The 57,038-nt window shown below is 61.0% G+C and carries 49 protein-coding genes (2 of these 49 only partly in view); 17 read left to right on the top strand and 32 right to left on the bottom strand.

The features are described 5' to 3' along the window. Positions 1-49 carry the final stretch of an L-fuconate dehydratase gene (locus AC13RC_RS22310; protein WP_488558430.1) on the top strand. The gene continues 1,229 nt to the left of window position 1, outside the view, so 49 of the gene's 1,278 nt are visible here — the last part of the coding sequence; its start codon lies off the left edge, out of view; it ends in the stop codon at positions 47-49. Positions 50-121: 72 nt separating this feature from the next. Here AC13RC_RS22310 and AC13RC_RS22305 read toward each other — a convergent pair whose 3' ends face one another. The 3 genes from AC13RC_RS22305 to ggt all read right to left on the bottom strand — a co-directional run bounded on the left by AC13RC_RS22305 (position 122) and on the right by ggt (position 5,353). Further along, positions 122-1,675, bottom strand: coding sequence for an alpha/beta fold hydrolase (locus tag AC13RC_RS22305; RefSeq protein ID WP_488558429.1), 1,554 nt, complete (start codon positions 1,673-1,675; stop codon positions 122-124). A gap of 127 nt (positions 1,676-1,802) precedes the next feature. Next, positions 1,803-3,257, bottom strand: a complete 1,455-nt coding sequence (locus AC13RC_RS22300) for an MFS transporter (protein WP_488558428.1) — start codon at positions 3,255-3,257, stop codon at positions 1,803-1,805. A gap of 353 nt (positions 3,258-3,610) precedes the next feature. After that, positions 3,611-5,353, bottom strand: a complete 1,743-nt coding sequence (ggt, locus tag AC13RC_RS22295; protein ID WP_488558427.1) for a gamma-glutamyltransferase — start codon at positions 5,351-5,353, stop codon at positions 3,611-3,613. A 276-nt stretch (positions 5,354-5,629) separates the two neighbouring features. Here ggt and AC13RC_RS22290 point away from each other — a divergent pair, with 276 nt between their 5' ends. After that, positions 5,630-5,812, top strand: a complete 183-nt coding sequence (locus tag AC13RC_RS22290) for a hypothetical protein (protein WP_113395526.1) — start codon at positions 5,630-5,632, stop codon at positions 5,810-5,812. Positions 5,813-5,829: 17 nt separating this feature from the next. Here AC13RC_RS22290 and AC13RC_RS22285 read toward each other — a convergent pair whose 3' ends face one another. Beyond that, the gene (locus tag AC13RC_RS22285; RefSeq protein WP_488558426.1) at positions 5,830-7,095 is read right to left on the bottom strand and encodes a glycerate kinase type-2 family protein; all 1,266 of its coding nucleotides are present in this window, start codon (positions 7,093-7,095) and stop codon (positions 5,830-5,832) included. 150 nt (positions 7,096-7,245) lie between these two features. On the opposite strand from AC13RC_RS22285, the gene AC13RC_RS22280 reads away from it, so the two are divergent. Continuing rightward, positions 7,246-7,674, top strand: coding sequence for an OsmC family protein (locus AC13RC_RS22280; protein WP_488558425.1), 429 nt, complete (start codon positions 7,246-7,248; stop codon positions 7,672-7,674). Between the two features lie 280 nt (positions 7,675-7,954). Here AC13RC_RS22280 and AC13RC_RS22275 read toward each other — a convergent pair whose 3' ends face one another. The 3 genes from AC13RC_RS22275 to AC13RC_RS22265 all read right to left on the bottom strand — a co-directional run bounded on the left by AC13RC_RS22275 (position 7,955) and on the right by AC13RC_RS22265 (position 10,917). After that, positions 7,955-8,497, bottom strand: a complete 543-nt coding sequence (locus AC13RC_RS22275; protein WP_488558424.1) for a carboxymuconolactone decarboxylase family protein — start codon at positions 8,495-8,497, stop codon at positions 7,955-7,957. A gap of 24 nt (positions 8,498-8,521) precedes the next feature. Further along, positions 8,522-9,868: an LLM class flavin-dependent oxidoreductase gene (locus tag AC13RC_RS22270; RefSeq protein ID WP_488558423.1), complete on the bottom strand. Its 1,347-nt coding sequence runs from the start codon at positions 9,866-9,868 to the stop codon at positions 8,522-8,524. 137 nt (positions 9,869-10,005) lie between these two features. Further along, the gene (locus tag AC13RC_RS22265; RefSeq protein ID WP_113330314.1) at positions 10,006-10,917 is read right to left on the bottom strand and encodes a LysR family transcriptional regulator; all 912 of its coding nucleotides are present in this window, start codon (positions 10,915-10,917) and stop codon (positions 10,006-10,008) included. A gap of 122 nt (positions 10,918-11,039) precedes the next feature. Here AC13RC_RS22265 and AC13RC_RS22260 point away from each other — a divergent pair, with 122 nt between their 5' ends. From AC13RC_RS22260 to AC13RC_RS22250, 3 genes are all read left to right on the top strand, one after another. After that, a complete protein-coding gene (locus AC13RC_RS22260) occupies positions 11,040-11,780 on the top strand; it encodes an SDR family oxidoreductase (protein WP_488558422.1) in 741 nt (246 codons plus the stop codon). Positions 11,781-11,869: 89 nt separating this feature from the next. Then, on the top strand, positions 11,870-12,772 hold the full coding sequence (locus AC13RC_RS22255) for an SDR family oxidoreductase (RefSeq protein ID WP_488558421.1): 903 nt from the start codon (positions 11,870-11,872) through the stop codon (positions 12,770-12,772). A gap of 155 nt (positions 12,773-12,927) precedes the next feature. Then, on the top strand, positions 12,928-14,139 hold the full coding sequence (locus AC13RC_RS22250) for an adenylate/guanylate cyclase domain-containing protein (RefSeq protein ID WP_488558420.1): 1,212 nt from the start codon (positions 12,928-12,930) through the stop codon (positions 14,137-14,139). Between the two features lie 20 nt (positions 14,140-14,159). Here the strand turns inward: AC13RC_RS22250 and AC13RC_RS22245 are convergent, their stop codons facing one another. From AC13RC_RS22245 to AC13RC_RS22210, 8 genes are read right to left on the bottom strand one after another with little or no spacing between them, the layout of a single operon-like run. Then, positions 14,160-16,127, bottom strand: coding sequence for a 3-hydroxyacyl-CoA dehydrogenase NAD-binding domain-containing protein (locus AC13RC_RS22245; RefSeq protein ID WP_488558419.1), 1,968 nt, complete (start codon positions 16,125-16,127; stop codon positions 14,160-14,162). Between the two features lie 17 nt (positions 16,128-16,144). After that, a complete protein-coding gene (locus AC13RC_RS22240; protein ID WP_069611780.1) occupies positions 16,145-16,540 on the bottom strand; it encodes a RidA family protein in 396 nt (131 codons plus the stop codon). Next, complete coding sequence (locus AC13RC_RS22235) at positions 16,518-16,949, bottom strand: acyl-CoA thioesterase (protein ID WP_113330309.1); 432 nt, start codon at positions 16,947-16,949, stop codon at positions 16,518-16,520. Before AC13RC_RS22235 ends, AC13RC_RS22240 begins: the two co-directional genes overlap by 23 nt. An 8-nt stretch (positions 16,950-16,957) precedes the next feature. Continuing rightward, positions 16,958-18,139 (bottom strand): acyl-CoA dehydrogenase, encoded by a 1,182-nt coding sequence (locus AC13RC_RS22230; protein WP_113351660.1) that lies wholly within the window; start codon positions 18,137-18,139, stop codon positions 16,958-16,960. Positions 18,140-18,153: 14 nt separating this feature from the next. Next, entirely contained in the window at positions 18,154-19,335 is a 1,182-nt protein-coding gene (locus AC13RC_RS22225; RefSeq protein ID WP_488558418.1) for an acyl-CoA dehydrogenase family protein, read from the bottom strand. A 4-nt stretch (positions 19,336-19,339) separates the two neighbouring features. After that, positions 19,340-20,191: an enoyl-CoA hydratase family protein gene (locus tag AC13RC_RS22220; protein ID WP_488558417.1), complete on the bottom strand. Its 852-nt coding sequence runs from the start codon at positions 20,189-20,191 to the stop codon at positions 19,340-19,342. A 3-nt stretch (positions 20,192-20,194) separates the two neighbouring features. Next, positions 20,195-20,974: an SDR family NAD(P)-dependent oxidoreductase gene (locus AC13RC_RS22215; RefSeq protein WP_488558416.1), complete on the bottom strand. Its 780-nt coding sequence runs from the start codon at positions 20,972-20,974 to the stop codon at positions 20,195-20,197. A 7-nt stretch (positions 20,975-20,981) separates the two neighbouring features. Then, entirely contained in the window at positions 20,982-23,300 is a 2,319-nt protein-coding gene (locus AC13RC_RS22210) for a bifunctional salicylyl-CoA 5-hydroxylase/oxidoreductase (protein WP_488558415.1), read from the bottom strand. A 296-nt stretch (positions 23,301-23,596) separates the two neighbouring features. On the opposite strand from AC13RC_RS22210, the gene AC13RC_RS22205 reads away from it, so the two are divergent. After that, on the top strand, positions 23,597-25,210 hold the full coding sequence (locus AC13RC_RS22205; protein ID WP_152092576.1) for an AMP-binding protein: 1,614 nt from the start codon (positions 23,597-23,599) through the stop codon (positions 25,208-25,210). Between the two features lie 15 nt (positions 25,211-25,225). Here AC13RC_RS22205 and AC13RC_RS22200 read toward each other — a convergent pair whose 3' ends face one another. The 5 genes from AC13RC_RS22200 to AC13RC_RS22180 form a co-directional block, all read right to left on the bottom strand. After that, on the bottom strand, positions 25,226-26,074 hold the full coding sequence (locus AC13RC_RS22200; protein WP_488558414.1) for an ATP-binding cassette domain-containing protein: 849 nt from the start codon (positions 26,072-26,074) through the stop codon (positions 25,226-25,228). Then, the gene (locus AC13RC_RS22195) at positions 26,071-26,943 is read right to left on the bottom strand and encodes an ABC transporter ATP-binding protein (RefSeq protein ID WP_488558413.1); all 873 of its coding nucleotides are present in this window, start codon (positions 26,941-26,943) and stop codon (positions 26,071-26,073) included. The genes AC13RC_RS22200 and AC13RC_RS22195 overlap by 4 nt, the downstream gene beginning before the upstream one ends. Then, a complete protein-coding gene (locus AC13RC_RS22190) occupies positions 26,940-27,833 on the bottom strand; it encodes an ABC transporter permease (protein WP_145316226.1) in 894 nt (297 codons plus the stop codon). The genes AC13RC_RS22195 and AC13RC_RS22190 overlap by 4 nt, the downstream gene beginning before the upstream one ends. After that, positions 27,826-28,833, bottom strand: coding sequence for an ABC transporter permease (locus AC13RC_RS22185; protein ID WP_145316228.1), 1,008 nt, complete (start codon positions 28,831-28,833; stop codon positions 27,826-27,828). Before AC13RC_RS22185 ends, AC13RC_RS22190 begins: the two co-directional genes overlap by 8 nt. A gap of 222 nt (positions 28,834-29,055) precedes the next feature. Next, positions 29,056-30,591 carry an ABC transporter substrate-binding protein gene (locus AC13RC_RS22180; protein ID WP_488558412.1) on the bottom strand — a complete coding sequence of 512 codons (1,536 nt, stop codon included), beginning with the start codon at positions 30,589-30,591 and terminating at the stop codon, positions 29,056-29,058. Positions 30,592-30,970: 379 nt separating this feature from the next. On the opposite strand from AC13RC_RS22180, the gene AC13RC_RS22175 reads away from it, so the two are divergent. The 3 genes from AC13RC_RS22175 (at position 30,971) to AC13RC_RS22165 (ending at position 36,067) form a co-directional block, all read left to right on the top strand. Beyond that, positions 30,971-33,124, top strand: a complete 2,154-nt coding sequence (locus AC13RC_RS22175; RefSeq protein ID WP_488558411.1) for a thiamine pyrophosphate-dependent enzyme — start codon at positions 30,971-30,973, stop codon at positions 33,122-33,124. Between the two features lie 9 nt (positions 33,125-33,133). Further along, on the top strand, positions 33,134-34,693 hold the full coding sequence (locus AC13RC_RS22170) for an indolepyruvate oxidoreductase subunit beta family protein (RefSeq protein ID WP_488558410.1): 1,560 nt from the start codon (positions 33,134-33,136) through the stop codon (positions 34,691-34,693). A 63-nt stretch (positions 34,694-34,756) separates the two neighbouring features. Next, on the top strand, positions 34,757-36,067 hold the full coding sequence (locus AC13RC_RS22165; protein ID WP_113420415.1) for an MFS transporter: 1,311 nt from the start codon (positions 34,757-34,759) through the stop codon (positions 36,065-36,067). A 30-nt stretch (positions 36,068-36,097) separates the two neighbouring features. Here the strand turns inward: AC13RC_RS22165 and AC13RC_RS22160 are convergent, their stop codons facing one another. From AC13RC_RS22160 to AC13RC_RS22150, 3 genes are all read right to left on the bottom strand, one after another. Continuing rightward, a complete protein-coding gene (locus tag AC13RC_RS22160) occupies positions 36,098-36,604 on the bottom strand; it encodes a MarR family winged helix-turn-helix transcriptional regulator (protein ID WP_113231756.1) in 507 nt (168 codons plus the stop codon). A 27-nt stretch (positions 36,605-36,631) separates the two neighbouring features. Next, a complete protein-coding gene (locus AC13RC_RS22155) occupies positions 36,632-38,221 on the bottom strand; it encodes a phytoene desaturase family protein (protein WP_488558409.1) in 1,590 nt (529 codons plus the stop codon). 71 nt (positions 38,222-38,292) lie between these two features. After that, positions 38,293-39,075 carry a cyclase family protein gene (locus AC13RC_RS22150; protein WP_113330294.1) on the bottom strand — a complete coding sequence of 261 codons (783 nt, stop codon included), beginning with the start codon at positions 39,073-39,075 and terminating at the stop codon, positions 38,293-38,295. 393 nt (positions 39,076-39,468) lie between these two features. On the opposite strand from AC13RC_RS22150, the gene AC13RC_RS22145 reads away from it, so the two are divergent. Together AC13RC_RS22145 and AC13RC_RS22140 are read left to right on the top strand one after the other, a co-directional pair. Beyond that, positions 39,469-41,040 carry a phytoene desaturase family protein gene (locus AC13RC_RS22145; protein WP_488558408.1) on the top strand — a complete coding sequence of 524 codons (1,572 nt, stop codon included), beginning with the start codon at positions 39,469-39,471 and terminating at the stop codon, positions 41,038-41,040. A 97-nt stretch (positions 41,041-41,137) separates the two neighbouring features. Further along, complete coding sequence (locus tag AC13RC_RS22140) at positions 41,138-41,653, top strand: MarR family winged helix-turn-helix transcriptional regulator (protein ID WP_145316239.1); 516 nt, start codon at positions 41,138-41,140, stop codon at positions 41,651-41,653. On the opposite strand, the gene AC13RC_RS22135 is transcribed toward AC13RC_RS22140, so the two are convergent. The 7 genes from AC13RC_RS22135 to AC13RC_RS22105 all read right to left on the bottom strand — a co-directional run bounded on the left by AC13RC_RS22135 (position 41,650) and on the right by AC13RC_RS22105 (position 48,775). After that, a complete protein-coding gene (locus AC13RC_RS22135; protein WP_488558407.1) occupies positions 41,650-42,324 on the bottom strand; it encodes an amino acid ABC transporter permease in 675 nt (224 codons plus the stop codon). The genes AC13RC_RS22140 and AC13RC_RS22135 overlap by 4 nt on opposite strands. 93 nt (positions 42,325-42,417) lie before the next feature. Next, positions 42,418-43,215 carry an ABC transporter substrate-binding protein gene (locus AC13RC_RS22130; protein ID WP_488558406.1) on the bottom strand — a complete coding sequence of 266 codons (798 nt, stop codon included), beginning with the start codon at positions 43,213-43,215 and terminating at the stop codon, positions 42,418-42,420. 80 nt (positions 43,216-43,295) lie between these two features. Continuing rightward, a complete protein-coding gene (locus tag AC13RC_RS22125) occupies positions 43,296-44,501 on the bottom strand; it encodes a pyridoxal phosphate-dependent aminotransferase (protein ID WP_488558405.1) in 1,206 nt (401 codons plus the stop codon). 188 nt (positions 44,502-44,689) lie between these two features. Continuing rightward, on the bottom strand, positions 44,690-45,472 hold the full coding sequence (locus tag AC13RC_RS22120; protein ID WP_488558467.1) for an HpcH/HpaI aldolase family protein: 783 nt from the start codon (positions 45,470-45,472) through the stop codon (positions 44,690-44,692). Positions 45,473-45,640: 168 nt separating this feature from the next. Further along, the gene (locus AC13RC_RS22115; RefSeq protein ID WP_488558404.1) at positions 45,641-46,921 is read right to left on the bottom strand and encodes a cysteine desulfurase-like protein; all 1,281 of its coding nucleotides are present in this window, start codon (positions 46,919-46,921) and stop codon (positions 45,641-45,643) included. Positions 46,922-47,023: 102 nt separating this feature from the next. After that, complete coding sequence (locus AC13RC_RS22110; RefSeq protein WP_488558403.1) at positions 47,024-47,746, bottom strand: GntR family transcriptional regulator; 723 nt, start codon at positions 47,744-47,746, stop codon at positions 47,024-47,026. A gap of 81 nt (positions 47,747-47,827) precedes the next feature. Continuing rightward, positions 47,828-48,775 carry a DMT family transporter gene (locus tag AC13RC_RS22105; protein WP_145632102.1) on the bottom strand — a complete coding sequence of 316 codons (948 nt, stop codon included), beginning with the start codon at positions 48,773-48,775 and terminating at the stop codon, positions 47,828-47,830. 137 nt (positions 48,776-48,912) lie between these two features. On the opposite strand from AC13RC_RS22105, the gene AC13RC_RS22100 reads away from it, so the two are divergent. After that, positions 48,913-49,674, top strand: a complete 762-nt coding sequence (locus AC13RC_RS22100; RefSeq protein ID WP_488558402.1) for an AraC family ligand binding domain-containing protein — start codon at positions 48,913-48,915, stop codon at positions 49,672-49,674. Between the two features lie 2 nt (positions 49,675-49,676). Here the strand turns inward: AC13RC_RS22100 and AC13RC_RS22095 are convergent, their stop codons facing one another. After that, positions 49,677-50,561, bottom strand: a complete 885-nt coding sequence (locus AC13RC_RS22095) for a sigma-70 family RNA polymerase sigma factor (RefSeq protein ID WP_488558401.1) — start codon at positions 50,559-50,561, stop codon at positions 49,677-49,679. A 134-nt stretch (positions 50,562-50,695) separates the two neighbouring features. Here AC13RC_RS22095 and AC13RC_RS22090 point away from each other — a divergent pair, with 134 nt between their 5' ends. Beyond that, the gene (locus AC13RC_RS22090) at positions 50,696-51,154 is read left to right on the top strand and encodes a carboxymuconolactone decarboxylase family protein (RefSeq protein WP_113420424.1); all 459 of its coding nucleotides are present in this window, start codon (positions 50,696-50,698) and stop codon (positions 51,152-51,154) included. Between the two features lie 55 nt (positions 51,155-51,209). On the opposite strand, the gene AC13RC_RS22085 is transcribed toward AC13RC_RS22090, so the two are convergent. Next, positions 51,210-52,121, bottom strand: coding sequence for a LysR family transcriptional regulator (locus AC13RC_RS22085; RefSeq protein ID WP_095435644.1), 912 nt, complete (start codon positions 52,119-52,121; stop codon positions 51,210-51,212). A gap of 235 nt (positions 52,122-52,356) precedes the next feature. Here AC13RC_RS22085 and AC13RC_RS22080 point away from each other — a divergent pair, with 235 nt between their 5' ends. The 3 genes from AC13RC_RS22080 to AC13RC_RS22070 all read left to right on the top strand — a co-directional run. After that, complete coding sequence (locus AC13RC_RS22080) at positions 52,357-53,169, top strand: alpha/beta hydrolase fold domain-containing protein (RefSeq protein ID WP_069611753.1); 813 nt, start codon at positions 52,357-52,359, stop codon at positions 53,167-53,169. Positions 53,170-53,339: 170 nt separating this feature from the next. Next, on the top strand, positions 53,340-54,530 hold the full coding sequence (locus tag AC13RC_RS22075; protein ID WP_095435643.1) for an efflux RND transporter periplasmic adaptor subunit: 1,191 nt from the start codon (positions 53,340-53,342) through the stop codon (positions 54,528-54,530). A gap of 120 nt (positions 54,531-54,650) precedes the next feature. Continuing rightward, positions 54,651-57,038, top strand: partial view of an efflux RND transporter permease subunit gene (locus tag AC13RC_RS22070; RefSeq protein WP_488558400.1) — the 5' portion only. It continues 810 nt past the right edge of the window; 2,388 of the gene's 3,198 nt are visible here — the first part of the coding sequence; its start codon is at positions 54,651-54,653; the stop codon falls past the right edge of the window.

Below are 57,038 nucleotides of genomic sequence, written 5' to 3'. Positions count from 1 at the left end.
GATCGAGATGAAGCCGGAATCGATCGCGGAATATACGTTCAAGGGTTGAAACTGCTGGCTTGCTCGAAGTAGAAGCCCGCCATCCGGCGGGCTTTTGTCGTTTACATCCGGAAGATCCGCCTCAGACGGATTTTTTCAACCAAGCCTGAATGATGGGCACGTCCGCATCGTCAAACTCGTGACCGCCTGGAACTGTTGCAAGCTCAACCTCGGCGCCGCCATTCCGCAGACGTTCGGCCAGCGGTTGAGTATAGGGACCATACAGGTCCTTCTCTCCGGCGACCAACAGCACCTGGGCATCCGACATGTCCGCTGCAGGCGGATTTTCGAGGGCGGCCATGGAGCGCAGCAGCACCGCGCGGCGGATGAGGTGCGGGTGCAGCGACAGCATGGCGTTCAGCAGGTTGGCGCCGTTCGAATAGCCGATATAGACGATGCGGTCCGGATCAAGCCCGTAGGCATGGACCGCGCCATCAATGAAGGCGGCAAAGGCTTCGGCCTCGCTGGCGATATCGGCCTGATCGAAGGACATCGGCCCATTGCGGCGGAACCAGCGCGGGGCGCCTTCCTCGAGCGCACGGCCACGTACGCTGAGCAAGGTCGCGTCGGCATCGATCTTGTGACCGAGCGGCAGCATGGTTGTTTCGTTGGCACCCGAGCCGTGCAGCAGGACGAAGACGTTGCCGTTCGCCTGCTCGGGCGTGAAGAAACGATGGATGAAGGGCAGATCGCGATAGATGACGCGGGGCTCGCCGGGCATGGAGAACTGCGGCAGAATCACGTTCAGCTCGGCCAAAAGCTTCGGACTGTCGCCGGGAGCGAAGAGGCGCGTGCCAAGCGTTGCCTCGTCCTCGTCAATCAACATGCCCGGCGCGTCCGTCGCGAGTTCGAACAGGATACGGCCGGGCTCGCGAACGTAAAGCGAGCGAAAATATTTGCGGTCATGCATCGTCGTCGGCCCGGAATCGATCGCCTGGAGTGCGGTGTGGACCGACTGCAATTCGGCATTGTCCGCGGCGCGAAAGGCGACGTGATCTACCGTGCCCGTGCCCGGGGCGCTTGCCCAGAAACCGCGGGCATCGCGGATATCGAGGATATCGCCGGGCTCCGAGACGAGCCGGCTGATCGCTCCGCTGGTGGCAAGCGGACGGTAGTCGAAGTAATCGACCAGCATGGCTCGCGTCTCCTCTGGCGTTTCGGTGAACAGCGTTGCGCCGCGGATGCGGGCAATCGCGTGCTCCTGCGGAATGGTGTCGCTCGTCCAAGGAGCTGCGGCCTGCAGCGTGTTCGTTCCCACCAGTTTGACGATGACGCCGTCCGGATCCTTCAGCCGAAGCACAGGCTCGCCGAATTCCTCTGAGGGACCCTCCGGCTTCAGACCGGCGCTCAGGGCGCGTGTCAGCCAGAAGCCGATGCTGGCCGGATCGATGGCGAGCGAGATTTCGCCGACCTGACCGACGCCGGCCCGGCCGGGAGAACCATCTTCCCAAACCAGAAAGGTGATCAGCGAGCCCGGGGAGCCCACGGCATCGCCATAGAGGAGATGAAGCTGCGTGGCATCCTCAAAACCGCCGGTGCGCTTGACGAGGCGCAGGCCGAGGAAGCCGACGTAGAAATCGACATTCGCCTGGACCTTACGTGTGATCAGCGTGATGTGGTGGATGCCGGCGACCATGGGATGCTCCAGACCGTTATTTCGTTCTGGTGCTATTTAGGCTGGCGTCATTGTTCAATGCAATGCGCCGTCCGTGGAGGCACTGTTCACAAAACAGGTTATTGCCTGGCTTGGCAGGCGGCGAGCATCAGTGCTCGCCGAGGCTGTCTTCGGGCGATCTGCGGCGGTGGCCGCTGATTTCCGAACCGGCTGTGCGCGAAAAGCTGGCGTTCCAAATGACAGCGAGCAGCGCGATGGCCGTGACGACGATAAAGGCGACGGAGAAGTCGATCATCTCGGCCTTCGTCTCACCACGCAGCTGCATCGAGCCATGCAGCGCAAGGGCGGCGACGCAGATGCCGAGGGACAGCATCAGCTGCTGGAAGGTGGAGTAGAAACTCGTCGCAATGCTCATGCGGTCGCGCTCTATCTCGTCATAAGCGATCGTGTTGTAGGCCGTGAACTGGAACGACATGAAGAAGCCGCAGAAGAACAGGATCACGAAAATGACCGGTAGCGGCCAATCCGGCTTGAAGATGGCGCACATGCCATAACCGAGCGTGCCGATGAGGCCGAAGATGATAAGGGCGGTGCGGAAGCCGAGCGTGCGCAGGATGCGAACCTGAAAAGGCTTCATCGCCATGGAGCCGAGTGCCGTCGCAATGGCGATCTGGCCGGCAGCGGCGGCCGAAAGACCAAAGCCAAGCTGCAGCATCAGCGGGATCAGGAAGGGATGGGCGCCCTGGCTGATGCGCGTCAGCGAGCCGGCGATAACCGAGGTGCGGAATGTCGGCACCTTCATCAAGGAGAAATCCATGATCGGCGAGGGGTGGTTGCGGGCGTGACGGAGATAGGCGATGCCAAACAAGAGACCGATGGAGATCAGGAAGACCGCGAGATAGCCTTCGCCCTCGCGGCTCGACATCTCGAAGCCGAAGAGCAGAGAGCCGAGCGAGATGCCCGAGAGGATGAAGCCCGAGAGATCGAAGCGGCCGGTGCGCGGGCCTTTCACCTCCTCGATGAACATCGTCACCAGGATGAAGCCGATAATGCCGATCGGCACGTTGATGTAGAAGATCCAGCGCCAGTCGAGATAGGTGACGAACATGCCGCCGATCGGCGGGCCGAGAATGGGGCCGACCAGCGCCGGGATCAGCAGCCAGGACATGGCGTTGACCATATCCTTGCGGGCGACGCTGCGCATCAGCACGAGGCGACCTACGGGCAGCATCATAGCGCCGCCGAGACCCTGAAGGAGGCGCGCGATCACGAGGAAGAACAGGTTCGGCGCCTGCGCGCAGAGAAGCGAGCCGACAACGAAGACTGCGATGGCAGATCGGAAGACGGTGCGCGACCCGAAGCGGTCGGCAATCGCGCCGCTGGCGGGAATGAAGATCGCGAGGCTGAGAAGGTATGAAGTCAGCGAGATGCTCATGGCCGGCGCGCTGACGCCGAAGTCTCTCGCCATGGTCGGAAGGGCTGTTGCGAGCACGGTCGCGTCAAGCTGTTCCATGAACATTGCGCTTGCTACGATAAGCGCTACTACACGAAAATTCGGTGCGGCCCGCCTGACGGGGGCGGCCTGGAATATCTGATCCGACATTGTCGGGGATCGCTCTCGATGGTGCGGTGGGGTCCTAAGACAGAACCGCAAGTCTGGTCATGGCGCGAAGGCCTATTTGAACGGCGGTTTGTATACTCCTGCTTGCACGCGATTGCTATATCAGAAATCGCAAATCCCATTCATGGGATGAAAAAAATGACGCACATGTAGAGGCAAACGGCATCAAATGAACGTGAGGTGAATGAATAGGCGTGATATCGCGCCGAAATGCTCACGCTTGGTTTGTTCGCGTAAGATAATGTGCTCGTTTCTGTGTGCGGGCGGGTGTGAAAAGGCCAGTGTCCAACAGGGCGGCACCGGCCTTATTCATCAAGTCGGCGAGCGCGCAGCGATCAATAACCGGCCGCCAGCCCCGAGCCGGCGCGGCTGTCCATGGCGCCGTTGTAGCGGGCGCCACCGCCCTTGGCGATGTCGCTGAGGCTCTTGCCGCCCACGAGAATGCCCGCGGCCTGGCCCCAGATCGGCCAGCTATTGTCGACCTGAACTGTATAGCCCATGCCGGTCAGAAGCTTGATCGTATCGGGCGAGAGTGCCCGCGGCTCCATGTAGACTTTATCCGGCAGCCATTGGTGATGGATGCGCGGAGCGTCAATGGCTTCCTGAATGTTCATGCCGAAATCGATGACGTTGATGATCGCTTCCAGCGTGATGGTGATGATGCGCGAGCCGCCTGGGCTGCCGATCACCATGAAGGGCTTGCCGTCCTTGGTGACGATCGTCGGGCTCATGGAGGAGAGCGGCGTCTTCTTCGGCTGGATGGCATTGGCCTCACCCTGCACCAGGCCGTAAAGATTGGGCACGCCGGGCTTGGAGGTGAAGTCGTCCATCTCGTTGTTCAAGAGGATGCCCGTGCCGGGCGCAACGACACTGGCGCCGAAGGAGCCGTTCAGCGTGTAGGTGACGGCGACGGCATTGCCGTCATTGTCGATGATCGAATAATGCGTCGTCTCGTGGCTTTCACCGAGGCCTTTCGGCATCAGATCCTTGGAGACGCCGGCCTTATAGGGGGAGATGCCATCGCGGATCTTCTGGGCATAGGCCTTGTCCAGCAGCTTGCTGACGGGGTTGTCGACGAAATCGGGATCGCCGAGCGCCGAGTTGCGGTCGACATAGGCGTAGCGCATGGCTTCGACCATGTAATGGACCGTGTCGGCTGAGGCATAACCGGTATAGGAGAGCGGGTAGCCTTCCAGCACGTTGAGGATTTCGCAGATGATGACGCCGCCGGAGGAGGGCGGCGGCGAGGAGATGATCTCGTAGCCGCGATAATTGCACTTCACGGGCTCGAGTTCGCGGACCTTGTATTGTTCAAAATCCTGGTTTGCGAGAATGCCGCCCTTGTCCTGGCTTGCCTTGACGATGGCGTTGGCAACCGGCCCCTTGTAGAAGCCATCCGGCCCCTGATCGGAAATGCCTGATAGGGCATTGGCGAGATCCGGCTGCACCAGCTTGTCGCCCGTGACAAAGGGCTTGCCGTCCGACTTGGTAAAGATCGCGGCGGTGGCCGGATCGCGCGACAGCCACTTCTTGCCCTCATTCAGTTCGGCGGCGTCGGCCTGGTTCAGCGTGAAGCCTTCCTTGGCATAGCGAATGGCCGGCGCGATCAGATCCTGGCGGGACTTTGTGCCGTATTTCTCGCGGGCGGTCTCGAAGCCCATGACCGAGCCGGGGACGCCCACGGCGAGATAGCCATCCGTGCTGGCGCCTTTGACGATATTGCCCTTGTCGTCGAGATACATGCCTTTGGTCGCCGCCAGGGGTGCGCGTTCGCGAAAATCGAGAAAGGTCGTCTTGCCGTCGCGCATGCGGATGGTCATGAAGCCGCCGCCGCCGATGTTGCCGGCGGTCGGGTAGACCACCGCCAGCGCATAGCCGACTGCAACGGCGGCATCGACGGCGTTGCCGCCGTTCTTCAGCACCTCGACGCCGACATCGGTGGCGAGATGTTGAGCGGTGACCACCATGCCATGCTCCGCCTCGACCGGTGGCGGCGCGGCAGCTCTGGCGGTGACGGAAAAGAGAGCAAATGTGACCAGGGTTACCGACGAAATCGCCCGCTGGCGGAAGTGGCGCATGATGAGTATGCCTCCCATTATTATCTTGATGGAAAATCGCCAACGAATGACATGGTGCCACGTGTGAAAATGGCGATATCCGCTGTCACAATTTTTTAATGGAGCGGATCCCGCCATGGGCCGGAATCCGATCAGCTATGTCTTCCATGCACTACTACGGATAATTTTGGTCCTCCTGCCACTCAGAAAAACGCTTCGCACTTGCAATATTCTTTTATTAGTTGAATCTATTTTAGATTGTTGCTTGTCGAGGCGAGTGTTGCGTGGAGGGTAATCATGGCCGTGACGAAGCTCGAGCAATGGAAGAGCGAGCGCAGGATCAAGAGCAGGCCATTCATCGTTGGCGAAAGGACGCATGTCGTGGAAATCGAATGCGACCATTGCAGCCGACATTTCCTTCGATGGGCATCGACGGCAGCCGCCTACTGGCGCTGTGACGATTGCACCGCGATTGTCTAAGCCATCGGTTCAGGTGGTTACGCGATCAGGATAGCACGGAAGTCGTTGACGTTCGTTCCCGTGGGGCCGGGGACGAAGAGATCGCCGATGGCATTGAACGCCGTCCATGCATCATTGTTTGCCAGCATCTCGGCCGGCACCATTCCGGCTTTGCGCAAACGTGCCACCGTACCCGCATCGGCAAAGGCGCCGGCATTGTCCTCGCTGCCGTCGATGCCATCCGTATCCGCGGCCATGGCATGAATGCCGGCGTGACCGTCGATGTCGATGGCCAGCGACAACAGGAACTCCGAGTTTCGCCCGCCCTTGCCCTTGCCCTTCAAGGTCACCGTCGTTTCGCCGCCTGACAGTAGTACGACCGGCTTGGTGAAGGGGCGGTTGCGGTGAAGCACTTCGCGGGCGATGGCAGCGTGGACGTGGGCCGCTTCGCGGGCCTCGCCCTCTATGGCGTCCGAGAGAATGGCGGTTTCGATGCCAGCGGCACGCGCTACCTCGGCGGCGGCTTCCAGCGAGACGCCGGCAGATGCGATAAGATACACTTCATTGCCGGCAAAGCGCGGATCGCCCGGGCGCGGCGCATCCGCTTCAACTTTCTCGATATGGGCGAGAACGGCCGGCGGCAGGTCGATGCGGTAGAGACGGATGAGGTCGAGCGCGTCCGCGCGCGTGCCCGCGCCCGGTACGGTCGGGCCGGAGGCCACCAGGGCAGGGTCGTCGCCTGGAATGTCCGAGACGACGAGCGAGACGACTTTGGCGGGATGGGCCGCGGCAGCCAGCCGGCCGCCCTTGATGGTCGACAGATGCTTGCGAATGACATTCATCGCAGAGATTGGTGCGCCCGAGGCAAGCAGCGCCTTGTTGACTGCGACTTCATCGGCGAGGCTCAAGCCGCCAGCGGGCGAGGGCAGCAACGCCGAGCCGCCGCCTGATATCAGAGCGATTACCAGATCGTCCTCCGTGAGGCCCTCGACAAGTTTAAGAAGCCGACGAGAAGCGATGAGGCCCGCTTCATCCGGCACAGGATGGGCTGCTTCGACGATCTCGATCTGCCGGCACGGGGCGGAAAATCCGTATCGCGTCACGACAAGACCTTCCAGTGGGCCTTCCCAGCATTGCTCCAGCGCGGCCGCCATCTGGGCAGATCCCTTGCCGGCGCCGATAACGACCGTCCGGCCCTTCGGTCTGGCAGGCAAATGCGCGCGGATGCCCGTCAACGGATCGGCTGCGCGAACGGCGGCATCGAACAGCGAGGTCAGGAAGGCGCGGGGATCGGAAACGGTCATGTCGAACTGCCTGTCTGCGATGTACTTGTAACCATTTGGTGGCTTAACTGGAGGAAAGACGCAAGAGGCAGGAACCACAATTGTGTCTTGCGCGACGAATCCCTATTTAGAAGGAAGGGGTTTCACGCTTTTATTTTAAGGATTTTCGATATGGCTGAATTGAAAGTGAAGACGAGGCAGACGGGCGCAACCGCTACGGTCGGCCGCACCGGTTTTCCGCATGTGACCTCGGTGACGGGCGACGAAATCGACATCGTCACCTCGCCGTCGCAGCCCGGTTTCAATCCGCTCGATCTGCTCTACTCGTCGCTCTCGGCCTGCCTGGTCTTGAGCGCCCGTATGGCGGCAAGCAGCCTTGGCGTGCTCGACAAGCTCACCGAAGTCACCGCCGTCGTCACGGGTGAGAAGGCGACCGAAGGCCTCTCTCGCGTGGAGAAGTTCAATATCGCCTTCACCATCAAGGGTGATTTCAGCGATGAAATCCGCAACGCGATCGCGCATGCCGCCGAAGATGAGATTTGCACGGTGAGCAACACGATCCGCGGCAATCCGCAGTTTTCGACAACGATTTCGGGGTGAGTTTTAGCTCTATCCCGCCCCTGGCGGGCGGGAAAGCAAAATCAGCATTTAGCCGCAAGGCTAAGTGCTAGATTTTGCAAGGGAGGGGGTAGGCAGGTGCGTACCGGCTTTCCTAGTGCAATAGCAACAAGTAACGGACCCCCGCTCTTGCGATTTCAATGGCTTAGAAATTGCGCTATCATTCTGAATATATGTGACCTTCCGTGTCGCAATTCCTAAACCAATGAAATTGCTTTCTCGCCCGCCAAGGGCGAGATGGTTCGGTGTCCGCCGTTGCCCCTCATTCCGCCGGAAACTCAAACCCTTCAAGATAAGGCCCAAGCTCCGGATCGATATCTACCTTTACCGCATTATTGTAGATCGCCGTCGCAATCATGATCCCGGCAAAGGCTACGAGATTGGCAAGCGTTGGCTCATCGTAGCAGGCCTTCAATCGATCCCAAATCTCCTCCGGAATGGCGTTGGAATCCCTGACGATCGCCTTGCCGAATTCGATCAATAGCGCTTCCTCTTCCGTCGGCACGATCGTTTCCGGCGTCAGGCCGGCATTGATCAATGCGCGCCGGAAGAAGCCGACCGGAATGATCGAGCGGCATTCGAGCGCTATGGCATGGCAGAGCAGCCAGACGGCACGATCGTCCAGCGCCGGGCGCAACTCTTCGCGCAAAGGAAACCATTCCGCATAGATACGATGCGCCACCGGCGAGTGCAGCAATGTCCGCTTCATGTTCGTCATGCGGCCGCGCAGCTGTATTTCGCGATCATGCTCGGCGCGCACGGCCTCGGAAGCGGTCTCGTAATCGATCGGCGTGATGTGGCTCATGTTATTCTCTTGTGATGGGCTCTCTTACTGCGCGGCTTCGGCAGCAACTTTGAAGAAGCGGTTTTCCGGGCGCGGCAGGCCGAGGTGTTCGCGCAATGTCGTGCCTTCGTAGTCGCGGCGGAAGATGCCGCGGCGCTGCAGCTCTGGAACGACGCGCGTGGTCACGTCAAGCAGGCCTTGCGGCAGGAAGGGGAAGACGACGTTGAAACCGTCCGAGCCTTCCTCGTACAGCCATTGCTCCATCTCATCGGCGATGCTCTCAGGCGTGCCGACAAAGGCAAGGCCAGCATAGCCGCCGAGGCGCTGGGCAAGCTGGCGCACGGTGAGCTTTTCGGCTTCGGCAAGGGCGATGACGCGCTCGCGGCCGCTCTTGCTGGCATTGGTTTCCGGAATCTCCGGCAGCGGGCCATCGGGGTCGAATTTGGAAGCGTCGTGTCCCAACGCGATCGACAGGGATGCGATGGCGCTATCGTAATGGACGAGGCTGTCGAGCTTTGCCCGCTTCGCCTTTGCTTCCTCGATCGTGTCCCCGACGACGATGAAGGCGGCGGGCAGGATCTTCAGATGATCCGGGTTGCGGCCGATCGCCTTCATCCGTCCCTTGATATCGGCAAAGATCGATTTGCCGTCGGCGAGGTTGCGGGGAGCAGCAAAGACCGCTTCCGCCGTTTCGGCGGCAAGCTGACGGCCGGCATCCGATTGCCCGGCCTGGACGATGACCGGCCAGCCCTGCGGCGGACGGGCGATGTTGAGCGGACCACGAACGCTGAGTTCCTCGCCCTTGTGCCCGAGGACATGCATCCGCTCGGGATCGAAGAAGATGCCGCTTTCAGCGTCACGGATGAAGGCGTCATCAGCGAAGCTATCCCAGAGGCCGGTGACGACATCGTAGAATTCGCGGGCGCGATGGTAGCGCTCGCCATGTTCCATATGCTCTTCGAGGCCGAAATTAAGGGCGGCATCGGGATTGGACGTCGTGACGATATTCCAGCCGGCGCGGCCGCCGCTGATGTGATCGAGCGAGGCGAAGCGGCGGGCGATGTGATAGGGCAGGTCGAAGGTGGTTGACGCAGTCGCAACGAGGCCGATCCTGTCGGTGACGGCGGCCAGCGCCGAAAGCAGGGTGAAGGGCTCGAAGGAGGTAACCGTCTGGCTGCGCTTCAAAGCCTCGATCGGCATGTTGAGGACCGCGAGGTGATCAGCCATGAAGAAGGCGTCGAATTTCGCTTTCTCCAGTTCCTGCGCGAAGCTCTTGATGTGCTGGAAGTTGAAGTTGGCGTCCGGATAGGCGCCGGGATAACGCCAGGCACCGGTATGCAGGCTGACGGGGCGCATGAATGCCCCGAGCTTCAATTGCTTCTGTTCGGTCATCGGCTCTCTCTCGAAAATCGCCAGGCCGTCATGAAGTGGCGACGGCATTGCCCGTAGGGTAATGCACTACGACGTAGGCGTGCTGGCCGCGCATTCAAAGAGCCGATTTCATTTATTTGATCGCTTTCGCGGAATATTCATCCGGCCGCGACTTCGGGGTTGTTCTGTCCGGCAAAAACCTTGACCAGCCAGTCTATGAAGACGCGAACTCGCGGCGAAAGCTGGCGGCTGCGTGGATAGAGCATCGAGACGGGCGTCCTTGTCGGTGGATAATCCTTCAGCACATGCAGCAGTTGACCTGATCGTAGGGCTTCCTCGGCGTGATAGCGCGGAACCTGGATCAGGCCGAGGCCGAGCTTTGCCGCGGCGAAATAGCTCTCGGCAGCGTTGACGGAGATGGTGGCCGGCAGGGTGATTTCGCGCACGGCGCCGTCGATCTGGAATTCCAGCGGCAGCAATCCGCCGGTTGCGGAGGAGCGGAAGCCGACCATGCGGTGGCCGTCGAGCGTCTCCGGATGGGCGGGCATGCCGAAACGCTCGACATAGGCGGGCGCTGCAAGCGTCACTTCTTCCAGCATCGCGACGCGGCGGCCGACCATGTCGCTATCCTGCAGCGTGCCGACGCGCAGCACGCAATCGATCCCCTCGCGGATGAGATCGACGAACCGGTCGCCCTCGGTGATCTGCAATTCGATATCGGGATAGGTTTCGAGAAAGGAGGGCAGGTTCGGCAGGACGAAGTGCCGCGCAAGCGTTCCATGTACGTCGACGCGCAGGACGCCCTTCGGCTTCGCCCCGGCAAAGGCGCCCTCGGCATCCTCGATATCGGAAAGGATGCGCAGGCAGCGCTGGTAATAGGCCTCGCCATCGAGTGTCGGGCTGACATGCCTTGTCGTGCGCTGCAGCAGGCGCACGCCGAGACGCGCCTCGACCTGTTTGATCGCATCCGTCACCGTCGAGCGGGGCAGACCTGTGTCTTCGGCGGCCAGCGTGAAGCTGCGCCGTTCCACGACCCGGCAAAACACCCGCATGGCATCGAATCTGTCCATATTATTTGTTCGCGAAATTCGGATAGTGATGCCGATTATTGGCTGATTATCCGCGCCATGAAAAGGGGCATCTTCTCCTCATCGAAACGCGCTGCGGCGCAAAGCAACGAAGGATGAGGAAAATGAGCAGCAATTCCAATAAGGTAGCGATCGTGACAGGCGCATCGCGCGGTATCGGCGCCGCGATCGCCGAGCGTCTGGCCGAGGATGGCTTCACTGTCGTCATCAACTATTCCGGCAGCGAGGCGGCAGCCGAGGAACTGGCCCGCAAGATCGAGGAAAAGGGTGGCAAGGCGCTGACCGCGAAAGCCGATGTCTCCGATGTCGATGCGGTGCGCCGCATGTTCGACGCAGCCGAAGCCGCCTTCGGCGGTGTCGATGTCCTCGTCAACAATGCCGGCATTATGCAGCTTGCGAAGATCGCCGACGCGGACGACGCCCATTTCGACCGTCATATCGCTATCAACCTCAAGGGCACGTTCAATACGTTGCGAGAGGCCGGCAGGCGCCTGCGTGACGGCGGCCGCATCGTCAATTTCTCGACCAGCATCGTCGGCCTGAAGCTCGAAACCTACGGCGTCTATGCCGCAACCAAGGCCGGCGTCGAGCTTTTGACCGGCATCATGGCGAAGGAACTGCGTGGGCGTTCGATCACGGTCAATGCGGTCGCGCCCGGCCCGACGGCCACCGATCTCTTTCTGAATGGCAAAAGCGACGAGCTCATCGACCGCATGGCCAAGATGAACCCGCTGGAGCGCCTCGGCACGCCGCAGGATATCGCCGCGGCTGTTTCCTTCCTCGTCGGCCCGGATGGCGGCTGGATCAACGGTCAGACGCTGCGTGCCAATGGCGGCATGATCTGAGCCAACCAGGCAGCGGAGCAATGCCCGCCGCCGACCTCCCACTCTCAATCAATCGCCAACAGCAGCCAATCCAGCAAAGGAACAGGATCATGGGTAAGCAAGTCATCATTATCACTGGTGCTTCGAGCGGCTTCGGGGCTCTGACAGCACGCGCGCTCGCTAAGGCAGGCCACACTGTCTATGCAGGCATCCGCGAAACCAAGGGGCGCAATGCGCCGCAGGTCGAAGCAGCTGCGGCATTCGCTGCGGAGAACGGCGTCGATCTCAGGACTGTCGAACTGGATGTCGCCTCAGATGCTTCAGTGGAAGTCGGCATCGCCGCTGTTATCGCCGAGCAGGGCCACATCGACACCATCATGCACAATGCCGGCCATATGTCCTTCGGCCCGGCGGAAGCCTTCACGCCCGAGCAGTTCGCCGAGCTCTATGACATCAACGTGCTCAGCACCCAGCGGGTCAATCGCGCCGTGCTGCCTCATATGCGCAGGCAAGGAAAGGGGCTGGTCGTTTGGGTCTCCTCGTCCAGCACGCGCGGCGGCACGCCGCCCTATCTCTCACCTTACTTCGCAGCCAAGGCGGCGATGGATTCGCTTGCGGTTTCCTACGCGTCGGAGCTGACACGCTGGGGCATCGAGACCGCCATCATCGTGCCAGGCGCTTTTACGAAGGGCACCAACCATTTTGCCCATTCCGGTTCGCCGGCAGACAAGCTTCGCGCTGCGGAATATGACAATGGTCCTTATGCCGGCGTTCCCGATCAGGCGCTGAAGGGTCTAGCCTCGCTGGAACCGGCGGATGCCGATGCGGCTTCGGTGGCGACGGCAATCGTTGATATTGTCGACATGCCGTTTGGAACGCGGCCGTTCCGTACCCATATAGATCCTTCAGAGGATGGTGCTGAGATCGTCAACGGTGTTGCCGATCGGGTTCGCGCAGAGCTTTTCCGGCGCATCGGTCTGGAAGACCTGCTGAAGCCGCATGCAAAGGCCTAAGGCCCGCAATCATCCTTGGAACGTGTCAAATCGCCGCTTCTGTGCCACAGAAGCGGCGATCTGTTGCGTGCATCGGGGCTATTTTGCGTTGTACAGCATTCCAAGCCTTAGAGTTTCGTACTAAAGCGAATCCTTCAGAGGGTCGGGAGATATCCATGGACGCGAAGGACATTGGCGAAATTGCCAGCTGGCTCATGCAAGCCGGTCTCAAGGGAATGACGGAAGTCGATATCCTCTCGGGTTTCTGCGAGCAGTGCCGTCAGCATGGTCTCAACATCGATCGGGCCATGGCGCTGATGGATACGCTGCATCCGGTCTATGAAGGCCGCGCCTTCCGCTGGGACGGCAATCAGATCATCGAGCGCGAGTTCGAATATGGCCCGACGCAGCAGGGGATCGCCTCCGAGAATTGGCAGCGTTCCGCCTTCTATCATATGCTGACGACAGGCGGAGACGAGGTGCGCCGACGTATCGGCTTCGGTGATCCGACCGATTTCTACGGGCTCGACACGCTGCTGGCCGATGGTCACACCGATTACATCGCCATGATCCACCGCTTCGAAGAGGGCGGCACGATCGGCGAAATGGATTGCTTCTATTCCAACTTCGCCACCGCCGCCGAAATGGGATTTCCGGAAGAGGATTTGCGCGTGCTGCGCAAGCTGACGCCGGCGCTTGCTCTCGCCATCAAATGCACCGGCATGAGCCGCATCGCCCGTACCATTGCCGAGGTCTATCTCGGCGAAGACGCCGCCCGGCATGTGCTTGAAGGCAAGATCACCCGAGGCAAGACGGAGCGGATTTCGGCGGCACTGTGGTTTTCCGATCTCGCCAACTACACGCGCATCTCCGATACGGCCGAGCCGGATGAAATCATCCCGATGCTGAATGCCTATGCCGATGCGGTCATCTCCTCGATCCATGAGGCGGGCGGCAACGTGCTGAAGCTGATCGGCGACGGCACGCTGGCGATCTTCAAGGCTCGCAATTCCGCTGACGCCTGCGCCGCCGCGCTGATGGCGGAATCGCTGCTGCGCCAGCGACTGCGCGATCTCAATTCGCAGCGGCAGATCGAAGGCCGGCCGGTCACGGACGTTTATCTCGGCTTGCATATCGGGGACGTGTTCTATGGCAATATCGGCAGCATGGACCGGCTGGACTTCACGGTCATCGGGCCGGCCGTCAACGAAGTCAGCCGTATCGCTTCGATGTGCCGATCGGCTGACCGTAACATCCTCATGTCGTCGAATTTCGTCGAGGCGCTGGCAGGCCAGCAAAGCAACGATCTCGTTTCCGTCGGCCGTTATGCACTGCGTGGCGTCAAGCGGCCGCAGGAATTGTTCACGCTGCTCTCTTCGGCGGCCTGACCCCTCCGCGGTGACGGCTTTCAGCGGCGGCCGGCCGCAAACATCGGGCCGCCCTTGCTTGCAGGGAAGCCATAGCCGTTGATCATCACGAGATCGATATCGCTGGCGCGGGCAGCGATGCCTTCCGCAAGCAACGCCTCGCCTTCGGTGGCCATGGCTTTCAGCAGGCGCCCGACGATCTCTTCCGCGGTGAAGCTCCTAGGTACAATGCCTTTTTCGGCGCGAGCGGCTTCGATCATGACCGCTACCTCAGGATCAACAGTCCGTTTGCCGTCGGGATAGGCATACCAGCCGCGGCCCGTCTTCTGGCCGAAGCGGCCGGCTTCGCAGAGCCGGTCGGCGATGACGACGTAGCGTTCCGAGGGATCGCGTGTTGCGGCCTGCCGCTTGCGGCGCGCCCAGGCGATTTCCAAACCTGCCATATCGAACACAGCAAAGGGCCCCATCGGAAAGCCGTAGGCTTCCAGTGCTGCGTCGATCTCCTGCGGCGACGCGCCATCCTCGACCATGTATTCCGCTTCGCGGCGATAGGCGGAAAAGATGCGGTTGCCGATGAAGCCTTCGGTGACGCCCGATACGACAGGCAGTTTGCCGAGCCGCTTTGCCAGGGCAAGGGCTGTCGCCAGCACGTCAGGCGCCGTCTGCTTGCAGTGCACGACTTCGAGGAGCCGCATGATATGGGCGGGCGAGAAGAAGTGCAGTCCCACGACGCGCTCGGGCAGCTTAGTGGCCGAAGCGATCACATCGGGATCGAGATAGCTGGTATTGGTCGCAAGGATTGCATCGGCGCGGACGATGCCATCAAGGCGTTGGAAGAGCTCGGTCTTGACGGCGAGATCGTCGAAAATAGCTTCGATGACGATATCGGCCTGCGCCAGCTGCTGCATGTCCGCCGTCACGGTCAGCCGGCTGAGGCGATCTTCGCGGCCAGCTGTATCGAGGCGACCGGATTGCACGGCCTTGTCGAGTAGGCCGGCGATGCGCTCGCGCCCTTTGTCAGCCGCTTCGGTATTTTGCTCGACGCCGATGACGCGGTAGCCGCCGTTGAGAGCGGAGACCGCGATGCCCGAACCCATCAGGCCTGTGCCGACGATGCCGATGGTTTCGATCTTGCGAGCAGCGACGCCCTCCAGTCCCTCGACCTTGCCAGTGGCACGCTCCGCGAAGAAGACATGGCGCAATGCTGCCGCCTCTTCGCTGTCGCGGAGAGTAATAAAGGTGCGGCGTTCCTCGGCAAGCCCTTCCGATAAAGGGGCGGTCGCCGCCAGGCGCACGAGACGGACGGCTTCGGCCGGTGCACGCTGGCCGCGCGCCTTGCGCAATGCGTCCGATGCCGCCTTGTCGATCGCACCTGCAGCTTCCGGGGGAACGGTCAGCGATCCCGAGCGGCGTAACGATGCGACGTTGGCCGCGTTGGCGTCGGCGACAGCTTCGGCGATTAATTCATCTTTGGCCACGCCGTCGACGATACCGAGCTTGAGTGCTTCGGCAGCCGATATAATGCGTGCATTGGCGATCATGTCGATGGCGGCAGCGATGCCGGTGAGGCGCGGCAGGCGCTGCGTGCCGCCGGCGCCGGGTATGATGCCGAGCTTGACTTCCGGCAGGCCGAGCTTCGCGGTCGGCGCGGCAAGGCGGTGATGGCAGGCGAGCGCCACTTCCAGCCCGCCGCCGAGGGCCACGCCATTGATCGCGGCGACAACGGGTTTGGCAAAGGCTTCGATGCGGGCGATAACATCAGGTAGATGCGGCTCGACCGGCGGCTTGCCGAATTCCTTGATATCGGCGCCGCCGATGAAGCTGTTGCCCGCACCGGTGAGCACGATGCCGGCAATATTGCCATCCTTCTCCGCATGGTCGAATGCAGCCATCAGGCCGACCCGGACATCGGCAGAGAGCGCGTTGACGGGCGCATTGTTGATGGTGACGACGAGAATCCCGTCGGTCAGCGCCGCTGAGATGGTGTCCGAAAAGCGCAATGCCGACATGATCTTGACCGCCTATATTATTCCGGAATGACTGCCGTTGCCTGGATCTCGATCTTGGCACGATCTTCGACGAGGGCGACAACCTGCACGGCGGCCATGGCCGGGAAGTGCCGGCCGATGATCTCGCGATAGGCCTGTCCGATCCCCTTCAGATTGCCGAGATATTCCTGCTTGTCGGTGAAATACCAGGTCATCGAGGTGATGTGCTTCGGCTCGGCGCCGCCTTCCGCAAGAATTGCAACGACATTCTTCAGCGTTTGGCGCACCTGCTCGACGAAATCGTCGCTTTCGAATTCGCAGGCGGCATTCCAGCCGACTTGGCCGCCGACGAACACCATGCGGCCCGTGGCCGCCATGCCATTGGCATAGCCGATCGGCTTGGCCCAGCCCTCAGGTTGCAGGATGGTGTGCATCGGTCGTCTCCAGATGAGAGGTCAGTACGGCGCGGATATCCTCCGGCCATTCAAGGGATTTATGCGTATCGAGCGAAGTGGCGACGACGCGGTGCTTGGCCGTCCACAGCACATGGCCGTTTGCCGAAACCTGGTGTTCGAGATCGAGCGAGGAGCGGCCGACACCACGGACTGCAAGGACGAATTCGAGATCGTCACCCTGCAGGCCCGGCTTGATGAAGGTCAGATCGAGCCGCACGGTGGGGACACCGATGCGGCGGTCGTCGATCAACTTTCGCCAGGAGAAGCCGATCGAGGCGAAATAGTCTTCCAGCACCCCGACAAGGATGTTCAGATAGGATGGGAAATAGGCGATCCCCGAGGGATCGCAATCTCCGAAGCGCAGAGGTCTGGTGATCTTGAATGCCAAGGCGGGCCTCAGTTCGAAAAGGCGGCGATGCCGGTGATGGCGCGGCCGAGAATGAGGGCGTGGATGTCGTGCGTGCCCTCATAGGTGTTGACCACTTCGAGGTTGACGAGATGGCGCGCAATGCCGAACTCATCCGAAATGCCGTTACCCCCCAGCATGTCGCGGGCAGCGCGGGCGATATCCAGCGCCTTGCCGCAGCTGTTGCGCTTGAGGATGGAGGTCAGCTCGACCGGCGGATGGCCTTCTTCTTTCATGCGGCCGAGACGCAGGCAGCCCTGTAGGCCGAGCGTGATTTCCGTCACCATGTCGGCAAGCTTCTTCTGGATCAGCTGGTTGGCGGCGAGGGGACGGCCGAACTGCTTGCGGTCGAGCACATATTGGCGCGCCCTGGCATAGCAATCCTCGGCGGCGCCGAGCGCACCCCAGGCAATGCCGAAGCGTGCGGAGTTGAGGCAGGTGAAGGGACCCTTCAGGCCGGATACATTCGGCATCAGGTTTTCTTCGGGCACGAACACATTATCCATCACGACTTCGCCCGTTATGGAGGCGCGCAGGCCTACCTTGCCGTGAATGGCGGGGGCGGACAGGCCCTTCCAGCCCTTTTCAAGGATGAAGCCGCGGATAAGACCATCCTCGGTCTTCGCCCAGACGACGAAGACATCGGCGATCGGCGCGTTCGAAATCCAGGTCTTGGCGCCGGTCAGGCTATAGCCGCCATCGACCTTCTTTGCGCGTGTGACCATCGAGCCCGGATCGGAGCCATGGTTCGGCTCGGTGAGGCCGAAGCAGCCGATCCATTCGCCGGTCGCCAGCTTCGGCAGGTATTTCTGCTTCTGCGCTTCCGAACCAAAGGTCTCGATCGGCACCATGACGAGCGAGGACTGCACGCTCATCATCGAGCGGTAGCCGCTGTCGACGCGCTCGACCTCGCGAGCAATCAGGCCGTAGGCGACATAGCTGAGGCCGGCGCCGCCATATTCGGGAGAAATCGTCGGGCCAAGCAGGCCGAGCTCGCCCATTTCGCGGAAGATCGCCGGATCGGTCTTTTCATGGCGGAAGGCTTCGAGGACGCGGGGCGCGAGCTTTTCCTGCGCGTAGGAATGCGCGGTATCCAGCACCATGCGTTCGTCGTCGCTCAGCTGCTCCGTCAGCCGGAACGGGTCGGCCCAGTCGAAAATCTCGCGGCTCATGCTGGTATCTCCCATTAATTGGTCTTCAAAAGTTCGCGCGCGATGATGAGTTTCTGAACTTCTGTTGCACCTTCATAGATGCGAAGCGCGCGGATCTCCCGATAGAGTTTTTCCGTTATCTCGCCCGATTTCACGCCGCGCCCGCCAAAAAGCTGGACGGCGCGGTCGATGACATTTTGCGCGGTTTCCGTCGCAGTCATCTTGGCCATGGCGGCTTCGCGCGTCGTCGGTAAGCGCTGCACGTCGCGGCGCCAGGCCGCCCGGTAGGTGAGCAGTGCCGCCGCGTCGATGCCGGTCGCCATATCGCCGAGGGCGGCCTGCGTCAACTGAAGGTCGGCCAACGCCGCGCCGAACATCGGACGTGACCGCGCATGGGCAAGCGATTCATCGAGCGCGCGACGGGCAAAGCCGAGGCCGGCAGCGGCGACAGAGGCGCGGAAGATATCGAGCGTGCGCATGGCGATCTTGAAGCCTTCGCCTGACGCGCCGAGGCGGCGCGATGCGGGAATGCGGCAATTATGAAAACGGATCGTCGCCAGTGGATGCGGCGCGATCACTTCGATGCGCTCGGCAATCGAGAAGCCGGGATCGTCGGCAAAGACGACGAAGGCCGAGATGCCTCGGGTTCCCGGCGCTTCGCCGGTGCGCGCGAAGACGGTGTAAACGTCGGCAATGCCTCCATTGGAAATCCAGGTCTTCTCGCCGTCGAGGACATAGTGATCGCCATCGGGGCGGGCAGCGCAGCTCATCGCGGCCACATCGGAGCCGGCATCCTTTTCCGACAGCGCAAAGGCGGCGAGCCATTCGCCGGAGCGCACCTTGGGCAGGACGGTCGAGCGCAATTCGGGCGAGCCGGAAAGGCCGATGGCGCCGGTGCCGAGCCCCTGCATGGCAAAGGCGAAATCGGCAAGGCCGTCATGCCAGGCCAGCGTTTCGCGGGCGAGGCAGACCATGCGGGAATCGATCAGCGGTTCGCTGTCGGACGAACCGGTCGCGGCAGTCAGCAGCCCGGCTTCGCCCAGCGCCTTGACCAGCTTCCGGCATGCGCCATCGACATCGGCATGATCGATCGATGCCATGACGCCGGACTTTGCGAAGGCATCGACCTCGACGGCGAAACGGTGGTGGCGCTCCTCGAAGAAGGGCCAATCCAGGTGATCGCGGGTCGGGCCGGGGAGGCTGCTTGCTGTGGACATCAGCTCAATCCCCCTGGAATTCAGGCCGGCGCTTGGTCGCGAAGGCTTCGAAAGCGCGGCGGAAATCTTGCGTCGCCATGCAGATCGCCTGCGCCTGCGCTTCGGATTCGATCATTTCGTCAATGCCCATCGCCCATTCCTGGTTCAGCATGGTCTTGGTCATGCCGTGCGCGAACCATGGGCCGTCGGCCAGCGAGCGGGCGAGTTTGAGCGCTTCGTTTTCGAGCTCGGCGCTAGCGTGCAGGCTGTTATAGAAGCCCCAGGCTTGTCCTTCCGCAGATGTCATCGAGCGGCCGGTGAAGAGAAGCTCGGCGGCGCGGCCCTGGCCGATGATGCGGGGCAGGATACCGCAAGCGCCCATGTCGGCACCGGCAAGGCCGACGCGGGTAAAGAGGAAGGCTGTCTTGACCTCCGGTGTCGCGAGCCTCAGATCAGAGGCCATGGCAAGAATGGCGCCGGCGCCGGCGCAGATGCCGTCCACTGCCGAGATGATCGGCTGCGGGCATTTGCGCATCGCCTTGACGAGATCGCCGGTCATGCGTGTGAAGGCCAGAAGCTCGGGCATCGCCATGCGCGTCAGCGGCTCGATGATCTCGAAGACATCGCCACCGGAGGAGAAATTGCCACCCGCGCCCGTCAGCACGATGGCGCGGATATCCGATGCGTAAACGAGGTCGCGGAACAGATCGCGCAGTTCGGCATAGCTATCGAAGGTCAGTGGGTTCTTACGTTCTGGGCGGTTCAGACGGATGGTGGCGACGCGGCCATCTTCGCTGACATCCCAGAGGAAGTGCTCAGGCTTGTAATCCTTGAAGGGCTTCAGATGCCCCTTCATCGTCATGTCCCGATCGCTCATCCCTCAAACCTCCCCACCAGCAACCGCAATTGCCTGACCATTGATCGATGCCGCAGCGGGTGAGGCCAGCCAGAGCACGGCATCGGCGACCTCTTCCGGCTTGACGAGGCGTCCCTGCGGATTGGATTTCGTGAATTCGCCGAGCGCCTGTTCGGCCGTTCGACCGGTCTTGGCGACGATGGTTTCGATCGAGCGCTGGATGATCGGCGTGTCGGTGAAACCGGGGCAGACGGCATTGACCGTGATGCCGGTCTTCGCCAGTTCCAGTGCGAGCGAGCGCGTCAGGCCGACGACACCGTGCTTGGCGGCGACGTAAGCCGAGACGTACCCATATCCCTTCAAGCCGGCCGTCGAGGCTATGTTGATGATGCGCGCGCCGGGACCGTAAGCCTTCAGGTCGGTAAGGGCTGCCTGCGTCACCACGAAGACACCTGTCAGGTCAACCGAGAGGAGGTGGTTCCAAGCCTCGAGGCTCGTCTTCTCGAAGGCTGCGCTCGGTGCCTCGCCGGCATTGTTGACAAGGATATCGACTGGGCCAAATTTTTCGCGGGTTTTGGCAAGGCCCTGGGAGACGGCTTCAGGGCTGGTGACATCGAAGCCATCGACCACGAATGCCTGGGTGCCGATTTCGGCGGCAACCGCTTCCAGCGGTTCGTGGCGGCGACCGGCTAGACTGATACGCGCGCCCTCGGCGGCAAGCGCCCTGGCGATCGCGGCACCGATGCCGCTGCCGGCCCCGGTGATAAGGGCGTGACGGCCGGCGAGTTTGCCCGAAATCGTCATTTCATCCTCATTTAGTCGGTGCTGCCATGGCTGCGCGGGCAAGGTTGGTTTCATACTGCGTCTTGCCGGAAAGATATTGCTTCGGCCAGGGAATGGAAGTCAGGCCGATCTTGGCGGCTTCATGCAGCGCCCAGGCGGGGTCCGCCAGATGCGGGCGGGCAACGGCGCAGAGATCGGCGCGGCCTGCGGCGATGATCGAATTGGCGTGGTCAGCTTCCGAGATCGCGCCGACGGCGATCGTCGGGATGCCGATCTCGTTGCGGATCTTGTCGGAGAAGGGTGTCTGGAACAGGCGGCCATAGACGGGCTTTTCCTGCTTCGACACCTGGCCCGAAGAGCAGTCGATGAGGTCAGCGCCGGCCTCCTTGAACATTCGGGCAAAGATAGCCGCATCTTCCGGCGTGTTGCCTCCGTCAGTCCAGTCGTGGCAGGAGAGACGAACGGAGATCGGCTTGTCCGCTGGCCAGATGGCGCGCATTGCCCTAAAGACCTCCAGGGGATAGCGGGCGCGGTTTTCGTGACTGCCGCCATATTCGTCGTCGCGCAGATTGGTGAGCGGCGACAGGAAGCTCGAGAGCAGATAGCCGTGGGCGCAATGCAGTTCCAGCCAGTCGGCGCCGGTCTCAATGGCGAGCTCGGTCGAGCGGATGAAGTCGGCCTTGACGCGCTCCATATCGGCGCGGTCCATGGCCTTCGGCACTTGGCTGTTCTTGAGGTAGGGGATTGCTGATGCCGAGATCAGCGGCCAGTCGCCTTCGGGGAGCGGCTGGTCGATGCCTTCCCAGGCAAGCTTCGTCGCGCCCTTGCGGCCGGCGTGGCCGAGCTGGATGCCGACTTTGGCGGCGCTGTTCGTGTGAACGAAATCGACGAGGCGCTTCCATTGCGCGACCTGTTCCTCGTTCCAAAGGCCAAGGCAGCCGGGCGTGATGCGGGCGTCCGGTGTCACGCAGGTCATTTCCGCGAAGATCAGCCCTGCGCCTCCAAGCGCGCGAGAGCCGAGATGGACGATGTGGAAATCGTTCATCACGCCATTGTCAGCTGAGTACATCGCCATAGGAGACATGACGATGCGGTTGATAAGTTGGACATCGCGCAGTCGGTAGGGCGTGAACATCGGCGGCAGGCAGCGATCGTTGCCGACGTCGAGGCCGGATTTTTCGGCGAACCAGCGCTCATAGCCTTCGAGCCAGGTCTTGTCGCGCAGCCGCAGATTTTCATGGCTGATGCGCTGCGAGCGAGTCAGCATCGAATACATGAACTGCGGCGGCTCGAGCGTATCGGCATAGCGGCGGCCGACGACTTCGAACCATTCCATCGCATTGCGCGCGGCGTTCTGAATGCGGGCGACATCGACGCGGCGGATTTCCTCGTAGGTTTCGAGAACGGCTGGTATCTTGTCCTTCTCGTGCCCGCGGTTCTGGAATTGCCGCGTCAGCTCGATCGCGTCATCGATGGCAAGCTTGGTGCCGGAGCCGATGGCGAAATGCGCGGTGTGGGCGGCGTCGCCCATCAGCACGACATGGGAATTGCCGTTGAAATGACTCCATTTGCCGCAGATCAGGCGGTTGAAGTTCAGCCATGCCGAGCCGCGGATATGGCGGGCATTGGTCATCAGTGAAGCGCCTTCGAGCACTTCGGCGAACAGGTTTTCGCAGAAGGCGATGGAGCCGTCCTGATCCATCCTGTCGAGGCCATGGGCGAGATAGGCCTCTTCCGTCGTCTCGACGATGAAGGTCGAGGTCTTGTCGTCAAACTTGTAGATATGCGCCTGGAACCAGCCGTGATCGGTGCGGCGGAAATCGAAGGTGAAGGCGTCGAAAAGCTTGTTGGTGCCGAGCCAGATATAGCGGTTCGGCCGGGTGATCATGTCAGGCTGGAAGACTTCCGGATAATGATTGCGGATCTTGGAATTGAGGCCGTCCGAGCCGATGATCAGATCGGCGTCGGGATAGTCGAGGTCGGAATTGACCTCCGTCTCGAAGATCAGCTCGACGCCGAGTGCTTCGCAGCGGCGTTGCAGAATGTTCAAAAGCTTCTTGCGGCCGATGCCGACGAAGCCGTGGCCCGTGGTGCGCTGGCGCGTGCCCTTGAACAGGACTTCGATATCGTCCCAATGGTTGAAGGCATCCTCGATTTCGGTGGCGCTTTCCGGATCCCATTCGCGCATGGACACCATGGTCGCATCGGAGAAAACGACGCCCCAGCCGAAGGTGTCATAGGGACGGTTGCGCTCGACGACGCGGATGGAGTGTTCAGGATGGAGCTTCTTCATTAGAAGCGCGAAGTAGAGCCCTGCGGGGCCGCCGCCGATACAGACGATGCGCATCGCTTTCCCTCCTTATTCGGCTGGAGCCGACCTCAAAATAATTTAAGTTTAAAATATCTTGTTGGAGCCATTCGTCAAGGCTTTTCCTGCTCCAATATGCAGCCTGTAGGCACTCATAATAGCAGGAAAATCGAAAATAGCCTTTTTGAATCAATCAGAAGCCAAAAATATTTTAGGCTTAAAATTTCTTGCTTGAACATTGCAGCCTTCGGTGCGATCTTTTTTAGCAATGCCACATGCGCCGAGGGGAAACGGCTGTCGTGGCGATCGATCGATAAGAATGTGGGAGCAAGGCAATGCTGGGACCGACCGGTCATACCGATACATTCACGCGAGACAATCTGCCCCCTTTCGACCAATGGCCGGAACTGCGGATGGAGGGTTTCGATTATCCGGAATGGTTGAATGCCGGCTTCGAACTCAGTGACCGGATGGTCGAAAAGGGTTTCGCCGATCACGTGGCCCTGATCGGTAATGGCCGTCGTCGCACCTACAAGGAACTGGCGGACTGGACCAATCGCATCGCCCACGCGCTTGTCGAGGATTTCGGCGTCAAGCCGGGCAATCGCGTTCTCATCCGCTCCGGCAACAACCCAGCCATGATTGCCTGCTGGCTGGCGGTGACGAAGGTCGGTGCCGTCGCCGTCAATACCATGCCGATGCTGCGGGCCGGAGAGCTTTCGAAGATCATCGACAAGGCGGAGATCTCGTTTGCGCTTTGCGATACGAGGCTGCTGGAGGAACTCGTCACAGCCGCCAAAGACAGTCGGTTCCTGAAGCAGGTCGTCGGCTTCGACGGCACCGCCAACCATGATGCCGAACTTGACCGGATCGCACTCAACAAGCCCGTTCGCTTTGAGCCGGTCAAAACCGGGCGTGATGATGTGGCGCTGCTCGGCTTCACCTCGGGCTCGACGGGTGTGCCGAAGGCCACCATGCACTTTCATCGAGATATCCTGATCATTGCCGACGCCTATGCCAAGGAAGTCCTGCAGGTGACGCCGGACGATGTCTTCATCGGCTCGCCGCCGATCGCCTTCACCTTCGGGCTCGGCGGTCTCGTCGTCTTCCCCTTGCGCTTCGGCGCATCGACGGCGCTGCTCGAAAACGCCTCGCCGAAGAACATGGTCGAGATCATTCAGGAGTACGGCGCGACCATCAGCTTCACCGCGCCGACAGCCTATCGCGCCATGCTGGCAGCGATGGAAGAGGGGGCGGATCTGTCTTCACTTCGTATCGCCGTTTCGGCCGGCGAGACGCTGCCAGGCCCGATTTTCGAGGAATGGACGCGCAAGACCGGCAAGCCCATCCTCGATGGCATCGGCTCGACCGAGATGCTGCATATCTTCATTTCCAACCGCCTGTCCGACGCCAAGCCGAACTGCACGGGCAAGCCGCTGACGGGCTATGAGGCCCGCGTTGTCGATGACGATATGAACGAGGTTCCGCGTGGGGTTATCGGCAAACTCGTCGTTCGCGGGCCGATCGGCTGCCGCTATCTCGCCGACCACAGACAGGCCGACTACGTGCGAGATGGCTGGAACCTGACGGGCGACAGCTTCATTCAGGATGAGGACGGCTATTTCCATTTTGCCGCCCGTTCCGACGACATCATTCTTTCGGCCGGTTATAATATTGCCGGACCGGAAGTAGAAGCAGCCCTTCTTTCGCATGCCGATGTGCTGGAATGTGCCGTCGTCGGCAAGCCCGACGAGGAAAGGGGCCATATCGTGCAGGCGCATGTGGTGCTGGCACCCGGCATCGTTGCCTCGGATCTGCAGGTTCGCAAGCTGCAGGATCATGTGAAGGCGGTCATCGCGCCCTACAAATATCCGCGTTCCATTATCTTCGTCGAAGCTCTGCCGAAGACGGAATCGGGCAAGATACAGCGTTTCCGCCTGCGCAACTGAACGTCCGAGTGCTTATCAGGCAGCGTTTTCCTGGCCCGTCTCGCGACCGAGCCAATGCGGATCGATTTCCGGCAGGGGAATGGCGTCGAGCAGCATTCGCGTATAGGCGGAAGCCGGCGCCGTGAAGACGCGCTCGCAATCGCCTTCCTCTTCGATCCGACCGTTACGCATGACGTAGACGCGGTCGCAGACCGCGCGAATGACGGAGAGATCGTGGCTGATGAACGCCATCGAGAGCCCGAGATCGCGCGAAAGTTCCTTCAGCAGATTGAGCACCTGTGCCTGGGTCGACACGTCGAGGCCGGAGACGATCTCGTCGGCCAGCACGAAATCCGGCTTCAGCAGGGCGGCACGCGCGATGCCGATGCGCTGGCGCTGACCGCCCGAGAGTTCATGCGGATTGCGGTCGAGGCAGGCCTGCGGCAACGTCACGCGCTCGAGGATTTCGGCAACCTGCCGCTCGGCCTCTTTCCGGTCAGAAGCCAGCCGATGCAGCAGTAACGGCTCGACAAGAATGTGGCGGATCGTGTGGCGCGGATTGAGCGAGGCCATCGGGTCCTGAAAGATCATCTGCATGCGACGACGCAGCGGTCTCATATCGGCATCAGGCAGATGTGTAATGTCTCGGCCGTCGAAACGGATAGTGCCCGCGTTTACGTCGATTAGCCGCAGCAGGGCGCGACCGAGTGTCGTCTTGCCTGAGCCGCTTTCGCCAACGATGCCCACGGTTTCGCCGCGGTTGATATCGATGTCGACGCCGTGCAGCACCTTGATGCCCAAGCCCGGCGGACCGAGAAGGTGCCGCTTGGCGCCATAGGTGACCTCGATGCCTCTGGCCGAAAGGAGAGTATCGGAAACGCTCATCGGCTTCCCTCCGGAATGCCGATCTCGCGGCGCAATTGTTCGAAAACGGCTTGCGGCACCGGCGTCAGCCCGGCATCCGGTCGGTCATAGCGCGGCCCGGCCGATATCAAGGATTTCGTGTAGATATGCTTGGGATGCGTCAGCACGTCACTCGTGCGTCCGTCTTCGATCACCTTGCCGGCGTAGAGCAGGGTCACACTGTCGCAGATCTGGGCGACGACGCCGAGATCGTGGGTGACGAAGATGACGGCAGTGCCATGCGCTTCCTGCAGACCGCGGATCAGCCGCAGGATCTGCTTCTGCACGGTGACGTCGAGCGCGGTGGTCGGCTCGTCGGCCACGACCAGCTTCGGCTCCAGCGCGAAAGCGGCGGCGATCAGGATGCGTTGGCGCATGCCGCCGGATAATTCGTGGGGATAGGCGCGAAGTACACGCTCGGGATCACGGATATGCACTTCTTCCAGCAACTTCAGTGCCCGCCGTCGGGCGTCGCCTGATGACAGGCGCCGTTTCAACCGCAGGCCGTCGGTCAGTTGCGCTTCGATGCGCCGGCCGGGATTGAGGGCCGTTTGCGGGTCCTGAGGGATCAGCGAGATTTCGCTGCCCATGATGTCTCGCAATTCCCTGGCGGAGAGTGTGAGCAGGTCGCGGTTCTCGAACAATATCGAGCCGTTTGTGATGCGGACGCTGCGCGGCAGGATGCCGAGCAAGGCTTTGGCGATGGTGGATTTTCCGGCGCCGCTTTCGCCGACAAGACCGCGCACTTCGCCGCGCGTGAGCGTCAGGGAAACATCGCGCAGGATCGGTGCGCCGCCGTCGCGGTCGGATATGGCACTGAGGCCCGTCATGGAGAGAAGTGGAGATGTCATCGGCGCATCACCGGATCGAGGGCGCGGCGCAGACCGTCACCGAGTTGATTGAAGGCAAGCACCGTCGCAAACAGCGCGATCAGCGGTACGACCAGTACCCACCAGCCTTGATAGATCATCTGCCGCCCTTCGGCGATCATGCCGCCCCAGGTCGGCGTATCGGAAGCGACCGACAGGCCGACGAAGGACAGGATGGCTTCGACGATGACGGCGATGCCCATTTCCAGGCTGACGAGAGCGATCAGCACCGGCGTCACATTGGGCAGGATTTCGCTGAAGAGGATTCTGGCCCGCGAAAAGCCGATCGTGTGCGCGGCGGTCACATAATCCATCCGCGCCTGCGCCTGCGTTTCCGAGCGCACGACACGGCAGAAGCGCGTCCAGTCGATGATGACGATGGCCGCGATGACCGAGTGCACGCCGGAACCGAAGACCGCAACCAGCAGAATCGACAGCAGCACCGGCGGGAAGGCCATCCAGATATCGACGAGGCGGGAGATCGCCTTGTCGATCCAGCCGCCATACCAGCCGGCGAGAAGGCCGAGCAGCGTGCCGATCAGGGCCGCAAGCCCGGCCGCGACGAAGGCGACCGTGAGAGCGATGCGTGTGCCGAAGATGGCGCGCGACAGCACGTCGCGGCCGAGATCGTCGGTGCCGAATAGGAAGCCCGGATCGGAACCCTCGATCCATGCCGGCGGTAAGGTGCCGGACATCAGATCCTGCTCCAACGGGTCCTTCGGTGCGATATAGGGAGCAAAAATCGCGAGGATGAGGAGGATGAGGATGAAGCCGCCGCCAAAGATCACCTTTGGCTCGGCGAGCAGCGCGCGCAAACGTTTCGCCATTCTGAAGGGTGATTGCGGCATCGCGGGCGAGGTAACGTCAGCCATGAGCGAGCCTCGGATTGAAGGCCGCGACCAGCAGATCGACCGCCAGATTGACGAGAATGAAGAGGGCGCCGAAGACCAGCACCAGCCCCTGGATCAGCGGCAGGTCGCGGTTGATGACGGCATCGATCGCCATGTTGCCGATGCCGGGATAGGCGAAGATGCGCTCGACGATGACGGTGCCGCCGATCAGGAAGGTGAATTGCACGCCGGTCAGCGCGATCGTCGGGCCGACGGCATTGCGCAGCGCCTCCTGCAGCACCAGCCGCAGCTCGGACATGCCCTTAAGTTTGGCAAGCAGAATATAGTCCTGCACCATGGCCTCGGAGAGAGCGGCCTTCAACACGCGGGCGATGATGGCGGCGAGCGGCAGGCCGAGCGCCAGGACCGGCATGACCATATGGGCGCAGATATCGGCGAAGATCGCAAACCGAAACGTTACGAGGCTTTCGATGAGATAGAAGGGCGTTGCGAATTGCGCGTCGATGCCCGGATCGATGCGTCCGGAGAGCGGGAAAAGCGGAAAAAGAACGCCGAGGACAAGGACCAGCGCCAGCGCCCAGACAAAATCCGGAACAGCCAGCAAAAGGCCGTTCAGGCTGTCGATCACGGGTTCGAAAATCGTGCGGCGGGCGAGCGTGCCGACAATGGCAACCGCGCCGCCGAGAAGAACCGCCAGGACGAGCGCGGCAAAGGCAAGCTCCAGCGTTGCGGGAAGGCGCTCGCCGAGCAGGGAGAGCACATCGCGCTTCAGGGAGATCGATGTACCGAAATCGCCTATCAGGACCGATTTCAGCCAGAGCCAGAATTGCGTAGTCAGGCTCGCATCGAGCCCGTAATGGGCGCGCAGCGCGGCGATGTCGGCAGGGCTTGCGCCCGGCGAGATCATCATCGCGATCGGATCGCCCGGCACGACGCGCAGCAGGACGAAGACGATCACCGCCACTCCGAGGAGGGTGATCGCAGCCATGATCAGCCGGTTGAGAATGGAGACTGCTATCATGCGTTATGAGTTCCGATCCACGGCTATGGCGCTGAAGAGTCCTAAGCCCCTCATCCGCCCTCCTGTGCCTGTCGAAGGGGAAAGAGGCACCTGCAGCCTACCCCTAACGACTTGTTCCGGCGAGGATACAAAGGTCGTTCCCTCTCCCCGCCCCTTCGACAAGCTCAGGACCGGGAGAGGGCTAGGGTGAGGGGCAAGGCTGCACGATCAAAGCTTGACGCATCAAGCCTTCGACACCAGCGTCGGCTGCAGGGCGCCGGAAACGTTTGGCGTAACCTTCAGGCTCGATTTATAGATGATCGGCTGGGCATATTGCAGCAACGGGATCACGTAGCCCTGCTCGGCGATATATTTGATCGCCGCTTTCCAGCCGGCGATGCGCTTGGACTCGTCCTTTTCCACCCAGAGCGGCCCCAACATGTCGTCGACATCCTTGGTTTTCCAGGCTGAGTGCGGCGAGGGGCCGAACATGGCGAAGCCGGTCGAGGTGGTGGGATCGCCGATGGCGTTGCCCCAGTTGTAGAAGGCGGCAGGGCCGAGCTGGTGAGCGGCGCGCAACTCGTAATGCTTGGCGATTTCATAGACTTCGATCTCAGCCTCGATACCGACCTTGCGCCACATGCCGACGATCGCCTGGATCATCTCGTAATCCTTCGGCTTGAAGCCGCGGGTCGTCTTGATGGTGAATTTCACCGGCTTGTCCGGCGAATAGCCGCTGGCAGCCAGGAGCTTTTTGGCCTGTTCCGGATCGTAAGGGATTTTGACTGACGCGTCGTAGGCTTCGTACTCCGGCGCCTCCAGTGTCGATAGCGGCTTGCCGTAGCCGCGCAGCAGCCGCTTGATGATCGCTTCCTTGTCGATCGCCATATTAGCGGCGAGACGGACATTCTTGTCGAGCATCGGATCGACATTGCTGATGAAGATCATGCCGATATCGGAGATTGGGGTGGCGACGCCCGCAAGACCGGATTTCTTTTTCAGCCGGTCAAAATCCTCATAGGGGATTTCCAGCGTCACGTCGGACGAGCCGGACTCGATCTCGGCGACACGGCTTGTCGTATCCGGCACGAACTTGAAGATGACGGTATCGAAGGCCGGCTTGCCGCCGAAATAGTTCGGGTTTGCCTTCAGGCGCAGATAGGAATTGCCCTCATAAGCATCGACCATATAGGGGCCGGTGCCGATCGGCTTCTTTTCGAAGCCCTGCGCGCCCACCTTGGTGTAATAGTCCTTGGGCAAGACATAGCCGGTGAGAAAGGCCATCCATTTGAAATAGGTCGGCTCGAAACGGACGACATCGCCGGTGATGCGGTTGCCTTCCACCTTGTAATTGTTGGCGGTCGACCAGATGAACTGGATCGGGTTGCCGGTGTCCTGCTTGGCGGCGCGCTCCAGCGACCAGACGACGTCATCCGGTGTAAACTTGGAGCCGTCGTGCCAGGTCACACCTTCGCGAACGTCCATCCAGACTTTTGTCTTGTCATCGTTCCAGCCCCAGGCCGTCAAAAGGCCCGGCTGGAACTTCAGGTCCGGTCCCTGGCCGATATACTGGTCGAAGATCGAGCGATAGATCGCCTGGATCGTCGGATTAACGGCCGACGGGCCTGTCGTCGGATCGAAAGAGGGCAAATTGACGTTGAAAGCGATGGTCAGTGTGCCGGCTTCCGCTGCTTCCACAGGCGTTCTGCCGGCTAAAATCCCAGTCATGAATGCGGCTGCGCCGAGGCTCAGGGCCTCGCGCCGAGTAAGCGTTGTCATGGTCACTCCGTTCCCCTGTTAAGCGACAGAAAAGCATGACGCCCAACTGCCGCTGGCGATTTATTGTCGGAATGTTTTAATCTTAAAATACATATTTTGGAGCGGCAAGCGCTTTCTCTGGTGCTTCCGTAAAATCCCGGTCAGCAATTCTTACTCGGCTTCACATGTCCGCATAAATTTTATGCATATGCATATATTTGAGTGCAACGGAGATATCCGAACCAACAATATCGGCTGGTGACAGCGTATTGCCTGCGCGGCTGATATCGCAAAATGATGCGGCGATATCGCATAATTGTTCGTTGACAGTTCAAGGAAGTTCAAAATATGATTTTGCAAATGATTTAAAACAAGCCCGCAAGGGCAAAGGGGTAACGTCATGGCCGAGCGATCGTTTGCGCGCGAGGTCGAGGATCTGAAGCTCGGGGAAGGCGATATCTTCCGCGGCGAGGGTATTCTCGCGATCACCAAGGCACTTCTGCAATCCGGTGTCTCCTATGTCGGCGGCTATCAGGGATCGCCGATCTCGCATCTCATGGACGTGCTGGCGGACGCCAAGGACGTGATGCAGGATCTGGGCGTCCATTTCGAGACCTCGGCCTCGGAGGCTGCTGCTGCTGCCATGCTCTCCGCCTCCGTCATGTATCCGGTGCGCGGCGCCGTCACCTGGAAATCAACGGCGGGCACCAATGTCGCCTCCGATGCGCTTTCCAACCTGTCTTCGGGCGGGGTGACTGGCGGCGCGCTCATCATCATCGGCGAGGATTATGGCGAGGGTTCCTCGATCATGCAGGAGCGCAGCCATGCCTATGCAATGAAATCGCAGATGTGGCTGCTCAATCCGCGCCCTAACCTGCCGTCGATCGTGCAGGCGGTGGAAGAGGGCTTCGAGCTTTCGGAAGTGTCGAACACGCCCGTCATGCTGCAGGTCGGGATCCGTAGCTGTCATGTCCATGGCCAGTTCGTCGCCAAGGACAACAAGCGGCCGGCCTATACGCTGAAGCAGGCGCTGGAAAATCCGGTTCGCGACGTCAACCGTATCGTCCTGCCGCCGGCCTCCTTCCTGCATGAGAAGGAAAAGCTGGAGAAGCGCTGGCCGGCTGCCGTTGACTTCATCAAGAAACGCCAGCTCAACGAGTATTTCGGCCCCTCGGAGGGCGATGTCGGCATCATCCTGCTTGGCGGCATGTATAATAGCGTGCTGCGCGCGCTGCAGCAGCTCGGCCTTGCCGATGTCTACGGCAACTCCGCCGTGCCGCTTTATGTCTTGAATGTCGCCTATCCGCTTGTGGATGACCAGATCGCTGAGTTCTGCGCCAGCAAGAAGGCGGTGCTGATGGTGGAGGAGGGGGCGCCCGAATATATCGAGCAATCCCTAAATACCATCCTGCGCCGCCGCGATATCCAGACCAAGGTCGCTGGCAAGGACGTGCTGCCGATGGGCGGCGAATATACCGCGCCCGTATTGATGAAGGGCATCAAGAACTTTCTGGAAGTTCACCAGCGTGTGCTGCTCGGCAACCAGCCACCGCTGCCGGATCCGACGCCTGTTCTCAACGACCCGAAGATCAAGGCGCTAGCCGAAGTCGTGCCGCCGCGGCCGCCCGGTTTCTGTATCGGCTGTCCGGAGCGGCCGATCTTCGCTGCCATGAAGATGGTCGAGGGCGAACTCGGCCAGCATCATATCTCCGGCGACATCGGCTGCCACCTCTTCTCGATCCTGCCGCCCTTCAATATCGGCAGCACGACCATGGGTTACGGGCTGGGACCGGCCGCGGCCTCAGCCTTCAATGTCGAAGCCGACAAGCGCGTGATCTCCGTCATGGGCGACGGAGGCTTCTGGCACAACGGGCTTGCGACCTCGGTCGGCAATGCCGTCTTCAACAAGCAGGATGGCGTCATCCTCGTCGTCGACAACTATTACTCGGCGGCGACCGGCGGGCAGGACATACCCTCTTCGCGCGCTCTCAATCCGCGCCGCAAGACCAACAATTCCATCGTCAATGCCGTCAAGGGCATCGGCGCGACCTGGGTGCGTCAGATCGATCGGACCTATGATGTCGCGAAGATGCGCGATACGCTGCGCGAGGCTCTGACCTCGAAGGAGCCGGGGCCGAAGATCATCGTTGCCTCCTCGGAATGCATGCTCAACAAGCAGCGCCGCGTGAAGCCGCAATTCGCGAAGGCTGTCAAGGACGGTAAGCGCATGGTCAAGGAACGCTTCGGCGTGGACGAGGATGTCTGCACCGGCGATCACGCCTGCATCCGCCTTTCCGGCTGTCCTTCGCTGTCGGTCAAGCATACCGATGATCCGCTGAAGGACGATCCGGTGGCGGCGATCGACAATAATTGCGTGGGATGCGGCAATTGCGGCGAGGTCTCGGAGGCGGCGGTGCTCTGTCCCTCCTTCTACCGGGCCGACATCATTCACAACCCGACGGGTTGGGATCGGTTCGTCGCCCGCATGCGTTCCAGCATCATCGGCTGGCTGCAGGCGCGTCGCCGCGCTGGCCGCATCGTCTTTTCAGATTGAGAGGGCGAGATGAACGAACATGTGAGCATGAATGATCTCGGCGCTGCCAGGCTTTCTACGGATAAGCCGCTGTCGCTCGCCATTCTCGCCATGGGCGGGCAGGGTGGCGGTGTCCTGGCCGACTGGATCGTCGGCCTTGCCGAAGCCGAAGGCTGGATGGCGCAGACGACCTCTGTGCCCGGCGTTGCCCAGCGAACGGGCGCGACGATCTATTATATTGAAATGCTGCCTGCGAAGGATGGCCACGCGCCGATCTTCTCTCTGATGCCGACGCCGGGCGATGTCGATGTCGTCATGGCGGCCGAGTTGATGGAGGCTGGCCGCTCCGTGCTGCGCGGCCTCGTCACGCCGGACAAGACGCTGCTGATCGCCTCGACGCATCGCTCCTTTGCCGTTGCGGAAAAGGAAAAGCCGGGCGATGGCATCGGCAATGCCGAGGTGGTAGTCGACGCTACGGATTTCGCCGCCAAGCGCACCATCGCCTTCGATATGGAAACGATGGCTGTCAGGAACGGCAGCGTGATTTCCGCTTCCATGTTCGGCGCATTGGCCGGCTCCGGTGCATTGCCGTTCGGCAAGCAGGCTTTCGAGGCGATGATCCGCGCCGGCGGCAAGGGTATCGAGCCCAGCCTCAAGGCGTTCAATGCCGCCTTCGACCGGGTCAAGGAGAAGCCGCGTGATGCGGTTTCCGCGACGCCACCGAAGCATTTCGATGCCCTGCCTGAGACGGCGGGTCATCCGGCCTTGGATCGCCTCGTCAACCGCATCCGCTCCGAATTTCCGGAGGTTGCCTGGCCGCTATTGTTTGCAGGCGTCAAGAAGCTGACCGATTATCAGGATCCGGCCTATGCCGATGAGTATCTGAGCCGCGTCGCGGCACTCCAAGCGCTGGATCGCAAGACCGGCGGCGCGACCAAGGACTTCGCCTTCACCGTACAGGCGGCGAAATATGTGGCCGTTGCCATGGCTTATGACGACGTCATACGCGTTGCCGATCTGAAGGTGCGTGGCTCGCGCTTCGAGCGCGTGCGCAAGGAAGTCGGCGCCAAGGACGACCAGATCGTCTACATGACCGAATACATGCATCCGCGCATGGATGAGGTCTGCGGCACGATGCCGAAGGGCATCGGTCTTTGGATCGAAAGCCGGCCGCGCCTCTTTGCCCGACTGGATCGCTTCATCAACAAGGGGCGGCGCGTGCAGACCGGCACGTTGTTTTGGTTCCTCGGCCTCTACATGGTCTCGGCGTTGCGGCGCTTCCGTCGCGGCACGCTGCGGCATGCGCGCGAGGTGGAGCATCGCGAGGCCTGGCTGGCAGCCGCATCCAATCTGCTGGCTGCGAATTACGATCTTGCCGTCGAGGTGCTCGGCAATCGCCGCCTCGTCAAAGGCTATTCCGATACGCATGCACGCGGTCTTTCCAAGTTCGATCGTGTCATGTCGGCGCTGCCGCTCCTGCGCGAGCGTGAGGATGGAGCCGCGTGGATGCGACGGCTGCGGCAGGCTGCACTTCTGGACGAAAAGGGTACGGCGCTCGACGGAGCGCTCAAAACGGTCGGGACACTCTGACACGACCACGCCGGACGCAAATAATATCGGCCAAGACCGACAATTCCAAAAGGGAACAGTCGCATGGACACTCTTCGAAATGGCGCTGCGAAGGACCTTTCAAGTCCTCGCGGCGGTGAGATCTCGCATGCCAGAAGCCTCGTCGTCGTGCTCATTTGCTGGCTGGCGATCTTTGCGGAGGGCTACGATGTCGGCGTTCTCGGCGCCATTCTGCCGGCGCTGTCCACCGACAATGTTTGGCACCTCACGCCGCTCCAGCTCGGGGCCATGGGCAGCTACACCGTCTTCGGCATGCTTGTCGGTGGCATTGTCGTCGGTACGCTCAGCGATCTCTACGGCCGCAAGCCGATGTTTCTCGCCTGCCTTTCGCTATTCGCCGTCTGCACGGCTGTCACCGCATGGTCACCGACGCCGACATGGTTCGGTGTCAGCCGTTTTGCCGCCGGTCTTGGCCTCGGCGGCATCATTCCGTTGGCGGCGGCGCTAACCATCGAATATTCGCCGACCGCGAAGAAGAATCTCAATTACGGCATCATGTATTCCGGCTATTCGCTGGGCCTGTTTGCCGCTGCGCTCGTCGGTAGATGGTTATTGCCGGATTATGGATGGCGGCCGGTCGTTCTTATCGGCGCGCTCCCGGTATTGTTCGTGCCTATTATGGCATGGTTGCTGCCCGAGTCGCTTGATTTCCTCGTTGCGAAGGGGCGAGGCGAGAATGCGAGGCGGCTTGCTGCCCGGCTTGGCGTTCCCGTCCCTGCGGGAAGCGCGCCCCGTGAAACCGGCCTCGGCTGGCGCGCCGTGTTGGGCGAGATCTTTTCGCCGAGAAACGCCTTCGCCACCGCCTGCTTCTGGATCGCACTGTTCATGGGGTTGCTCCTCGTCTACGGGCTGGCCCAGTGGCTGCCGCAGATCATGCGCAAGAGTGGTTATGATCTCGGCGACAGCCTGCTCTTCCTCGCCGTCTTCAGCTTCACCTCGGCGATCGGCGGCATCGTGCTTGGCCAATGGGCGGATCGTTTTGGCGTGCGGTTGACCGTGACGCTATCCTATCTGCTTGGCGCCGTCGGTATAGCGCTTCTCGCTTTCAAGGGATCCATCTGGCTGAACTACACGGTCGTCGCCATTGCCGGTTTCGGCACGGTTTCGGCATCGCTGATCCTCACCGGCTATCTTGCCGCTTATCTGCAGCCTTTCGTGCGGGCAGCCGGCACCGGCTGGGCGCTGAGCTTTTCGCGCATCGGCGCGCTTTCCGGCCCCTTGATGGGTGGATACATCGCCAGCCTGAATGTCGGCCCGGAATGGAATTTCTATATTTTCGCCATTGTTGCCGCCATCGCGGCATTGGCAACGGCGTTGATACCGAACAGGCGGTGATCCGAACCGGAGCGGAATCTATCAGGCCGCTCAGATCTCGTGCTTCCTGATATTGTGCAGCACCTTATGCAGGGTCGAGATGAAGGTGCGGTATTCTGCTTCATCGACGCCGTCGAACATCTGCAGGAAGAGGTCGTACATGGTCGGCCACACCTTCTCGAAGGCGGCGCGGCCCTCCTCGGTGATGGAGACATCGCGGATGCGCATGTCTTCGGCGCGCGGCTGGCGGCGGATGTAGCCCTGCTGCTCGAGGGAATCCAAAGTGCGGCTCATCGTCGATTGTTCGGTCACCGCAAAGACGGAGAGCTCGTTGATGGTGACGCTGGACGAGACGCTGAGAACGGCAAGCGCGCGCATCTTGGCGGTCGTCATATCGTATTCGCGCAGCTCTTCCGAAAGATTGGCGTTCCAGCGCGCCATCAGCCGGTTCATGAGATAAGGCGCGAAGTGATTGAGGCCGATTTCGCCCATGGTCGGGCGCTTCGCGTTCTCATCCCGCTTGCGCCTCAAAATGGTGCCTGAAAACCGTTCCTCCATCGACGAAACTCCTCCTCCGGAAACGTGTTACTTCAGCGATGATGCAAGCAGGAAGCCGGAGCCCCCACCAAGGCCCGCACCGGGATGCGCCGAAGCGCCGATGTGGTAGAGGCCCGATATGTGGGTGCGGTGGTTAACAGATGACTTGAAAGGACGCCAGATGAAAAGCTGGTCGATGCCGCAATAGCCGCCGTAGGGATCGCCGCCGACAAGGTTCATGTTCATCGCCTCCAGATCGCCAGGAGAATAGGCGCGGCGCGCGAGTTTTATGCCGGAGAAGTTCTCGATATGGCTGGATAGAAGCGCCTCAATCCGGTCGGCATAGCGCTCGCGCACCTCTTCCGTCCAGCGGCCGTCCCTTGGCGTTTCGATCTCGCCGGCGGCATCTCCCTTGATGTGGCGAGGCGCTTCGGGAAGCTGCAGCCAGAGGATCGACTTTCCTTCCGGTGCGCGGCTGGGATCAAGCGCGACAGGCTGCCCGACGCAGACCGTCGGTTCGGCCGGCAGAAGCCCGCGCTCACATTCGTTGGCGGCGCGCGAGACGCCGTCGAGGCCGGGGGTGAGGTGCAGCAGCGCCACCTGGCCGAGTTCGGCATTGGCCTTCCAGCGCGGCGGCTCGGACAGCGCATAGTGAATCTGCATATCGCCCTTGCCGTAGCGGTAGCTTGCAACGCCTGATTTGACCTCCGGCGGCAGCGGATCCGGCCAATCCTTCATCAGCCGCTCGTAAAGCTGGTTGGGTGTGACCGAGCAGATCACGCCGGCCTTTGCTCTCAAGGTTTCGCCATTCGCAAGACGTATCCCATCGGCACTGCGATTGGCGTCCGGAATGATGGCCTCGACATCGGCACTCACGCGAATCTCGCCGCCATTGTCGGTGATCAACCGTTCGAAGGCGGTCAGCAGTTTTTCGGCGCCACCCTTGACGATCGGCGCGCCGCCCAATTCCAATGCGAAGCCGATCACCTTCAGCATTTCGGCGGAATAGGCGCTTTCGGGCCCAAGGCCGCAATGAAGCACCCACGGCGCCCAGAGCGCATGGATATCCTCAGACCTGTAGCTGGTTTCGAGATAGCCGCGTGCCGGCGTCAAAGCATCGCCAAACCAGGCAGCGAGCTTGCGCAGGCCGCGGTTCCAGCCCTGCTTGCCGATGGTCTTGAGCATCGATCCCGACCACAATGCACCGCCGAGCAGCGAAAACAGGAATGGCGCATCTGCGGCCAGCGCATCCATTTCGCGCGCGAAGGTTTGCCCATCGCCGAGCGACAGTTCATCGAAGGTGGCGATATTGCGCCGCCGGTCCTTGGAAAAGATCACATGCGAACCGTCAGGCCTGAGCACGCCCGTGGGGAGGTCGGCATGGGCGAATTCCAGGCCTCGTGCCTCGAGATCCTTGCCGATGGCGCCATAGGCCGGCGAAGTGAGGAAAAGCACCATGGTCGTTGCCATGACGTCGTGGATGAAGCCGGGCTCGGTGATCTCCTCGGTGCGCAGGCAGCCGCCGATGCGGTCGTTGCGCTCGAGGACGAGAACCTTGTGCCCCTTTTTGCCGAGCATGGCGGCCGCGACGAGCGCATTTATGCCGCTGCCGACGATGATGTAGTCATGATCGCCCATTGCTGCCGCCCCTCACTGGCAAGATGAACAGAAAGGAGGAGCCTACCCCAGGCTCCTGCCTCTCCAGCCTATCATGCAATCAATGCCAGTGCGCGAACCGGTGAGCCGGTGCCCTTGACGAACTTCAACGGCGCAGCGATGAGAACAGCGCCCTTGGCCGGAAGCTGGTCGAGGTTCGAGAGGCTGGCGAGGCCATAGCGATTGGCCTTGTGCATGAGGTTGTGCGCCGGGAAAGGCGGGTTCATGCCGCCGGCGGAACCGGCATCGGTGCCGATGGTCTCCTGGCCCCAACCGATAATGCCCTTGGTGAGCAGATATTCGATCGCTTCGGCCGTCGGGCCGGGGGAATGCGGGCCGTTTTCATCGGCATTCAGGAAGGTCTCGGTCGAGCCGTTACGCTTGTACCAGTCGGTACGCAGCAGTACCCAGCTGCCGGCTTCGATCGCGCCGTTCTGGGCTTCCCATTCCTTGATGCTGTCGACCGTCAGCAAATAATCGGGGTTGGCGGCGGCTTCCTTGGAGCGGTCGATGACGTTGACCGGCGCCACAAAATTCTGCGGCGGAATGGTGTCCGTCGTGTTGTTCGGATGGTCCTTGCCAGTGATCCAGTGACAGGGCGCGTCGAAATGCGTGCCGGTATGCTCGCCGAGTTCCAGCCAGTTCCAGGCCCAGAAGGGGCCGTCCTGATTGTATTCGGAGATCGTATGGACCTTGACGTTCGGCGTGTTCTTGCCGAACTGTGGCGGCAGGTAGAGCACCGGAGTATCCGGACCGAGCGGCGCGGTGAGATCGACGACCTTGACGGAGCCCGAAAGAAGGGCCGAGGCGAGGCTGGCGAGTGTGGTGGCTGTCATATTTTGCGTTCCCCTTGTTGTTGCATGATCCATGCAAAGAGCCTTTTTGTGGGTCTTTTGTTCAGGATCAGGCATGAAGTCGGTATCGCCAGGCGTGGGGTGCCTTTCCTCCTGGCACCGGCTCCGCGCGGCGGCGGAATAAGGGGAGCCTATGTCACAATATATGATATTGCAAGCATTCCGCTCGGGTTCACGGAGCCAATTTTGACCTAAAATCGGCAGCGGTCATGAGTTTGTAAGCTGCTGAAGTAAAACAGCATTCGTCGAGTTAATTCGATGAAATGCTATCAATGGTTGCTTTTGCTTTCTGTGGTTCGCGCCAACAGATACTTGAAGCTTAAAACTCAAAATGTATGCATGTGATAATAATAATCACAAACCAAAAAGGGGCAGATGATGAGCTATGATGCGATCATAGTCGGGGCCGGTCACAATGGCTTGGCGGCGGCGGTACATTTGGCCGCCAAGGGCTGGAAGGTCGCCGTCATCGAAGGAAATGCAGAGCCCGGCGGCGCCGTCAAGACGCGCGAGCTGACGCTGCCCGGCTTCCGGCATGATCTTTGCGCCATGAACCTCTCCATGTTTGCCGGCTCGGCTTTCCTTGCGCAATACAAGAACGAGCTGCAGGCCGAAGGGCTGGGCTTTGTGCCGGCTGCGGATTGCTTCGCCAGCGTTTTTCGCGACAACACCTATCTCGGCGTCAGCACCGATCTGGAAAAGACCGCGGGAGCCATCGCCGATATCTCACCGCAGGATGCTGCAGCCTGGCGCAATATGCTCTCTACGTTCGGTGCGGATGCCCCGCATATTTTCGGCCTGCTCGGCTCGCCCATGCCATCCCTGGCCGCCGCCAGGGTTGTCTGGAAGGCTTGGCGCGAAAAGGGAATGGGCTGGATTTATGACACCGCGCGTATGCTCTTTGCCTCGCCGCGCGATTTTCTCGATGCCCGTTTCCAGAATACCAAGCTCAAGACGATGATGGCCGCCTGGGGTCTGCATCTCGACTTTGCGCCCGATGTCGCCGGCGGTGCACTGTTTCCCTATCTCGAATCCATGGCCAATCAGGCCTTCGGCATGGTGATCGGCAAGGGCGGAGCCGATACGATCATCAAGGCGATGGCGGCCGTGCTGACGAGCAAGGGTGGCGAGTTGATGCTGGGTACGCGCGTCGACAAGATCGTCACGTCAGGTGGAAAGGCGACGGGTGTCGTGCTAGCCGATGGGCGCCGCTACGAGGCGAAGCGGGCCGTTATCGCCAATGTCCATCCGCAGATCCTGTTCGGTAAGCTTCTGGACCAGGACCCGTCACGCCGGGAGTTCGACGGCAAGGTGTCCCGCTTCCGGGCCGGACCCGGCACGATGATGATCCATCTGGCGCTGTCTGGCCTTCCGGATTGGACGGCAGGCCAGGCGCTGCAGAATTTCGCCTATGTGCATATCGCGCCGGATCTCGAAATGATGTCGCGCGTCTATGCCGAGGCGATGGGCGGGCTTCTGCCGGCGGAGCCTGCGCTTGTGGTCGGGCAGCCGACGGCCATCGACCCGTCGCGCGCGCCGGCCGGACAGCATGTGCTCTGGATACAGGTGCGTGTCCTGCCGGCGGAATTCCGCGGCGATGCCGCCGGCGAGATCACCGGCACAAGCTGGAACGAGATCAAGGATGCTTATGCCGAGCGTGTCCTCGATATCATCGAGCGCTATGCCCCAGGCTTGCATGGCAAGATACTTGGCCGTTCAGTCTTTTCGCCCGTCGATCTCGAACGCGAGAACCCGAACCTCGTCGGCGGCGACAATCTCTCGGGCAGTCATCATCTCGACCAGAATTTCCTGTTCCGCCCCGTTGCCGGCTATTCGCGATACAGGACGCCCGTGGCATCGCTTTACATGTGCGGGGCTTCGACATGGCCGGGCGCCGGAACCGGCGCCGGCTCCGGCTTCATGCTGGGGAAAATGCTGGCAAAGTGACAGTTATGCGACTTGACGGCTAAACCTTTGACATTTCAAATATCGTCCCCTAGATCGCTTAGATTGATGATGCGGAATGATAGGCCGAGGCGACGTCATGACAGAGTCCGAGAGTGCAACCGTTGACCTGGAGATCATTGTTCAGGGAGCGCAGGAAGGCAAAAAACTGGAGCTGCGGCTCTGGCTGCGCATGCTTTCGACGACGAAGCTGATCTCGCAGGAAATCCGCCGCCGCCTGCGCAACGAGTTCGGCGCGACCTTGCCGCAATTCGACCTGATGGCGCAGCTTTATCGCGAGCGGGATGGTCTGCGGCTCGGGGAGCTTTCGAAGCGCACCATGGTCACCAACGGCAATGTCACCGGACTGGTCGAACGGCTGGAAGCGGATGGCCTCGTGCAGCGCGTGACGCCCGATGGCGATCGGCGCGTGACGGTCGCCAAGCTCACGGCGAAGGGCGAGACCCAATTCAGCGCCATGGCCGCCGCCCATGAAGGCTGGCTGCGCGACATGATGGCAGATGTGGAGCCCGCAATCGTTAGCGAACTGTGGCGGGATATCGGTGCGGTGAAGTCATCCGTCAGCAATCATCTTTCGGGTGTCGATTTCGATTAACGAGTCCGCTCGTCCTTGAATTTCTTTTCAAGCACGCTGACGAGGCGGACCATCGGCCAGAGCAGGATGATGTAGATCAGCGCGGCCATGATCAGCGGTGAGGGGTTGGCGTAGAAGCCTTGGGCGTTCTGCCCTTCTTTCAGCAGTTCCGGCAAAGCCACGGTCGAGGCGAGCGACGTATCCTTGAACATCGACACGCAATTGCTCGTCGTCGGTGGAATGACGATGCGGACGGCTTGCGGCAGCACCACCTTGTAGAGCGTGATCAGGAAGGGGATACCGAGGGCTGCGGCCGCCTCGAACTGGCCGCGCGGCACGCTTTCGATGCCTGAGCGGAAGACCTCGGCCGAATAGGCGGCCAGCGCGATCGAGAAGCCGAGGATTGCCGACCACCATGCGGAAAAGCTGATGCCGACGAAGGGTAGCGCGTAATAGATCAGGATCAGCACGACCAGCATCGGCATGGCGCGCATGATGTCGATATAGGCGATCATCAGGAGCTGCAGCGGCTTGGGGGCATAGAGGCGCACCAGGCTGACGACGAGGCCGCCGCTGACGCCGATCAGGATGCTGACCACGCCGAGGGCGATGGTCATCCAAAGCCCGCGTAGCAGCTGCGGGAAGGCCGAGATCATGACGTCGGAATTGAAGAAGGTATCGACGAAAGACATTGGCACTCCCGCGTGCGAAACGAAGACGAGGTTTCCTGCATCCACGCCGGTTGTCGCGACCGGCGCAGTCTCATTTCAATAATGATCTTTTGATCACGCTTTGGGGATCGGCAGTTCGGTCACGGTGGAGGAGCCCGCAGGCGCCTTGCTGCCGAACCACTTCTCGTGGATCTTATCCAGCGTGCCATCCTTCTTCATCGCGGTGATCGCATCGTTGATCTTGGCGACGAGTGGCGAATCCTTGGTCATCATCAGGCCGTATTGTTCGCCGGTCTTGATGCGATCCTTGATGGCGAAGCCCTTGGTCTTGACGAAGAGATACTGCATGCCCGGGATATCGCTGACGACGGCATCGATGCGGCCTGCGCCGAGATCAAGGAACATGTCCTGCTGCGAATTGTAGCCCTTGACGTCGGCAAAGCCCTGGGCGGCCTTGTTGTCGTTGGCCCATTTTTCACCCGTCGAACCCGACAGCACGCCGACGACGGTGCCCTTGAGATCGGCAAGCGATTTGATTTTGCTGCCTTCCTTCGTGGCGACGCCCATGTCGGAGTCGTAATAGGGCTGGGTGAAGGACTGCGACTTCAGGCGTTCCGGCGTAATCGTGATGGACGAGATCGCCACGTCGATGCGCTTGGAACTGGTTGCCGCAAACAGGGCCTGAAAGCCGTAGTCGGCGATATTAGTGGTCATGCCGGCGCGCTTGGCCGCTTCGTTGACGATGTCGACCTCGAAGCCTTCGAAACCGCCATTCGCGGTCTTGTATTCGAAGGGCGGGTTGTTGGGATAGGAGCCGACGTTCAGCACATCGGCGGCATAGGCGAAGTGGCTTCCGCCGGCCAGGCCGACGGCGGTCGCAAGGACCAGCAGACTGCGACGAGTCATGGACATTCTTTAGTCTCCCTCTGGTTATGGCCGCCGGCTTTTCCTCTCACCCGCGGTATTCCCCGTCCGCCCGATTGGCGGCCGTCTTATGTCATCGCGTTGACCATGCGGTCGAGCGCGATACGCATCTGTTCGGTTTCGCGGAACGTGCACATGCGCAGGAACGCGCGTGATGCCTCGCCGAAGTGATATCCAGGCGCCAGGCCGACGCGGGCGGTTTCAAGAATGCGCTCGCACAGCGCCGTTGCGTCGGGCTCACCCTGCAGCGCGAAGAAGGCATACATGCCGCCGCGCGGTTTTTCAGGCAGGATGATGCCGGGTATCTTCGGCAGCTTCTCATAGGCGAGGTCGAGGCCGGCCTTGATGCGTTCGCGGATTTCTGCGACTAGCGGCTCGCCTTCGCGCAGGGCCGCGGCGGCCCCGGCCTGAACCATGGCCGAGGTGCCGCTGTTGATATACTGCGTCATGGCGCCGAGCTGGTCGGCAACCGCAGACGGGTGTGTCAGCCAGCCGACGCGCCAGCCGGTCATCGCCCAGGCTTTCGAGAAGCTGTTGATCGCGATGACGCGATCGCCATCCTCGGCCACCTGCAGGATCGAAGGGGCAATGTCGCCATCGAAATAGAGGCGGGCATAGACCTCATCGGAAATGATCCAGATGCCGGTGCGGCGGCTGAAATCCAGCAGTGCCTGCATTTCCTCGCGCGACGCTGTCCAGCCCGTGGGGTTGGAGGGCGTCGACAGGAAGATGGCGCGGGTGCGGGCATCGCAGCGGGCAAAAAGCTTGTCGAGATCGAGGCGCCAATCGGTATCGAAATCGAGTGACACAGCGCGGGGCTCGCCGCCGATCAGATGGATGGCGTTATGGATGTTCGGCCATTGCGGCGCGACATAGACGACATTGGTGCCGACATCGACGAGCAGTTCAAGCGCCATGTAGAGCGCCTGCATGCCGCCGGGGGCGACCGTCGTGCGTTCGATCGGGATGGGGCGGCCGTGCCAATACGTCTGATAGTCCGACAATGCTTCGTTCAGCGTCGCTAGGCCGCGCATGTTCGGAACATAGAAGGTTGCGCCATCATCGAGCGCTTTCCTTGCAGCATCGCGGATGAACTCCGGCGTCACGATATCGCCTTCGCCGAACCAGAGCGGAATGACGCCACCGAGCTCGCGGGCTCGCTTGGCCAGGACTGCGATATTGTCGGTGCGCATGTCGCGGATCTGGGCGCGAATGCCTTCAAGAGCATCGCGGCCCGTCATCGCGTTCGGCAGGTTATGCTGCGATAGAGACAAGAAATTTCCCCTGGGAATTCTGTATTGGAGGATTCAAACGGCTGCGGCAGCTTTCACTTGAGCAACCCCTCAATTTCGAATGGTTATCCAAAAGCCGACGTATTTCAAGGACAAATTTTAAGCTTAAAAAGTCTGGCCTCTTGCTCGATTTTCTATTGCCTCTCGAAGTGGTAACACTCTGAAAGAGATCATCTTTCTTTCGTCTCCTTCACATGCTTGACCTGTTTCGCGGCATCGACACCGGCGGCCAGACTGGCGCCGAGAAACATCGTGTCGCTCGCGAGAATGAAGAAGCTGATACCGGCTTCGAACCATGCGCCGATATCATCGGGCGAGGGGCGGAAGATGCCGACTGCGCGGCCGGCGGCCAAAGTGGTTTCGGTGATGGTTCTGATCGCCGCATCGAGCCTGTCCTTGCCGGTTGGTCCCATGGCGTCGATCGAAACGGAGAGATCGCCAGGGCCGATGAAGAGGAGATCGACGCCATCGACGGCGGCGATCTCGGCGATGTTGGTAAGCCCCTCGGCCGTCTCGACTTGGATGGCGAGCAGCAATTCATCATTCGCCTTGGCGAGGTAATCCGGGATACGGTAGCCATAGGCTGCGGCGCGGCCGGGGCCGACGCCACGGGCACCGAGCGGGGGATAGCGGGTGGCCTTGACGGCGGCGCGCGCCTGTTCCGCCGTCGAAACGCGCGGCACGAGAACGCCTGCAGCGCCGGCATCCAGGACGGTTGCGATATCCTCAGCCGCATGGCCGGGCACGCGCACCATGGCGGGAACGCGATGGACATCGGCGGCGCGGATCAGATCCTCGATGCGTTCGCGGCTGATCTGCGAATGCTCCCAGTCGATGCAGAGGAAATCGACGCCGGAGGCTGCCGTGACTTCGATGGCTACCGGATGCGGAATAGCCGCAAACGTACCAATCAGCAGCTTCTGTTCGATACAGTTCCGGCGGAAATCGCTCATCATCATCCTCATTTTAGCGGTCTCCCGACGAGGGATAGACCGAAAGATACAACTGCGAAACGGCAATCTGTTCTGCGTTCAGAACAGCTTTTCGTGCCATCAAGCAGCGGCACAAAAGCATTGCGGTGGCGGAGTTGTCCGGGCGCCGCCACCGCTCTGAGGCACGGCTTACTTGCGCCGCGCCATGATCTCGGTCAGCACCGCGTCGAACCGCGCGATCTCCTCGACTTTGTTATAATGCACCAGCGACACGCGGATGGCACCCGTTTCCATGGACAAGCCAAGGCGCTTCATCAGGCGTGGTGCGAACATGTGGCCGTCACGCAGGCCGATGCGCTGCTTGCCCATCTCGTCTGCGAATTCCTGCGGCGTGATGCCTGGCATGTTGAAGCAGATCGTGGGAACGCGTTGTTCGAGACGTGCCTCGTCGGAGATGCCGTAGATGGTGGCACCGTGGCGCTTCAGAACAGCTATCATCTCACACGAGAGCATCAACTCGTATTGGCGGATTGCGCCCATGGCGGCGGCGAGCGCCTCGCGACGGCTGTGGTTGCCATCAGGCAGGAACCGACGGCCAAGGCCTTCGAGATATTTGACCGCAGCGTTCATGCCGGCGACGTTCTCATAGGTGAAGGTGCCGACCTCGATCTTGTAGGGCGGGACGTCTGGAATGAAGTCTTCCTTGAATGTGGGAAGCTTGACCAGCGCGTCGTAGCGGCCCCAGAGGAAGCCCATATGCGGCGAGAAATTCTTGTAGCCGGAGCAGACGAGATAGTCGCAACCCCAGGCCTGCACGTCGATCAAGCCATGCGGGCCGTAATGGACGCAATCGAGGAAGGTTTCGGCGCCGGCCGCCTGCGCCAGTTTGCAGACGGCTGCGACATCGACGATCGTGCCTATGGAATGCGCGGTGACGGTGCAGGCAACGAGGCGGGTCTTGTCGTTCAGCAGCGGCTTCAGGTCTTCCACATGTAGCGTGCCGTCCTCGCGCATGCGCCACCAGACGATCTTCGCTCCGTCGGCCTCCAGCGCCATCCAGGTTGCGATGTTCGCATCATGATCCATGTCGGTGACGACGATCTCGTTGCGTTCGCCGAGCAGCTTGGCAATGCCGAGGCTCACAAGCCGGATGAAAGAGGTGGCGTTCTGGCCGAAGGAGATTTCTTCCGGGCGATAGGCGTTGACCAGCATGGCGACGCTTTCGCGGGCTTCTTCCAGATTGCGGTCGACGCCCTGGCTGTGCTGGTATTTCGCCATGCGCTGCACGTTGAAATCGATGAGATGATTGGCAACAGCATCGACGACCGTCTGCGGCACCTGCGCGCCACCCGCATTATCGAGAAAGACGAAATCGCCCGCTTTCCGGATGGCCGGGAACATGGCACGAACCTCGTCGACCGGGAAGCTGTTGTGACCGGCGAATTGCGATGCGGAAGCGGCGGAGCTCATGGGGATCTCGCTCTAGATGTTGGGATTGGAACCTCAATTTTGATCATTTGATCACAAAATACTTTAAGGTTCAACCAAATTTCTGAATCTCTTCTGGCAAGCTTAGCGGCGGCCGGAGCCGGAGCCTTTGCGCGGCTCGTCCTGCGTGGCCGGGCAATAATCCTGCAGGATTTCGTGCGTGCGTCTGATATCGGCGACGACGGCGTCGCGAGCTGTGGCGAAGTCTCCCGCCTTCAACGCCTTGACGATGGCGACATGCTCGCCGGCAGGGTCAAGCTCGCCGCTGCGCATCAAAGGTTCGACGGAGGCTGAGAGCATGCGCATATAGGGGCCGAAACGCAGCCATAAGGTCTCGATCAGCTGCAGCAGCACCTCCGAGCCGGAGGCGCGATAGATGGTGAAGTGGAACTGCTGGTTCTTGGCCATCAGGTCGTAGATGTTGGCGCCGAGGCCGATCACATGCTGCTCGCCGGCGATGCGTTCCAGTGCGGCGATATCTGTCGGGGTCAGGTTCGGGATGCCGAGCTCGGCGGCGAGCCCTTCCACGGCGATGCGGGCGCGGCAGAGATCGTCCAGGCGGGCAAGCGTGACGATAGGGATGCGGGCCGAGCCATTGGCGGCAATCTCAAGCGCATTTTCGGCCGCCAGCCGGCGCAGGGCTTCGCGCACCGGCATATTGCTGGTGCCGAAGGTTTCGGCGAGCGAGGCGATGGTCAGCGTCTGGCCGGGATCGAAATTGCCTGCCATCAGCGCGTTTCGCAGCTGCTGATAGACGCTCTCCTGGATCGTCGTTCTGGAGGACACCGGTTCCAGGGCTATGCGCACGCTTGTTTCCTCTCCGTCTTTCGGGACTCGTTCATGGTAGAACGAAGGGTGGGCGGAAGGAAAGGGTTCTCTGAGCGGCGGTCAGGCTTCCTCGGTCTCCCAGCCTTCGTCATCGGCCGGGCCATTCTTCGTCCGAGGCTTGTGTAAGCCGAGCCCAACGCCGATGAGGGCGAGTGCCCCGCCGATAGCGTGATAGGAATACAGTTGTTCTCCAAGCAGCGCCCAGGCCAGCACTGCAACGACGATTGGCAGGAGATTGATCAGCAGCGACGTCCGGCCTGCTCCGAGCCTCTGAATGCCGATCATCCAGCAGAGGGGCGCGAGGAGAGAGGTCGGGATCGCGGCATAGAGGATCAGCGGCAGGTTGGCCGTGGTGATCGGCGAGATATCGCCCATCAGGAAGATCGGGATCAGCAACAGGGTTGAAAAGCCGATCTGCCAGAAAAGCTGCTGCCACATCGGAAACGGCATCGCCCACCGTCTCAGCATCACGCCATAAAGCGCATTCGAAAGGACGGCAACGATCATCAGGCCATCGCCGATATGGAATCCGCCATTCGCAAGACGCATCGGATCGCCCTGCGATGTCAAATAGACGAGTCCGATCAATGAAATGCTGCCGCCCATAAGGCTTGTCGCAGTCAGTTTTTCAGCGGCCAGCAGGCTTGCGAAAAACGTCGACAGCAACGGCATCAGAGCAACGATGACGCCCATGTTGACGGCGGAAGTCGTCTTAGCTGCCTCATAGGCAAGGCTCTGGTAGATCACCATGCCGAGTGCGCCGAGAACGGCAAGCTTTAGCCAGTACTCGCGTATCAGCGCGCGGTTGCGCCATGCCGCCCGGCCGACGAAGGGCAGGAGGACGATGAATGCGAGCAGCCAGCGGTAGAAAGAGATGGAACCTGGAGATATCACGCCGGCGGATGCCTTGGTGACAACGGTATTGCCGGACCAGATGAGCACCGTCAGCAGGGGCGCGAGCCCGGCGGTGCTTATTATGGATGCGGAAGCATTCTGCTCGGTGCTCATATGAATAGTCTCTGCGTCTTCTGGCTTCTGGCGAAACAAAGGAAGGCGGATAGGGCTCGCCGTCCCGAAGGTCTTGTACCGCTTGTCCGAATTCCGGTATATAACGAGATTAAGACAAGTGGTAGTGAAATGAGGACATGTCCAGCAGGCCTCCACGCATCGAGGGCGATCCGCCGAACCCGGTTTCCTTCCGAACCGAGAACTATCGGGCGGGTACGGTCTTTCCAAAAAAGAGCCAGCCCTGGGGCGAGCTCAATTATGCGCTTATCGGCGTCTGCGACTTCGATATTCAAGGCAGACGCTATTTGTCGCCGCCACATTATGCCATCTGGCTGCCGCCGGATACGATGCACGGTGCTTATAACCAGCACGATCTGCGCTATGTGACCGTCTATATCGAACGCGCCCTTTGCGCCGACCTGCCGGACAAACCTTCCACGCTCAGCATCAGCTCGCTGTTGAAGGCGATTCTGGCGGATTTCGCGGCCCGCGAGGTCACCATACCGGAAACGGCCGAAGATCTCAGGCTTGCACAGGTTCTGGTCGATCAGATTCGCCTGGCGCCGCGCTGCGAGAGCTATCTGCCGCTCTCCGACGATCCGCTACTCGGTCCAGTCCTGAGCGCATTGCAAGCTGATCCCGGCGACCGGCATTCCCTAGCTGAATGGGCGCGCCGGATGGGGACGACCGAGCGTACGCTGTCGCGCCGGTGCCAGGTGGATCTAGGCCTTTCCTTCAACGAGTGGCGGCAGCGATTGAAGCTCGTCGCGGCGCTTTCGCTAATTGAAGCCGGCCAGCCCGTGCATCGGATTGCAGCGCAGTTGGGGTACGGCAATGCGTCGGCCTTCATTGCCATGTTTCGCAGGCTGACTGGCACAAGCCCGACACAGATGCGCTAATTTCAGGTTTCAATCAAAACGATCTCCAGCTTGCGCAGTTCTTCCGGATCGGCCATCGCGTCGATGACGTTAATCATGCCATCTGCATTGAAGGTGCAACGAAGAGCGATGCGCAACTGTCCGTCGATGACAACGATGGCACCCACCGCGCCGTTGATGACCGCCAGCCGCGCTCCCCGCGCACGGCCCTGGAAGGTCTTGGCTACGTCCACGCGCCCGCGGATTTCCCCTGCCGCCCCCATGCGGGCGGCAACCACATCCGGCCTGAAGACGGCTTGGGGATCGAGGACGGCGAGCAGCGCCTGCAGGTCGCCGTCACGCGAGGCTGTGAAGAAGGCATCGACGACTTGGCGCTGGCGGGTAAGGTCAGCCTCCGTCGTTGATGGCGTATCCTGCACACGGCGGCGGGCGCGGCTTGCAAGCTGGCGCGTCGCGACCGTCGTGCGTCCCAGAACCGGGGCAATATCATCGAAAGGGACGTCGAACATATCGTGCAGGACGAAGGCAAGCCGTTCGGCCGGGTTCAATTTTTCCAATACGACCAGAAGAGCGAGGCCGACGGAGTCTGCCAGCAAGGCGTCCTGTTCCGGGTCGATGCCGCTTCCTGCCTCAGGCACCACCATCGGCTCGGGAGCATGGATCGTCAGCTGCTCCTCGCGGCGGGATTTGCGAGCTCGCAGCAGATCGAGGCAGATACGCGCCGTGACTGTCGTCAGCCAGCCGCTCAGATTTTCGACGTCAGACCTATCGCTCCTCATCAGGCGCAGCCATGCTTCCTGCACTGCATCTTCGGCCTCCGTGCGCGAGCCGAGCATGCGGTAAGCGACGGCGCGCAGATGCGGTCGATTCGCTTCGAATTTTTCGGCTTGCCACTTTTTTTCGTCCATCGGTCACATCTCCTCGTCCTCATCCGTCAAACCTATGACGAACGAAATCCGGCCGGTGTGACATCGGATCGGCGGGAAAATGCATCGTCGGAAGATGAGCCGCAACAGGGCTCTCACAATCAGAGGAAAGAATTATGCAAGCTCGTATGAAGAACCCCGTCCTCGTCCTGCCCGAAACACTGCAGGCGCTCTTGGCCGTCAGCAATTCGATTAAAGATCGCGGCTTGTCGGAAAACATCATGGATCTCGTGCATCTGCGAGTCAGCCAGATCAATGGCTGCAGCGTCTGCACCGACATGGGCTTTCGCAAGCTGCAGAAAGATGGCGAGACCATGGAGCGCATCGTCGGTGTCTCCGCCTGGCGCGAAATGCCTTATTTTTCCGGTGCCGAACGCGCGGCTCTGGCGCTCGGAGAAGCGGTCACCCGACTTGCCGACCGGCCGGATGCCGTCACCGATGAAATCTGGAACGAGGCCGCAAGACACTACGACGAAAAGGCGCTCTCTGCCCTCATCGTCGCGATTGCGATCGACAACGTCTGGAATCGCTTGAACTCAACGGTCCGCCAGCAGGCTGGTGCTTCCTGGAACTGATTGTTCGCAATCGGCGCCACCTTCTTCCGACAGAGAGAAGAAGGTGGTCTGCCTCTCAAGCTTCGCCGACCCGCGAGGTTGCCAGCAGCTTCGCCAGCCAGTCGACGAAAACGCGCACCTTGTTGCTCAGATGCCGGTTGGGCGGATAAACGATGTGCATGGGCAATGTCGGCCGGGTCCAGCCGGATAGGACCGGCACGAGGTCGCCCTTGGCAAGGGCGTCCCGCGCCATGAAGCTTGGAACCTGCGCGATGCCGAGGCCGGTCATGGCTGCTTGCAAATAGCTGCGGCTGTCATTGACCGAGAGGATGTAGCGTGGAGTGATTTCTAGCGACTCATTGCCGCGCTCGAAGAGGAAAGGAATCGTGCGGCCGGTTTGCGCACGGAAATAGCTGACCGCGTAGTGACTGGTTTCCAACTCCTCCGGCCGTTCCGGGATGCCGTGCTTCTCGATGTAAAGCGGAGCGGCGCAGGTGACGAGATGGATCTCGCCGACACGACGGGCGATCAGCGACTGGTCGCTCGGCATGCCGGCACGCAATGCGCAATCGACATTCTCGGCCAGATAGTCGACCAATCGGTCGCCCACGCCTAGGTCTATATGAATATCCGGATAACGCTGATGGAAATCGCAAAGCGCCGGCATGACGATCTTTTCGGCGAAGGCGCCGGCCATTTCCACGCGCAGGCGGCCGCTTGGCAAGCTCTGCGAATTGCTGATGCTGCCGTCCAGTTCCTCAATCTCGGAGAGGATCTGAATCGCCCGCTCGTAATAGAGTGCGCCATCCGTCGTCACCATGACGCGTCGGGTCGTACGGTTGAGGAGTTTCGCGTGCAAATGCGCCTCCAGCGACTGGATGAGCGTCGTCACCGTCGCTTTCGGCATGGAGAGGGCGGCTGCGGCGCGGGTAAAATTGCCCGTCTCCACCACACGCGCGAATGCCCGCATTGCTGATAACTGGTCCATTCCATGATGTCCCTCGACCCGATGAAAAAAGAGGTCGATTGTTTGTAATGGTGAATAGTCTGATCGAATATAGGCTACTTATTCTCGAAGCGGAATAACAATATGTTGTTTCGTAAGTTGTTGCAATGCGGCATGGGGGCGCCAAAGACCGCATTTCGAGAATATGGTCGCAAAGCGTGGTAAACCGCTTTTTGGATTGGAACATATTCGCTCGAGCAGACAGGGATTTGGGTCGATGAGTGCGCCGTGGAAAGATGTTGTGCTGGAAAACGTGCCAACGGGGCCGGTGGAAGCGCGGATCTACAACGGTGAAGGTTTGAAGAAGGCGGCACCCCTTGTGCTCTATCTGCACGGCGGCGCTTTTCTTGATACCTGTCACGCGACCAACAGGCCGGTGGCGGCAAGCCTCGCTGAGGCTGGGGCCATCGTGGTTGCGGCGGATTATACCAGCTGCAATCAGAATGCTTTTCCGAAGGTGCTGGAATGCGCCTACGGGCTTCTCGCCTATCTCAGCAACAAGCGGAACATGCTTGCGCTGGGCGGGGCGAAAAAATCGCTGCTGTTTGTCGCCGGAGAGGAATCGGGTGGCAATGTTGCGGCGGGCGTCGCTTTAAAGGCGCGCGATCAAATACCCGGTTCGTTGGACGGACAGGTTTTGATATCGCCTTTGCTTGATCCCTTCATGGGGTCGAAATCTTTCCTCCAGGCGGAGGAAAGCGGCATGCGCGAGCGCTGGACGGAGGGTTGGAACCGTTACCTGGGTTTCCTGGGCGGTGTCTGTCACCCCTATGCAGCGCCTCGATACTGTTCGCGGCTTTCGGGCCTCGCGCCGGCATTGGTGCTCACGGCCGAGGACGACCCGCTCCGCGACGAGAGCATGGAATACGGCAGTCGGCTGAAAGCGGCTGGCGTCCGTGTTCGCCAGCAAGTCCTTCCCGCCGGGACAGGCTGGCCCACTCTCTATGGCGGGCAGTCGAAGGACAAGCCTTCATGGCAGCAGGATATCTGTTGTTGTTTCAAGGGTTTTGTCGAAGACGTGCAGGCTTGATCGACTAGGGTATGCGGTCCGCGAGGGATGAGCGCGGATTGGACTGATGTCGAAGGCATGAGACCGGAGCGATGGTCACGCGGATGCGCGGTGCTTCGGCCCCTGATTTTATTGAGACGATAGGAATTTGTGGTCCCGTGTCCCAAGACGGGGCCAAAGGAGAGACTAACATGAAGTCCAACGGTAAGAGCTGGGCCCTGTGGGGCGCCGGCATGGGTGTCGCTGCGGCTGTTGCAGGCGCAGCCTTCTATCTGGAGCTGCCGCGCGGCGCTCAGGCAACCGAGGCGGCGAGCCAGGCGGCACCGCCGGCTATCCCCGTTACGGTTGCTGTTGTCGAGCCGCGCGACGTTACATCCTGGCAGGAATTCTCCGGCCGGCTCGAAGCCATTGACCGCGTCGAGATCCGGCCGCGCGTGGCTGGGGCGATCCAGTCCGTGCATTTCCGCGAGGGCGCTTTGGTCAAGCAGGGTGACCTGCTTGTCACGATCGATCCCGCACCTTATGAGGCGGCCGTCGCCCAGGCTCAGGCGCAGGTCGGCGCGGCGAAAGCCACTCTCAACCTGACGAAAGTCGAAGTCGACCGTGGCCAGAAGCTCTTCGACAACAAGACGATCTCGCAGAGCGATATGGACACGCGCGCCAGCAACTATGCTGCGGCGGAAGCCAATCTGAAGGCCGCGCAAGCAACCTTGCAGACAGCGCAGCTCAATCTCGACTACACGCAGGTCCGCGCCCCGATCGCTGGCCGCGTCGGCAAGATCGCCGTCACCGTCGGCAACCTCGTTGCAGCCGGCGCGTCCTCTTCAGTACTGACGACGCTCGTTTCGGTCGACCCGATCTATGCGAGCTTTAGTGCCAACGAACAGACCGTGACCCAGGCGCTGTCCGAACTGCCGGCTACCGGCGGCATCGTTCCGCCAGTCGAGCAGATCCCGGTTCAGATCGGTACGGCAAGCGACAACGGCACGCCGATCAAGGGCAAGTTGCAGTTGATCGACAACGAGGTCGATGCGGCGAGCGGCACCGTCAGCGTTCGAGCCGTCTTCGACAATCCGGGCGGCCGTCTCATCCCCGGCCAGTTCGTGCGGGTTCGCATGGGCCAACCGAAGGCCGAGAACAAGATCGTCATCGACGACCGTGCAGTCGGCACCGACCAGGATAAGAAGTTCGTCTTCGTCGTGGATGGCGAGAACAAGGTCAATTACCGGCAGGTCCAGCTCGGATCGGTTGTCGACGGTCAGCGAGTGATCGAGAACGGCCTGAAAGCCGGCGAAAAGATCGTCGTCAACGGGCTGCAGCGCATCCGTCCCGGTGCGGTCGTCGCGCCGCAGTTGGCAGAGAAGGTCGCGACCGCTCAGTAAGACTTCGCCTTCTGCCCGTGGGCAGAAGGCCGACATTCCAAAATCACATGATCCGCCGGCGGCTCTCAAATCGTCGGACGGGAATTTTGCATCCGTTCTTACCCCAGAGGGGGCTTTGATATGAACATCTCCAGATTCTTTGTCGACCGTCCGGTCTTTGCCGGTGTTCTTTCGGTCCTCATTGTGGTCGCCGGCCTGATCGGCCTCAGAGCGCTGCCGATCTCCGAATATCCAGAGGTCGTGCCCCCGTCGATTGTCGTGCGCGCCACCTATCCCGGTGCTAACCCGACCGTCATCGCCGAAACGGTGGCGACGCCGCTCGAAGAGCAGATCAACGGCGTCGAGGGCATGCTCTACATGTCCAGCCAGGCGACATCGGACGGCGTTCTTAACGTGACCGTCACCTTCAAGCTCGGCACCGATCCGGACAAGGCGCAGCAGCTCGTGCAGAATCGCGTTTCGCAGGCCGAGCCGCGCCTACCCACGGAAGTCCGTGCCCTCGGCATCACGACCGTCAAGAGCTCGCCCGACTTCATCATGGTCGTCAACCTCGTCTCGGACGGGGCCGACCACGACATCACCTATCTGCGAAACTATGCGACCCTGAACATCAAGGATCGGCTCGCCCGGATCGAGGGCGTCGGGCAGGTGCAGGTCTTCGGCGCCGGCGATTATTCCATGCGCGTGTGGATCGATCCGCAGAAGGCGGCCGAGCATAATCTTGCCGCCGGCGACATCAGCAATGCGATCAGCTCCCAGAACGTCCAGGCTGCGGCCGGCATCATCGGTGCCTCACCCAGCCGACCGGGCGTGGATCTGCAGCTCAACGTCAATGCCCAGGGCCGCCTGCGCACGCCCGAGGAGTTCGGCAACATCATCGTCAAGACGGGCGCCAATGGCGAGATCACCCGCCTTCGCGACGTCGCTCGCGTCGAGCTGGGTGCGGAAGACTATACGCTGCGTTCGCTGCTCGACGGCAAGCCGGCGGTCGCCGTCGCGGTTCTCCAGGCGCCCGGTTCGAACGCGATCGAGATCGCGAACAACGTGCGCTCGACCATGGACGTGCTGCAACAGGCCATGCCGGCGGGCGTCAAGTATGAGATCGTCTACGACACGACGAAATTCGTCCGCGCCTCGATCGAGAAGGTTATCGACACGCTGCTCGAAGCCATCGCGCTCGTTGTCCTGGTCGTCATTCTGTTCCTGCAGACATGGCGTGCCTCGATCATCCCGCTGATCGCCGTTCCGGTGTCGATCATCGGCACCTTTGCCGTGATGTATGTCTTCGGCTTCTCGATCAACGCGCTCAGCCTCTTCGGCCTAGTGCTGGCGATCGGTATCGTCGTGGACGACGCGATCGTGGTGGTGGAGAACGTCGAACGCAATATCGAGGCCGGGCTCAATCCGCGAGACGCCACCTACAAGGCCATGAAGGAAGTTTCCGGTCCGATCATCGCGATCGCGCTGGTCCTCGTCGCGGTTTTCGTGCCGCTCGCCTTCATCTCCGGCCTCTCCGGCCAGTTCTACCGCCAGTTCGCGCTGACGATCGCTATCTCGACCGTCATCTCGGCCTTTAACTCGCTCACCCTGTCTCCTGCGCTGGCATCCCTGCTCCTGAAGGGCCACCATGCGCCGAAGGATCGGTTGACGCGAATCATGGACGCGGTCTTCGGCTGGTTCTTCCGCGGCTTCAACCGGGCGTTCGGAGCCGGTTCGAAATATTACGGCAAGGGCGTCGGCCGCCTGGTGTCGCGCAAGAGCATCGTCATGGTGGTCTATCTCGCGCTGGTGGGCGCGACCTATAGCCTGTTCACAACGGTTCCAGGCGGTTTCGTGCCGTCGCAGGATAAGCAGTATCTGATCGGCTTTGCACAGTTGCCGGATGCCGCAAGCCTTGACCGTACGGAAAGCGTGATTAAGCGCATGACGGATATCGCGTTGCAGCAGCCTGGCGTTGCCAATGCGATCGCCTTCCCGGGTCTGTCGATCAACGGCTTCACCAATTCCTCGAATGCGGGCATCGTTTTCGTAACGCTGAAGGACTTCGACGAGCGCAAGACGCCGGACCTTTCGGGCGGGGCGATCGCCATGGCACTGAATCACAAGTTCGGCGCCATCCAGGATGCCTTCATCGCCATGTTCCCGCCGCCGCCGGTGAACGGCCTCGGTACGACAGGCGGCTTCAAGCTGCAGATCGAAGATCGCGCCGGCCTCGGCAACCAGGTGCTCGATCAGGCGGCCAAGGCAGTGATCGCCAAAGCCTACCAGACACCGGAGCTGACAGGTATCTTCTCGAGCTTCCAGATCAACGTGCCGCAGCTCTTTGCTGATCTCGACCGCGCCAAGGCCGAGCAGCTCGGGGTCTCCGTCACCGACGTCTTCCAAGCACTGCAGATTTATCTCGGTTCGCTCTATGTGAACGACTTCAACGCCTTCGGCCGCACCTACAGCGTCCGTGTACAGGCCGATGCCAAGTTCCGCGCACAGCCGGAAGATATCGGCCAGTTG

The organism is Martinezella sp. CNPSo 3890 (genome assembly GCF_057784455.1).
Note: the sequence above shows the minus strand (reverse complement) of the source record. Positions and strands in the feature narration are given on the sequence as shown.

What these genes read in the sequence shown, in the direction of transcription:
- AC13RC_RS22305 (WP_488558429.1), bottom strand. Translation starts at nt 1,675, where the DNA reads ATGGTCGCCGGCATCCACCACATCACGCTGATCACACGTAAGGTCCAG.
- AC13RC_RS22300 (WP_488558428.1), bottom strand. Translation starts at nt 3,257, where the DNA reads ATGTCGGATCAGATATTCCAGGCCGCCCCCGTCAGGCGGGCCGCACCG.
- ggt (WP_488558427.1), bottom strand. Translation starts at nt 5,353, where the DNA reads ATGCGCCACTTCCGCCAGCGGGCGATTTCGTCGGTAACCCTGGTCACA.
- AC13RC_RS22290 (WP_113395526.1), top strand. Translation starts at nt 5,630, where the DNA reads ATGGCCGTGACGAAGCTCGAGCAATGGAAGAGCGAGCGCAGGATCAAG.
- AC13RC_RS22285 (WP_488558426.1), bottom strand. Translation starts at nt 7,095, where the DNA reads ATGACCGTTTCCGATCCCCGCGCCTTCCTGACCTCGCTGTTCGATGCC.
- AC13RC_RS22280 (WP_488558425.1), top strand. Translation starts at nt 7,246, where the DNA reads ATGGCTGAATTGAAAGTGAAGACGAGGCAGACGGGCGCAACCGCTACG.
- AC13RC_RS22275 (WP_488558424.1), bottom strand. Translation starts at nt 8,497, where the DNA reads ATGAGCCACATCACGCCGATCGATTACGAGACCGCTTCCGAGGCCGTG.
- AC13RC_RS22270 (WP_488558423.1), bottom strand. Translation starts at nt 9,868, where the DNA reads ATGACCGAACAGAAGCAATTGAAGCTCGGGGCATTCATGCGCCCCGTC.
- AC13RC_RS22265 (WP_113330314.1), bottom strand. Translation starts at nt 10,917, where the DNA reads ATGGACAGATTCGATGCCATGCGGGTGTTTTGCCGGGTCGTGGAACGG.
- AC13RC_RS22260 (WP_488558422.1), top strand. Translation starts at nt 11,040, where the DNA reads ATGAGCAGCAATTCCAATAAGGTAGCGATCGTGACAGGCGCATCGCGC.
- AC13RC_RS22255 (WP_488558421.1), top strand. Translation starts at nt 11,870, where the DNA reads ATGGGTAAGCAAGTCATCATTATCACTGGTGCTTCGAGCGGCTTCGGG.
- AC13RC_RS22250 (WP_488558420.1), top strand. Translation starts at nt 12,928, where the DNA reads ATGGACGCGAAGGACATTGGCGAAATTGCCAGCTGGCTCATGCAAGCC.
- AC13RC_RS22245 (WP_488558419.1), bottom strand. Translation starts at nt 16,127, where the DNA reads ATGTCGGCATTGCGCTTTTCGGACACCATCTCAGCGGCGCTGACCGAC.
- AC13RC_RS22240 (WP_069611780.1), bottom strand. Translation starts at nt 16,540, where the DNA reads ATGCACACCATCCTGCAACCTGAGGGCTGGGCCAAGCCGATCGGCTAT.
- AC13RC_RS22230 (WP_113351660.1), bottom strand. Translation starts at nt 18,139, where the DNA reads ATGAGCCGCGAGATTTTCGACTGGGCCGACCCGTTCCGGCTGACGGAG.
- AC13RC_RS22225 (WP_488558418.1), bottom strand. Translation starts at nt 19,335, where the DNA reads ATGTCCACAGCAAGCAGCCTCCCCGGCCCGACCCGCGATCACCTGGAT.
- AC13RC_RS22220 (WP_488558417.1), bottom strand. Translation starts at nt 20,191, where the DNA reads ATGAGCGATCGGGACATGACGATGAAGGGGCATCTGAAGCCCTTCAAG.
- AC13RC_RS22215 (WP_488558416.1), bottom strand. Translation starts at nt 20,974, where the DNA reads ATGACGATTTCGGGCAAACTCGCCGGCCGTCACGCCCTTATCACCGGG.
- AC13RC_RS22210 (WP_488558415.1), bottom strand. Translation starts at nt 23,300, where the DNA reads ATGCGCATCGTCTGTATCGGCGGCGGCCCCGCAGGGCTCTACTTCGCG.
- AC13RC_RS22205 (WP_152092576.1), top strand. Translation starts at nt 23,597, where the DNA reads ATGCTGGGACCGACCGGTCATACCGATACATTCACGCGAGACAATCTG.
- AC13RC_RS22200 (WP_488558414.1), bottom strand. Translation starts at nt 26,074, where the DNA reads ATGAGCGTTTCCGATACTCTCCTTTCGGCCAGAGGCATCGAGGTCACC.
- AC13RC_RS22195 (WP_488558413.1), bottom strand. Translation starts at nt 26,943, where the DNA reads ATGACATCTCCACTTCTCTCCATGACGGGCCTCAGTGCCATATCCGAC.
- AC13RC_RS22190 (WP_145316226.1), bottom strand. Translation starts at nt 27,833, where the DNA reads ATGGCTGACGTTACCTCGCCCGCGATGCCGCAATCACCCTTCAGAATG.
- AC13RC_RS22185 (WP_145316228.1), bottom strand. Translation starts at nt 28,833, where the DNA reads ATGATAGCAGTCTCCATTCTCAACCGGCTGATCATGGCTGCGATCACC.
- AC13RC_RS22180 (WP_488558412.1), bottom strand. Translation starts at nt 30,591, where the DNA reads ATGACAACGCTTACTCGGCGCGAGGCCCTGAGCCTCGGCGCAGCCGCA.
- AC13RC_RS22175 (WP_488558411.1), top strand. Translation starts at nt 30,971, where the DNA reads ATGGCCGAGCGATCGTTTGCGCGCGAGGTCGAGGATCTGAAGCTCGGG.
- AC13RC_RS22170 (WP_488558410.1), top strand. Translation starts at nt 33,134, where the DNA reads ATGAACGAACATGTGAGCATGAATGATCTCGGCGCTGCCAGGCTTTCT.
- AC13RC_RS22165 (WP_113420415.1), top strand. Translation starts at nt 34,757, where the DNA reads ATGGACACTCTTCGAAATGGCGCTGCGAAGGACCTTTCAAGTCCTCGC.
- AC13RC_RS22160 (WP_113231756.1), bottom strand. Translation starts at nt 36,604, where the DNA reads ATGGAGGAACGGTTTTCAGGCACCATTTTGAGGCGCAAGCGGGATGAG.
- AC13RC_RS22155 (WP_488558409.1), bottom strand. Translation starts at nt 38,221, where the DNA reads ATGGGCGATCATGACTACATCATCGTCGGCAGCGGCATAAATGCGCTC.
- AC13RC_RS22150 (WP_113330294.1), bottom strand. Translation starts at nt 39,075, where the DNA reads ATGACAGCCACCACACTCGCCAGCCTCGCCTCGGCCCTTCTTTCGGGC.
- AC13RC_RS22145 (WP_488558408.1), top strand. Translation starts at nt 39,469, where the DNA reads ATGATGAGCTATGATGCGATCATAGTCGGGGCCGGTCACAATGGCTTG.
- AC13RC_RS22140 (WP_145316239.1), top strand. Translation starts at nt 41,138, where the DNA reads ATGACAGAGTCCGAGAGTGCAACCGTTGACCTGGAGATCATTGTTCAG.
- AC13RC_RS22135 (WP_488558407.1), bottom strand. Translation starts at nt 42,324, where the DNA reads ATGTCTTTCGTCGATACCTTCTTCAATTCCGACGTCATGATCTCGGCC.
- AC13RC_RS22130 (WP_488558406.1), bottom strand. Translation starts at nt 43,215, where the DNA reads ATGTCCATGACTCGTCGCAGTCTGCTGGTCCTTGCGACCGCCGTCGGC.
- AC13RC_RS22120 (WP_488558467.1), bottom strand. Translation starts at nt 45,472, where the DNA reads ATGAGCGATTTCCGCCGGAACTGTATCGAACAGAAGCTGCTGATTGGT.
- AC13RC_RS22115 (WP_488558404.1), bottom strand. Translation starts at nt 46,921, where the DNA reads ATGAGCTCCGCCGCTTCCGCATCGCAATTCGCCGGTCACAACAGCTTC.
- AC13RC_RS22105 (WP_145632102.1), bottom strand. Translation starts at nt 48,775, where the DNA reads ATGAGCACCGAGCAGAATGCTTCCGCATCCATAATAAGCACCGCCGGG.
- AC13RC_RS22100 (WP_488558402.1), top strand. Translation starts at nt 48,913, where the DNA reads ATGTCCAGCAGGCCTCCACGCATCGAGGGCGATCCGCCGAACCCGGTT.
- AC13RC_RS22095 (WP_488558401.1), bottom strand. Translation starts at nt 50,561, where the DNA reads ATGGACGAAAAAAAGTGGCAAGCCGAAAAATTCGAAGCGAATCGACCG.
- AC13RC_RS22090 (WP_113420424.1), top strand. Translation starts at nt 50,696, where the DNA reads ATGCAAGCTCGTATGAAGAACCCCGTCCTCGTCCTGCCCGAAACACTG.
- AC13RC_RS22085 (WP_095435644.1), bottom strand. Translation starts at nt 52,121, where the DNA reads ATGGACCAGTTATCAGCAATGCGGGCATTCGCGCGTGTGGTGGAGACG.
- AC13RC_RS22080 (WP_069611753.1), top strand. Translation starts at nt 52,357, where the DNA reads ATGAGTGCGCCGTGGAAAGATGTTGTGCTGGAAAACGTGCCAACGGGG.
- AC13RC_RS22075 (WP_095435643.1), top strand. Translation starts at nt 53,340, where the DNA reads ATGAAGTCCAACGGTAAGAGCTGGGCCCTGTGGGGCGCCGGCATGGGT.